Origin of the sequence: Dolomitihabitans soli, assembly GCF_022213955.1 — a bacterium.
GTDB lineage: Bacteria > Actinomycetota > Actinomycetes > Streptosporangiales > Streptosporangiaceae > Streptosporangium_A > Streptosporangium_A soli.
Genome location: NZ_JAKNTW010000044.1, coordinates 1 through 57671, shown reverse-complemented (window position 1 = coordinate 57671; position 57671 = coordinate 1). Strand labels below are relative to the sequence as shown.

The 57671-nt window shown below is 65.5% G+C and carries 47 protein-coding genes and 2 pseudogenes; 19 read left to right on the top strand and 30 right to left on the bottom strand.

The features are described 5' to 3' along the window. Positions 1 to 34: 34 nt before the first annotated feature. From MBA17_RS46015 to MBA17_RS46005, 3 genes and pseudogenes are all read right to left on the bottom strand, one after another. Positions 35 to 391: a hypothetical protein gene (locus MBA17_RS46015; protein ID WP_238505071.1), complete on the bottom strand. Its 357-nt coding sequence runs from the start codon at positions 389 to 391 to the stop codon at positions 35 to 37. A gap of 620 nt (positions 392 to 1011) precedes the next feature. Beyond that, a pseudogene (locus MBA17_RS46010) lies at positions 1012 to 1638 on the bottom strand (IS3 family transposase); the annotation flags it as partial. Positions 1639 to 1656: 18 nt separating this feature from the next. After that, positions 1657 to 1884, bottom strand: coding sequence for an IS3 family transposase (locus tag MBA17_RS46005; RefSeq protein WP_238505069.1), 228 nt, complete (start codon positions 1882 to 1884; stop codon positions 1657 to 1659). Between the two features lie 97 nt (positions 1885 to 1981). Between MBA17_RS46005 and MBA17_RS46000 the strand changes: the two genes are divergently transcribed. Beyond that, positions 1982 to 2485 carry a hypothetical protein gene (locus tag MBA17_RS46000; RefSeq protein WP_238505068.1) on the top strand — a complete coding sequence of 168 codons (504 nt, stop codon included), beginning with the start codon at positions 1982 to 1984 and terminating at the stop codon, positions 2483 to 2485. A gap of 26 nt (positions 2486 to 2511) precedes the next feature. Here MBA17_RS46000 and MBA17_RS45995 read toward each other — a convergent pair whose 3' ends face one another. The 3 genes from MBA17_RS45995 to MBA17_RS45985 all read right to left on the bottom strand — a co-directional run bounded on the left by MBA17_RS45995 (position 2512) and on the right by MBA17_RS45985 (position 5983). Then, positions 2512 to 3024 carry an NUDIX hydrolase gene (locus MBA17_RS45995; RefSeq protein ID WP_238505067.1) on the bottom strand — a complete coding sequence of 171 codons (513 nt, stop codon included), beginning with the start codon at positions 3022 to 3024 and terminating at the stop codon, positions 2512 to 2514. Between the two features lie 554 nt (positions 3025 to 3578). Further along, a complete protein-coding gene (locus MBA17_RS45990; protein WP_238505066.1) occupies positions 3579 to 3932 on the bottom strand; it encodes a peptidase inhibitor family I36 protein in 354 nt (117 codons plus the stop codon). Between the two features lie 350 nt (positions 3933 to 4282). Next, positions 4283 to 5983, bottom strand: coding sequence for an nSTAND1 domain-containing NTPase (locus MBA17_RS45985; protein ID WP_238505065.1), 1701 nt, complete (start codon positions 5981 to 5983; stop codon positions 4283 to 4285). A 1168-nt stretch (positions 5984 to 7151) separates the two neighbouring features. On the opposite strand from MBA17_RS45985, the gene MBA17_RS45980 reads away from it, so the two are divergent. The 3 genes from MBA17_RS45980 (at position 7152) to MBA17_RS45970 (ending at position 10531) form a co-directional block, all read left to right on the top strand. After that, a complete protein-coding gene (locus MBA17_RS45980; protein WP_238505064.1) occupies positions 7152 to 8117 on the top strand; it encodes a hypothetical protein in 966 nt (321 codons plus the stop codon). A gap of 5 nt (positions 8118 to 8122) precedes the next feature. Then, positions 8123 to 9454, top strand: coding sequence for a tetratricopeptide repeat protein (locus MBA17_RS45975; RefSeq protein WP_238505062.1), 1332 nt, complete (start codon positions 8123 to 8125; stop codon positions 9452 to 9454). 105 nt (positions 9455 to 9559) lie between these two features. Continuing rightward, a complete protein-coding gene (locus tag MBA17_RS45970; protein ID WP_238505060.1) occupies positions 9560 to 10531 on the top strand; it encodes a sugar phosphate isomerase/epimerase family protein in 972 nt (323 codons plus the stop codon). A gap of 65 nt (positions 10532 to 10596) precedes the next feature. Here MBA17_RS45970 and MBA17_RS45965 read toward each other — a convergent pair whose 3' ends face one another. After that, the gene (locus tag MBA17_RS45965) at positions 10597 to 11013 is read right to left on the bottom strand and encodes a PIN-like domain-containing protein (protein ID WP_238505058.1); all 417 of its coding nucleotides are present in this window, start codon (positions 11011 to 11013) and stop codon (positions 10597 to 10599) included. Further along, the gene (locus MBA17_RS45960) at positions 10988 to 11725 is read right to left on the bottom strand and encodes a DUF433 domain-containing protein (RefSeq protein ID WP_238505057.1); all 738 of its coding nucleotides are present in this window, start codon (positions 11723 to 11725) and stop codon (positions 10988 to 10990) included. The genes MBA17_RS45965 and MBA17_RS45960 overlap by 26 nt, the downstream gene beginning before the upstream one ends. 51 nt (positions 11726 to 11776) lie before the next feature. Between MBA17_RS45960 and MBA17_RS45955 the strand changes: the two genes are divergently transcribed. Together MBA17_RS45955 and MBA17_RS45950 are read left to right on the top strand one after the other, a co-directional pair. Beyond that, positions 11777 to 12838: a recombinase family protein gene (locus tag MBA17_RS45955; RefSeq protein ID WP_238505055.1), complete on the top strand. Its 1062-nt coding sequence runs from the start codon at positions 11777 to 11779 to the stop codon at positions 12836 to 12838. 1080 nt (positions 12839 to 13918) lie between these two features. Continuing rightward, positions 13919 to 16054, top strand: coding sequence for an AIPR family protein (locus MBA17_RS45950; RefSeq protein ID WP_238505054.1), 2136 nt, complete (start codon positions 13919 to 13921; stop codon positions 16052 to 16054). 242 nt (positions 16055 to 16296) lie between these two features. Here MBA17_RS45950 and MBA17_RS45945 read toward each other — a convergent pair whose 3' ends face one another. From MBA17_RS45945 to MBA17_RS45925, 5 genes are all read right to left on the bottom strand, one after another. Next, positions 16297 to 17835 (bottom strand): protein kinase domain-containing protein, encoded by a 1539-nt coding sequence (locus tag MBA17_RS45945; RefSeq protein ID WP_238505052.1) that lies wholly within the window; start codon positions 17833 to 17835, stop codon positions 16297 to 16299. Between the two features lie 45 nt (positions 17836 to 17880). Beyond that, positions 17881 to 21099: a type I restriction endonuclease subunit R gene (locus tag MBA17_RS45940; protein WP_238505050.1), complete on the bottom strand. Its 3219-nt coding sequence runs from the start codon at positions 21097 to 21099 to the stop codon at positions 17881 to 17883. Between the two features lie 172 nt (positions 21100 to 21271). After that, positions 21272 to 22546 (bottom strand): restriction endonuclease subunit S, encoded by a 1275-nt coding sequence (locus MBA17_RS45935; protein WP_238505044.1) that lies wholly within the window; start codon positions 22544 to 22546, stop codon positions 21272 to 21274. After that, positions 22543 to 24540 carry a type I restriction-modification system subunit M gene (locus MBA17_RS45930; RefSeq protein ID WP_238505042.1) on the bottom strand — a complete coding sequence of 666 codons (1998 nt, stop codon included), beginning with the start codon at positions 24538 to 24540 and terminating at the stop codon, positions 22543 to 22545. The genes MBA17_RS45935 and MBA17_RS45930 overlap by 4 nt, the downstream gene beginning before the upstream one ends. Next, positions 24537 to 26381, bottom strand: coding sequence for an N-6 DNA methylase (locus tag MBA17_RS45925; RefSeq protein ID WP_238505041.1), 1845 nt, complete (start codon positions 26379 to 26381; stop codon positions 24537 to 24539). Before MBA17_RS45925 ends, MBA17_RS45930 begins: the two co-directional genes overlap by 4 nt. A gap of 146 nt (positions 26382 to 26527) precedes the next feature. Here MBA17_RS45925 and MBA17_RS45920 point away from each other — a divergent pair, with 146 nt between their 5' ends. Both MBA17_RS45920 and MBA17_RS45915 read left to right on the top strand, forming a co-directional pair. Beyond that, entirely contained in the window at positions 26528 to 28891 is a 2364-nt protein-coding gene (locus MBA17_RS45920; protein ID WP_238505039.1) for an AAA family ATPase, read from the top strand. A gap of 634 nt (positions 28892 to 29525) precedes the next feature. Beyond that, positions 29526 to 30356: a hypothetical protein gene (locus tag MBA17_RS45915; protein ID WP_238505038.1), complete on the top strand. Its 831-nt coding sequence runs from the start codon at positions 29526 to 29528 to the stop codon at positions 30354 to 30356. Here the strand turns inward: MBA17_RS45915 and MBA17_RS45910 are convergent. The 5 genes from MBA17_RS45910 to fxlM all read right to left on the bottom strand — a co-directional run bounded on the left by MBA17_RS45910 (position 30292) and on the right by fxlM (position 36982). After that, a complete protein-coding gene (locus MBA17_RS45910) occupies positions 30292 to 31395 on the bottom strand; it encodes a thiopeptide-type bacteriocin biosynthesis protein (RefSeq protein WP_238505037.1) in 1104 nt (367 codons plus the stop codon). The genes MBA17_RS45915 and MBA17_RS45910 overlap by 65 nt on opposite strands. A 17-nt stretch (positions 31396 to 31412) precedes the next feature. Beyond that, entirely contained in the window at positions 31413 to 32561 is a 1149-nt protein-coding gene (locus tag MBA17_RS45905; RefSeq protein WP_455432980.1) for a lanthionine synthetase C family protein, read from the bottom strand. After that, a complete protein-coding gene (locus MBA17_RS45900; RefSeq protein ID WP_238505036.1) occupies positions 32558 to 35461 on the bottom strand; it encodes a lantibiotic dehydratase in 2904 nt (967 codons plus the stop codon). The genes MBA17_RS45905 and MBA17_RS45900 overlap by 4 nt, the downstream gene beginning before the upstream one ends. Before the next feature lie 68 nt (positions 35462 to 35529). Then, on the bottom strand, positions 35530 to 35664 hold the full coding sequence (locus MBA17_RS50080; RefSeq protein ID WP_274386965.1) for a hypothetical protein: 135 nt from the start codon (positions 35662 to 35664) through the stop codon (positions 35530 to 35532). Positions 35665 to 35695: 31 nt separating this feature from the next. Beyond that, positions 35696 to 36982, bottom strand: a complete 1287-nt coding sequence (fxlM, locus tag MBA17_RS45895; RefSeq protein WP_238505034.1) for a methyltransferase, FxLD system — start codon at positions 36980 to 36982, stop codon at positions 35696 to 35698. Between the two features lie 334 nt (positions 36983 to 37316). On the opposite strand from fxlM, the gene cutA reads away from it, so the two are divergent. Continuing rightward, complete coding sequence (gene cutA, locus MBA17_RS45890; protein ID WP_238505032.1) at positions 37317 to 37652, top strand: divalent-cation tolerance protein CutA; 336 nt, start codon at positions 37317 to 37319, stop codon at positions 37650 to 37652. Here cutA and MBA17_RS45885 read toward each other — a convergent pair. After that, positions 37615 to 38622 (bottom strand): NsdA family TPR-like regulatory protein, encoded by a 1008-nt coding sequence (locus MBA17_RS45885; protein WP_238505031.1) that lies wholly within the window; start codon positions 38620 to 38622, stop codon positions 37615 to 37617. The two genes, cutA and MBA17_RS45885, sit on opposite strands and share 38 nt — an antisense overlap. A gap of 777 nt (positions 38623 to 39399) precedes the next feature. On the opposite strand from MBA17_RS45885, the gene MBA17_RS45880 reads away from it, so the two are divergent. Further along, positions 39400 to 39885, top strand: coding sequence for an ATP-binding protein (locus tag MBA17_RS45880; RefSeq protein ID WP_238505030.1), 486 nt, complete (start codon positions 39400 to 39402; stop codon positions 39883 to 39885). 72 nt (positions 39886 to 39957) lie between these two features. Further along, on the top strand, positions 39958 to 40236 hold the full coding sequence (locus MBA17_RS45875; protein ID WP_238505028.1) for a hypothetical protein: 279 nt from the start codon (positions 39958 to 39960) through the stop codon (positions 40234 to 40236). A gap of 65 nt (positions 40237 to 40301) precedes the next feature. Here MBA17_RS45875 and MBA17_RS50850 read toward each other — a convergent pair whose 3' ends face one another. From MBA17_RS50850 to MBA17_RS45855, 4 genes are all read right to left on the bottom strand, one after another. Then, positions 40302 to 41924 carry an alpha/beta hydrolase family protein gene (locus tag MBA17_RS50850; RefSeq protein ID WP_238505026.1) on the bottom strand — a complete coding sequence of 541 codons (1623 nt, stop codon included), beginning with the start codon at positions 41922 to 41924 and terminating at the stop codon, positions 40302 to 40304. Positions 41925 to 42108: 184 nt separating this feature from the next. Further along, entirely contained in the window at positions 42109 to 42447 is a 339-nt protein-coding gene (locus MBA17_RS45865) for a pilin (protein WP_238505024.1), read from the bottom strand. Positions 42448 to 42690: 243 nt separating this feature from the next. Further along, positions 42691 to 43485, bottom strand: a complete 795-nt coding sequence (locus MBA17_RS45860; RefSeq protein ID WP_238505022.1) for a hypothetical protein — start codon at positions 43483 to 43485, stop codon at positions 42691 to 42693. A 571-nt stretch (positions 43486 to 44056) separates the two neighbouring features. Further along, complete coding sequence (locus tag MBA17_RS45855; RefSeq protein WP_238505020.1) at positions 44057 to 45700, bottom strand: TnsA endonuclease N-terminal domain-containing protein; 1644 nt, start codon at positions 45698 to 45700, stop codon at positions 44057 to 44059. A 283-nt stretch (positions 45701 to 45983) separates the two neighbouring features. Here MBA17_RS45855 and MBA17_RS50845 point away from each other — a divergent pair. The 6 genes and pseudogenes from MBA17_RS50845 to MBA17_RS45825 all read left to right on the top strand — a co-directional run. Beyond that, positions 45984 to 46229 (top strand): annotated as a pseudogene (locus MBA17_RS50845) (IS701 family transposase); the annotation flags it as partial. 231 nt (positions 46230 to 46460) lie between these two features. Then, the gene (locus MBA17_RS45845; protein WP_238505016.1) at positions 46461 to 47270 is read left to right on the top strand and encodes a DNA methyltransferase; all 810 of its coding nucleotides are present in this window, start codon (positions 46461 to 46463) and stop codon (positions 47268 to 47270) included. Continuing rightward, positions 47267 to 48124 carry a TRM11 family SAM-dependent methyltransferase gene (locus MBA17_RS45840; protein WP_238505014.1) on the top strand — a complete coding sequence of 286 codons (858 nt, stop codon included), beginning with the start codon at positions 47267 to 47269 and terminating at the stop codon, positions 48122 to 48124. The genes MBA17_RS45845 and MBA17_RS45840 overlap by 4 nt, the downstream gene beginning before the upstream one ends. A 199-nt stretch (positions 48125 to 48323) precedes the next feature. Further along, complete coding sequence (locus MBA17_RS45835; protein ID WP_238505012.1) at positions 48324 to 48503, top strand: hypothetical protein; 180 nt, start codon at positions 48324 to 48326, stop codon at positions 48501 to 48503. Then, complete coding sequence (locus tag MBA17_RS45830) at positions 48500 to 50275, top strand: recombinase family protein (RefSeq protein ID WP_238505010.1); 1776 nt, start codon at positions 48500 to 48502, stop codon at positions 50273 to 50275. Before MBA17_RS45835 ends, MBA17_RS45830 begins: the two co-directional genes overlap by 4 nt. Positions 50276 to 50295: 20 nt before the next feature. Next, on the top strand, positions 50296 to 50889 hold the full coding sequence (locus MBA17_RS45825; RefSeq protein ID WP_238505008.1) for a DUF2637 domain-containing protein: 594 nt from the start codon (positions 50296 to 50298) through the stop codon (positions 50887 to 50889). 68 nt (positions 50890 to 50957) lie between these two features. On the opposite strand, the gene MBA17_RS50070 is transcribed toward MBA17_RS45825, so the two are convergent. Genes MBA17_RS50070 through MBA17_RS45810 form a run of 4 tightly spaced genes read right to left on the bottom strand, consistent with a single transcriptional unit; the run spans position 50958 to position 53326 of the window. After that, positions 50958 to 51083 (bottom strand): hypothetical protein, encoded by a 126-nt coding sequence (locus MBA17_RS50070; protein WP_274386964.1) that lies wholly within the window; start codon positions 51081 to 51083, stop codon positions 50958 to 50960. A gap of 40 nt (positions 51084 to 51123) precedes the next feature. After that, the gene (locus MBA17_RS45820) at positions 51124 to 51801 is read right to left on the bottom strand and encodes an ISAs1 family transposase (protein WP_274386966.1); all 678 of its coding nucleotides are present in this window, start codon (positions 51799 to 51801) and stop codon (positions 51124 to 51126) included. Positions 51802 to 51809: 8 nt separating this feature from the next. Further along, positions 51810 to 52859 carry a hypothetical protein gene (locus MBA17_RS45815; RefSeq protein ID WP_238505001.1) on the bottom strand — a complete coding sequence of 350 codons (1050 nt, stop codon included), beginning with the start codon at positions 52857 to 52859 and terminating at the stop codon, positions 51810 to 51812. Beyond that, positions 52859 to 53326, bottom strand: a complete 468-nt coding sequence (locus MBA17_RS45810) for a hypothetical protein (protein WP_238504999.1) — start codon at positions 53324 to 53326, stop codon at positions 52859 to 52861. Before MBA17_RS45810 ends, MBA17_RS45815 begins: the two co-directional genes overlap by 1 nt. Before the next feature lie 72 nt (positions 53327 to 53398). On the opposite strand from MBA17_RS45810, the gene MBA17_RS45805 reads away from it, so the two are divergent. Both MBA17_RS45805 and MBA17_RS45800 read left to right on the top strand, forming a co-directional pair. Beyond that, on the top strand, positions 53399 to 53563 hold the full coding sequence (locus MBA17_RS45805; protein ID WP_238504998.1) for a hypothetical protein: 165 nt from the start codon (positions 53399 to 53401) through the stop codon (positions 53561 to 53563). Positions 53564 to 53866: 303 nt separating this feature from the next. After that, on the top strand, positions 53867 to 54331 hold the full coding sequence (locus MBA17_RS45800) for an NUDIX hydrolase (protein ID WP_238504995.1): 465 nt from the start codon (positions 53867 to 53869) through the stop codon (positions 54329 to 54331). A 274-nt stretch (positions 54332 to 54605) separates the two neighbouring features. On the opposite strand, the gene MBA17_RS45795 is transcribed toward MBA17_RS45800, so the two are convergent. The 3 genes from MBA17_RS45795 to MBA17_RS45785 all read right to left on the bottom strand — a co-directional run bounded on the left by MBA17_RS45795 (position 54606) and on the right by MBA17_RS45785 (position 57371). Beyond that, positions 54606 to 55301 (bottom strand): hypothetical protein, encoded by a 696-nt coding sequence (locus tag MBA17_RS45795; RefSeq protein WP_238504993.1) that lies wholly within the window; start codon positions 55299 to 55301, stop codon positions 54606 to 54608. Between the two features lie 70 nt (positions 55302 to 55371). Beyond that, positions 55372 to 56451, bottom strand: coding sequence for a DUF7224 domain-containing protein (locus MBA17_RS45790; protein WP_238504992.1), 1080 nt, complete (start codon positions 56449 to 56451; stop codon positions 55372 to 55374). 164 nt (positions 56452 to 56615) lie between these two features. Beyond that, entirely contained in the window at positions 56616 to 57371 is a 756-nt protein-coding gene (locus MBA17_RS45785) for an ABC transporter ATP-binding protein (protein ID WP_238504991.1), read from the bottom strand. Between the last annotated feature and the right edge of the window lie 300 nt (positions 57372 to 57671).

The window sequence follows — 57671 nt, the reverse complement described above, 5'->3', positions numbered from 1 at the left end:
TGGCGAGGGCGAGATCAAGAAAGGCGGCCCAGGGTCACGGGCGCCCGGGCCACTTGAGGGAGCAGACATTGACGGTGCGGGTCGAGAACTTCGGGATCTGGATGAGCCTGGATCTCGGTGCGATCCGTCCGTTCGCGAGGCGCTTCACCCGGTAGGCGCCGGGCCGGCCCCGGAAGTAGTACGTGCCGTTTTTGTCGCGCGCGCTGCCCGTGACGCCCGGACCCACGACCGTGACCGACACGCCCCCCACGTGGGCACACCTGAAGACCAGCTTGAGGAGTCCGTACGGCGGTGTCGCCGCGGCCGAGGGAGGTGCGAAGCCGACGGTGGCCACGGCGAGGCTCATCGCGAGCGCGCCTGCAAGGGCAGAACGCCGGACAATGCTGAGCATGATGATCCTTTCCTGGAGAACTCGGCCACTCTAGCCTCGTCTCCTATATGCGCAGCGTGGTTCGGACAAATGGTGAGGCGTTTGCGGGGGTTTCTCGCAGTGTGCGGCGGACGAAGCGCTATAGATCTGGCCGAAATGCCCCGGCACTCGGGCCTGGCTTCCTTCCGTGGCCACGCCGGTTCCCGTGGTGGACGTGGCTCGGCCTCAGGGTTCGCGGGCGCAGAGGTACGCGTCCAGGTCGGCGGCGCCCTTGAGCATGCCGCGGGCCCCGGGCGGACTGGCGGGCCCGCCAGTCGCGCAGGGTCGCCTCCAGCGGAGCGGATCTGAACGATCAGCGGGGCGATCTGCTGCCGCGCGGCAGCAGGGCCGGGGCTTCGTCGGGGATCGCGGGTGCTTTCCTGTTTTCTCGCGGTTCTTAAGCTGGTCTTTCGGTGCTGGAAATGGGTGGGAACGAGAGGGCCGGGGGTTATGGGGTGCCGTTAACCAACGTGTCACCAGCCGCCAAACCTGCTCTGGCCTGGGACGCCTCGGGGAAGAATCGAACCGCCGGGCCGGGGTCACTTGAGAGGAGCTCGCGCGGTGGGCTTGCTCCGCTTTGGCGGACACCTTTGGTGTGGTGGTCAGGCCGTATACGCGGCCTCGTAGGCGGCGGGACTACGGTAGCCGAGGCTGCTGTGGAGCCGGTGCAGGTTGTACCAGCCCTCGATGAATTCGAAAATCGCACTGCGGGCAGCGGTCCGGCTGGGCCAGGGACGATCACTGAGCAGTTCGCCCTTCAACGTGGCGAAGAACGATTCGGCCAAGGCGTTGTCCCAGCACTGCCCCTTTCGGCCGACCGACAGCCGTACCCCGAGACGGTCGGCCAGCTCAGCGAAGGAGCCACTGGTGTATTGACAGCCGCGATCCGAATGAAAGATCACCGGCCGGACGGGGTGACGCTGGTGGTAGGCCGCGTTCAAAGCCTCGGCCACCAGCTCGGTGCGCAGGTGATCGGCGGTGGCCCAGCCCACCACCCGGCGTGAGGCGATGTCGATGACAACCGCCAGGTACAGCCAGCCCTCCTGGGTCGGCAGGTAAGTGATATCCCCGCACCAGCGCGTGTCGACAGCCGCGGGGGCAGGCTGGAAATCACGGCCGATGAGGTCGGGCCGAACAGTCGCGGCCGGGTCGACGATTGTGGTCTGCTGCCGGCGGCGCCGGTGACGGCCCTGCAACCCGGCCGCTCTCATCAACCGCGCTACCCGGCGCCGACCGCAGCCGGCTCCTTACCGTTGCAAGAGGGCATGGATCCGGGGAGCGCCGTAGGTGCCGCGCGAGTGCTGATGGACCTCGGCGATACGCGCGGCCAGGTGCCCATCACGCACCGCCCGAGGACCAAGAGCGCTTCGGCGACGGGCATAGAAGGCGGCCCGGGAGACCTTCGGCAGCTCACACGCCCGTTTGACGTTACGGCCGCCCTGCTTTTCCGCCTCGATGAAGGGGTGCACCCTCACCGGGTCTCCTTCGCGAAGAAAGCCGTCTTAGATTCAGGTGATCAATGCAACGGTGCTGGTAGATAGGTGACTTGTGGCACGAATGGGTCGACCTGGAATGTCGGACGCGATGAAGGTGGATCTTTGGCGGCAGTGGCGCGCCGGTGATTCCATCAGCGTGATCTCCCGGGCGCTGGGCAAGCCACCGGGGTCGGTTTTCACGGTGCTGAAGCACCATGGTGGCATCGCGCCGGCCGAACGGGTGCGACGGGCGGACCATTTGAGCGCCGAGGATCGGGCGGTTCCAATCAACGGCACACGCCCCTATGCCCACCTTCGCGAAGAGTTCGAATCCCGACTCGCGGTCCTCCTCCAGACCGGAGACACCCCCGACCCTCGCGACGCCCAAATCCACCGGCTCAAAGAGCAGATCGCCACCCTCGAGCAACGCCTCGCTCACCGCGATCAGACCATCGAGGAACTCACTGACTTCCGCAACGAAGCGCTCTCACGCCTCGCTGCCCAACACGAAGAGATCCTCCAACTCCGCCGCCAGCACGACCGCGACACCCGAGTACGTCGGGTGCCAGCCCGGGCTGAGGGAATCGGGCCATGCAGCTGAGCCACCACTCGACATGATGCCGCCGATCAGCCAGCCGACGGCTGGCCCTCGTTTCCGAATACCAAATATCGGCGCACCGCCTCTCGCCCACCGGGAACGAAAGGCCATCGATCAACGACCTTCCGCAGTTCGAGCTCTGTGAGCCAGGCATGCCAAGCGATCTCGGACGGATCTGGAACCAATGGCTCAGTGATCACGGCCTCGTGCACCCCGAACCAGACAGGGCTGGCCCCATCCCGGCACAGGAACTTGAACATGAAACGCACCGGGACGCCGGCGCTCAGCTCCTCGGACAGCTCGCGGGCTGCCGCGTCCTCATACGACTCGCCCACGTCCACGGCACCGCCGACCATCACGTCATAGTGGCCGGGAAAGCGAGTGAGCTGCTCAGCTCGGCGCAGCACGAGGATCCGCCGCATCGGATCGCGACAGATCGTTGTCGCGATCCGATGCATCCATCGCCGACGCTCCGCCTCTGCGCGATCCACGACTCCCAGCACGCGGTCCAGTTCATCCACTCGCTCGACCAGCTCGCCCACGCAGGACACGATCGCAGGCACCACCGACAACCTGCTCTACGAGCACCCCAAGCTAGTGATCTGCGTCATATGACCTGCCCGGAAACGCAACACGAGCGACGACCCCCAGCGCGAACACCCCGATGGAAAGCCACCTGCTCGATCGCCACACGAACACAACCGCACACAGCGAGTACGGGCAGAAGCAGGATCTTCATCACCGACGCCATCATCAAAAGCTGTTCTCTGCCGACCATCGGTATCCAGGGTGGGCCGAAGAACCCGCCGCTCTCCTGTCGCCTGAATAACTCAACGTGAGATCAGAGGGCGGCGCAGGCAGTTGACACCACACGCCAGGTCGAGCAGCCCCTGATGAAAGTGCGGCACAATCTGGAATCACGGCTACCAGCCTAAACAGATGGCGTCTTCCCGCACGTTACCGGCCGGTAGCGGCAGGCCTCGGGGAGCTGTCCGCCCGGCCAACGCCGCGCACCTTGACCACCGGCTCGGAGGTACCGCCCCCGGTATCTCTGGCCACACGATCCACGATTCCGGCGGCGGGTCGGCGGCGACCGTCAGCAGGTGCCCCACTTAACGCTGAAGACGTTGGCGTAGCCGCCCGGGCCGGGCAGATTCTTCACCTGGCCGCGCTTGACGCACGTGACGAGGGCGCCGCCGAGATCGTACAGGCGCACATCGTTCTTGCCGGGGTCGCTCACTCCATGGTTGTAGGCCGATCGGGCGTTCAGGCACACAACCTCCCCGCTGACCTTGGACTTGCAGATCTGGCGACCGGTGCCGCCGGTTCCCGCGTACAAGCACACATTGCCGGACGGGCAATCGGAAGGGGCCGCACTGCGCGCCTGGGCCGGGACGGACAGCCCGGCCAGCGTGAAAGCAGCGACGGTGAACAGGATGACGGAACGCATAGGTCTCCTTAGAGGGTGGCGATCTTCCGACAGTGTGGTCGGGGCCGTTATGGATTCGCTTTACGGCGAAATGTCACAGGAGTTTTAGGCCCTCCGCTCGGGTCCGTGCGACCAGACGCGAAGTAGCTGTGAGTGACCGGGAGTCCTCGGGCGGCTTGATCTTGGCAAACGCACCGCAGGGCGTTATCACGGCCACGACCGCCGGACTCATCCCCGATCGTCCCGACCGAAACCCACACCGATCTGCTGTCGCCAGTGTGGCACCCGAGACGGGCCGGGAGAGAGCCCTTGAATCACCATCCCCGCCACCATCGGCCTTCGTGTTCTCCTGGGTTCTGATCGAGTGGAGTTCAAGGGGCGACGGGCGCTGCCTGCCCACGTGTTCGGCGTGCCGTGTCCGGATCCAGGTCCGTCTCGCGCAGACTCTCCGCGACGCCGATGGCGCGGCGGGCCTCGGCCTCGCGCTGGCGGGTCTGGCTGGTGGCGTTCTGCTGCCAGGCGAGCAGGGCCGCCACCAGCGTCAGCACGAGCAGCCCGGAGATCGCCGCCGTCCGTCGCGTACGGGAGCGCCGCTCCCGGTCCCTGGCGGCGACGCTGGCGGCGAGGAACTCGCGTTCCAGCGGAGTAAGCTTCTCCGAGCGCATCTCCGGGTGGCCATTCAGGTGCTCATCTGGAGCAGTGAACTGCTCGCAGGCGGCCGACAGGCGCACCCCGCGATACAGGCCGCCCGGGTCGCGGTCGTGATCTCGCCAGGCGGTGGCCGCCTCGGTCAGGCGGCGCTGCAGCCGTATCTGCTCGCGGTCCTCCTCGATCCAGCTGCGCAACCGGGGCCAGGCCGTGAGCAGCGCCTCGTGGGCCAGATCCACCTGCTCTTCACCGAGGGTGACCAGGCGGGCCTCGGCCAGCCGTTCCAGCAGGAGTTCCGCGTCCTCGGTGGCCAGTTCCGCGCGGTCGGCGGGGCGGCGGGTGTCCTGGGCGTCGTCGCCGGGGTTGACCAGGCGCAGCAGCAAGTGGCGCAGTCGCTCCTGCTGCGCGGGGGTGAGGCCGGCGTAGAGGTCTTCCGAGGTGCGGGCGATCGAGCCGTGGATACCGCCGGCGGCCTCGTACGCGGCCAAGGTCAGGGCCCTGCTCCGGCGGCGCCGCCACGTCTCCAGCAGGGCGTGCGACATGAGCGGCAGGCCGCCGGGCTCCCCCTCGGCCTCGGCGATGATCCGCGCGGTGAGCTCCCGCTCCACGACTAGCCCGGCGCCGGCGGCGGGCCTGATGATCGCCTCCCGCAGCTCGGCGGCGCTCATGGGGCTCATCAGCAGGGTGGCGTCGCGCGCCGCCTCGGCCAGCGCCCCGTGCCCGGCACAGTGCCCGAAGAAGTCGGCCCGTACGGCGAGCACGACCCGCGATCCGCTATCGTCCCGCGCACGCTCCAGCAGGGCGTCGACGAACGCGCCGCGCGCCGCCGGATCGGCGCACAGCGCGAACACCTCCTCGAACTGATCCACGATGATCAGCTCCGCCGCCGGCACCTCGCACGGGGGTCTGGCGCCGGGCGTCAGCACGCGGATCGAGCGCGACTCCCCGCGCAGGTACGGCACCAGCCCTGCGCGCACCAGCGACGACTTGCCGCTCCCGGACGCTCCGACCAGCAGCACCAGCCGATGGACCCGGCTCAGCCCGGCCAGCCGCTCGACAAGCTCCGTACGGCCGAAGAAGCGTTCGCGATCCTCCGCCTCGAACCGCGCCAGCCCGAGATACGGCGCCGGCGCGTCGTCCTGCTCGGCCGCCCTCTCCAGAGCCTCTCGGTCGGCGGCATGCCAGCGGGCCCGCCACTCCTCGGCGTCGCCGCCGCACGCCTGGACGTAGGCCAGGGCCACGGGCAGCGACGGCAGCCGGTCACCGGCGGCTGCCTGCGCCAGCACCGCGGGTGAATAGTTCGCGCGCCTGGCCATCGCCCGGTAGGTCAGGCCGCCCGCCTCCTGCCGGAGCTTGCGCAGCTCGGAGGCGAAGCGGGCGACGGGTCCTGCCAGTGGATCCAGTGGCTGCTCACGACGTCCCAAAAGTTGCCTCCTGATCAGGTGATCATGCCCGCGTGAGATACGGAGCGATCAAACGGTCGCATTCCGGACACCACCTGATGCGAATTGCCTATCAGAGCGCCTGCGACGCCTCATTACTAATCATCTGGTGAGTTCTCGCCAGTCCGTACATCGATGATGACGAGGAGCGGATTGTGCCGCTCGGCGGGACCCAGCTCGGCGAGGGCTCCGGCCAGCCACTCACCGCAGCCCGGTCGACGCCGACCTCCGGAGACCGGGCGCACCAGCCACGCCCTGGCCGTCCGGCGGAGCACACAGCCAGGGCTTCCGCGCACGACCCCAGTGCCCGCAGCCCCTGCCCGGCTCGCCAGGACGCCGAGCGTGACCGTGCCGCCCTCCGGAGCATGCCGCTCGCCGCGCCGAGGCCGCTCCGCCTGCTCGTCAGCTGCGGCCCAGCCTACTTACCTGACGTGCCTAAACGACCTTCAAGCGGCTGATCAGCTAGTTCGCTTGACAACCCCAGATAACGATCGACTGGGCGGGCTACCTGTTCATCGGCGGGGATCGGCCTGTCGGATTCTCGTTCGTGCGCGCGTTGTCCGGCCCGGCGCGCGTGCTGAACAGATTCTTCGTGGTGCGCGGCGCGAACACTGCGTTCAGTCTTGGCGTCAAGGACGACCCGCGCGACCGAACAGGGTGAGCGCACCGATCAAGGTAGCGCTGGCGGAGCCCAAGCCCACGATTAGGGCGGCGGGCCAGGAGGCTTTGTCCGCGAGCATCAAGGCGGTCATCACGACCGCGGCCAGGCCTGCAGATAGCAGAGCAAGCGTGAGGCGCTGTACTGAGTCGGCGGGCGGGCTGTCCTGCGCCGATGCGCTCGCGGGTGGCGGCGAGACCGCTGGCGCGGGCTGGTGCCGGTACAGCGGGCAGCCGGGGTGGTGGTCAGCGTTATGGTCGGCCTGCACGATGATTCCCCTTCCACATGCCTGGGTCCGCTCCATGCGAGCGGGCACGGTCGTGGAGGTCTAAGGGGCCGGGCTCCGCCTTCCCCTCGCTCTCGAAGCGTAAGAAGAATTTTGGGAGAAGCCGAGGGGAGATTCCACGCGGCCGCATAGAGCTTGCAGTAGACCACCACCTGTCCCGGGCCGCGCGTGCCTTCCCCGGCCCCCAACTCCCGAAGGGAGCTGGTATGTCGATGGCGCGATTCGAACGGTCCGGCCCACGTGCGAGTGGGCTCGAGACCGAATCGGTCGAGTCGGCGGGCGTCGAGGCGGAAGCCGACGGCGAGGATGATCCGATAGCCGAGCAAGAAGCTTCGGGCTTGATCGCCGCAGCTGTCGCTGAGGCCGAGCAAGAGCTGGCTCCTGGCCTGGTGGAAGGCGAGGGCGCGCGCCAGGTCCGCCTTGAGCAAGATCATAGAATAGTGCTGCTGCTGCAACAGGACCTGTCCAAGGGCTGTTCTGATCGCTTCAACAAGACGGCAGGACAGCTGCTGGGCTACGGCCTGCCGATCTTGGTCGGGTGGCTGCAGTCAGAGAAGATCTTCGCCCGGGTCAACGAGATCCGTACCCGAATCAACCAGGCCAGGATGAGACGCGGATTGCCCGCTCTTCCTCCCGTCGAGCGGGCCATGTCCGACTGGCGGCGTCACAGTCAAGACGATATCGATCAGTTGGCCTTCGAACTCGCCGAGGAAGGCATCAAGCGGTTTCGCCGCACGGTGGAGGAAGGCCGCTGGAGTCCCGATGGCGGGGCAGCGCTGACGACCTACTACGTCGGTGGGTGCTTGATCGCATTTGAGGCGGTCTACCGGCGCTGGTGCAAGAGCAAGGTATCGGATGGGGGCGTGCAGCGCGTCGGACTGGCCGACGATCTTGATGGTCTGCCGACGCTACGCCCGGCCCGTATGCGCGGCCCTGAGGAACAGGTGGTCGTGTGGGATGAGATTCGCCGCACCATGGGTAAGATCAAAGACCCGCAGATGCGTCAAGTCGTATGGGATCGCGGCCAGGGCTACACCCAGGCAGAGGCGGCCACACGCAACGGATTGACCGAGAAGGCTGCCGAAGGGCGTTCGCGACGCATCCGAAAGAACCTTTGCAAGGAGAACCCTGCTCCACAAGCCCAAGCAGATCCTGACGGTGCGGAGAGGTGACTGCCATGAGTAATGAAATACGCCATGAAGCCGCGGGTTCGCCGGGCATACGACCTGCCGCTCCTCCGCCGCCGATCGCGGCAGAGTTCGACGTCGACTTCGAGCAGATGCTAGAACGGTCTTCGCTGGGCAGCCGGGCTGCCCAGCACATCCGCCAAGGGCTGCCTGACCGGCTGGCCCGCCAGTTCGGAGAGCGTGGCCGAGGCAGCGGCGGCACGTCTAAGGTGCGGCCCCCGCATCTTGCCAAGAGCTGGAAGGCCCGTCGTGCGGCGGACAACGTTGTGGACATCGCGGGATCGCTGGCGGTTCCCGGCGGCGATCTACGGACGATGCGTGAGGCTGACCGTGCGGAAACCCGAGCCGTGATCGCGAACTGGCGGAAGCTGCTGAGCATCTGCCCGGCTGGGGCACTCGGTGCGGAAGGCTCAGCGAGAGTCCTGACGACGGTGGCCACGCTGGCAGAGACCTTGATCGCCGACCGGGACGAGCACCACGCCTTGCACCTGATCCGGACCGCCTTTCCTCATCTGGTGTTCCTGGGCCGCTGCCATCCGGTTGTGTTGCAGGTGCGGCGTGCCTCGGCCGAGGCCCTGTCCGAGCTCGGCCAGTACCACCGCGCCGAGACGAAGCTGCGTCGGCTGAGCGAGGACGAACAGCGGATGTTCGGGTCTTCCAATGCTCGCACCACGCTGCTGCTGCTCTGGGCGCTGGTCGGCCAAGGCCAGTTGCGAGAGGCCGAGGACGGCTTTCGCTCGTTGAAGGACCACCTGCTCCTGTCGCAGGGTCCCGATACCCCGATGCTGCGGCATCTGGAGTGCAGGCGCGCCTGGCTGCTGGGGAAACTGGGGCGGGTGGAGGAGTCGGTGAGCCACTACGACGCCGTCATCATCAACCGGATCCATGAGCTGGAGGAAAGCCACGCTGACACCCTCGACGCCCGGCACTCCAAGGGAAAGATCCTCGTCGTCGCCGGACAAGAGGCACAGGCGCTTGTCCTCCTGCAGCAGCTGGCAGAAGAACGTGTGCGTCTGCAGGGAGACCGTCACCCCGACACGCTGGAAACCTGCAAATACCTCGGCCTGGCCCAGGCCCTGGCTGATCCGCGCGACGGCCGCGTCGTTGGCCGGGTGATCCACGACCTCGAAGAGTTCCTGCACCTTCAGGTTAAGCGGCACGGCCCGGGTCATCCCATGAGTCGTGACACAGAGGCATGGCTCGGTCGGCTCCGCCGCCTCCAACAGGCGATCCGTTTCTGTGGGCCGCTTCCCGATCTGCGGCAGGTCCCGGCCATTGATGCCACAGACAAGGACAGGTCTGGGTGTGTAGGTGTGCGGTAGCGAATGCGGCGCCGCACGCTTACACACCCGGCTCATGAAGAAGTAGTACAGAGAGTGAGGTCAGGAAAATTGAGGCTTGGATTGCTCACGGCTGCGCTTGGCCGGATGTCCCTGGAACAGATTGCCGCCTGGGCGCCACAGGCCGGATATGAGGCGCTGGAGGTGGCGGCCTGGCCGGTCGGCAGCGAGCACGTGCACCAAGCCGCCCACCTCGACGTGGCCGGCTTCACCGCCGATGAAGGCGCCCGTGTGCGCGAGCTGCTGGACACGCACGGCCTGACCATCTCCACGGTGACCTACTGTGGCAACAACTTGCACTGCGATCCTACGGAACGGGAGCATATTCACCGGCATCTACGGGCATGCGTCGATGCGGCAGCGGCCCTGGGCGTCCGGCGTGTCACCACTTTCATCGGTCGCGACGTCACTTCGACGGTGGCCGACAACCTCAAACAGGCCGAACAGTACCTGCCCCCACTGACCAGGTACGCAGATGACCGCGGCGTGAAGCTGCTCGCTGAGAACTGCCCGATGGAAGGCTGGCATCCCGACGGATATCCCGGCAACCTCGCCTACTCGCCGGAGCTATGGGACTGGATGGCCGATCTCGGCTTCGGCCTCACCTACGACCCCTCCCACCTGCCTTGGCTCGGCATCGACCCTCTCGACGCGCTGGAACATGCCTTGCAAGCCGGCTACGTCGGCCACGTTCAGGCCAAAGACATCCAGATCGACGATCGGGCACGTACCCGCTACGGGGTCTTCGGCAAGACGGCCGGACGGACCTCGCCCACCGACGTCGGCTGGTGGCGCTATCGCGTTCCCGGCCGCGGACAACTCAACTGGAACCAGATTATCGACGCGCTTTACGCTGCCGACTATGACGGCGATGTCGCTGTCGAGCACGAAGACTCGGTATGGAGTGGCGCACTCGAGCAGACTCTGCAAGGCATGCAGATCGCCGCGCACACCCTACGACCGCTGATCTTCACTACGACGAGAGCCGACAAGCTGTCCGGAGTTTCCCCGGCCATTCACGGTCCGTTACCACCGCATTCGTGCCAGAGCCGGATCTGAGACAGAGCCGTCAACTGGACAGGCCTCCGGATTGGTGCGACCTGGTAGGCGTTGCTTATCAGACGTCAGGGGCGTGGAGGATACAGGCGCTCCAGACGGTCGGTATGGACGGCATGGATGAAGGGGCCGGGAGTGTCCGCTGCGGCGAAGATTGCCTGTTGGTTGCTGATGAAGCGTTCGGCGTAGGCGGCGGAAGTGAGATCGCCGCGGGTGATGACGAAGCAGCGGGCCTGATGCCCGATGACGGCGTCGATCTCGGCTTGCCGGTAGCGGATGCGTTTGTCCTTCATGAGGACGGCCCAGCCGAGCTTGGCTATGTCTTCGATCCAGCGGGTGTCTTCGACGGTCTCGTCTTGGGGGACGCCGTAGTGTTCGGCCAGGGTGATCAGGTCCCACCCGGCTTCGCGCAGCAGTTTGGGTACGGCGATCCGGCCGAGGCTGCGATCGACGAAGAACCTACGCGGCTGTTCGGGTGGCGACACGCAGGACGTCCTCGATCTCGTCGCGGGTGAGTCCGTACTCCTCTGCTACGACGTCGACGGGCTCTCCGGCCCGGAACAGGTCGATCGCGTCCTCGAGCTTGGCGCCCCCACGGGCGAATCGGGGCCGGCCGAAGGCGTGGCGGGCATCTACCGTGACCTCGGCGACGCGGTATTGCGGAAGCGTGATCACTTCGGCGTATCCGTCGTGGGCGAAGCCCACCCGGCGCAGGTAGTTCTCCACGATCTCGGTGAAGACTCGTTGGTTGTTGCGGACGACGACCAGTTCGCGGGCCGAGTCGTCGCCGACGTGCTCGGCGTAGTCGTAGAGGACTTCGGCACCGTCGGTGAAGAGCTGACGGCTGGCCAGGGCGTGTTCCAGACCGAGTTCTCGTTGCAACGCGTCGATCGCCGGCCGGATGCGCTGCAGTGGCACGCCTGCTTGCCGGAACGCGGCCAGGGCATAGCCCTCGGCCAGGCCGATGAATGGCACGGCCGCTTCGTTCGGCCGCTCCGCCCTGGTGGCGGTGATGACCGGCTTGGCGTGAACTGCACGGCCGCCGCGCTGACGGCGTTGGTAGCCGAAGGCCCAATTGGTGAAGGTGGAGGCGGGGATCGCGAGGTAACCAGCCGCTTCGGCGATGCCGTACAACGGCGTGGTGAACCGATCGATGGCCATGCTCACCTCCTGGATCCGATCGTTGAGCCCCTTCATGATGCCTCATGGTGTGGCGTCATAGGCGGCGCATTCCTGCGTCATCTAGGTATGTCCTCTTTGCTCGACGACTGGGTCCAGCACAAGGTCATCAGTTCGCGGCCTCCTCATGATCTTTCGAAGGACGGGCCGCTGCGGTTCGCCCTCTACGCGCGGACGTCCACGGAGGATTTTCAGGATCCTGTCTCCTCGTGCGGGTGGCAGCGCGAGGCAGCGCGGATTCTGGTCGGGGGCTGGGGCGTGATCGTGGCTGAGTTCGTTGATATCGGATACTCGCGGCGGTTGCCGTGGACCGATCGACCGCAGTCCGCCGCGCTGCTGACGGCTCTGGCCGATCCGGACCGGGGATGGGACGCGATCGTGGTCGGTGAGTATGAAAGAGCGTTCTCAGGCGATCAGCTCACGCAACTCCTGCCGTTTCTCCAGTCCAACGACGTACAGCTCTGGTTACCGGAGGCCGGTGGGCCGGTGGATCCAGATAACCCGGTGCATCAGGCGCTGATGCTGTTACTGGGAGGGCAATCACAACGGGAGGTGCTGCGGGCCCGCTACCGCGTGCTGGCCGCGATGCGGACCCAGGCTGCCGACCAGGGGCGGTTTCTGGGTGGCCGCCCGCCGTACGGCTATCGCTTGGTCGATGCGGGTCCACATCCGAACCGGGCGCACGCCCGCTGGGGGCGCCGTCTGCATCGGCTGGACGCCGATCCGGCCACGGCGCCGCACGTGCGGTGGATGTTCGCGCAGCGACTGGCGGGCGTGAGCGTGGCGGGAATCGCCCGGATGCTTAACGGACGCGGCACACCGTGTCCCTCGAGCGTAGATCGCGAGCGCAACCCGCACCGGTCGGGACAGATGTGGACGCTACGCACGGTCGCGGCGATCCTCGGCAATCCCCGCTACACCGGCCGCCAGGTCTGGAATCGGCAGAGCGCTGGCACCGCCAATCTCGCCGTACGCGGCTGGAACACTCCGCAAGAGTGGGTGATCTCCACGAAGCGGAGCCATCCAGCGCTGGTCAGTGACGACGACTTCGTCACCGCGCAGTCGATCCGGGCTGCTCGTGCCACCCAGAACGGAAGCCGACGCGTCTACCTGCTCGCAGGGCTACTGTGATGCGGATTCTGCGGGCGTCGACTGGATTCCCACTGGGTGAACGGGGGTCCCGGATACCGATGTCGGCACGGCTACACCAGCGCCAGACCTCGAGAAGCGTCCAGCCCGAAGTTCCTGTATTTCCGCGAGGACCGACTGCTGGCCGAGCTCGTCTCGCATGTCGGCGACGGGAAACGGGGCGGGCTTGAACCGGCAGAACTCGTTGCCGCCTTGCGGGTCAATGGCCTCGTCGTTGTCTGCCACGCCGAGACCCGCGTCGTGACCACACTGAACGCAAAAGAGCCCGCCCCGCAGGGCGAGCTCTTCATGGGGTAATCCTGTGTCCGAGACTGAGCGCCACCGGACGCACATGGCCCGTCACCGTCCCCAGCCCCATACACCGCATCCGCGTCGCGTGACGGCGTCCGCGCTGGCACTGGGTGAGCGGCGCACCGATTGACGAAGTCCCCGCCCTCCGCCACCACCAACCCGACGGCTCCCACTCGGATTCCGGCCGCACGGCGCTTGGCTCCGGGTTTCCTTCCGATGTTCCTCAACCTCCGGACGGATTGGATCGCGCTCTTGACCCGGTTGTGCATACTGCCTGCTGTACCCGCCGAAGGAATTGTACCGCTCGGCCGGATGGGCGCCAGGCATTGGAAACCGGAGGGCTGGGGTAAGCCGCCACCCGGCTCTCCACGTCACTACAAGCGCCGACGCAGCAAAGCGGAGGAGTCATCCCCTTCCGCCGCTTGGTGCGAAGTGTCCGAGAATAGAGTCTCGCTGGACGCACATGTCTCAGCGTTATCCCCGTCCCCATCCTCCTACACCACATTCACGTAGCTCGACGAGCTACTACCCACGTCCGGCTGAGCTATCAGCCGGGATCTGCGTGTTCGCCGAGGTCACCCGCATTCAGTCGTACGCCATCCCGAGCATGTCCAGTCGATGGTCCTATACTCCTGCTGTTCCTCCTACATGCATCGCTTCTTCCCAATTGTGAGAGCCTTGATGAGGCCTTTCCGGTGGGGACTCCGTGTCTAGGACTAACGGTGAGGCCGGACCGGGGAAGGGGTGGCTACGAATTGGCTCGAGGTGAGGATGAGCGCCAAGCAAGGTGAGGCGAGAGTTCCGGTACAGGTAGAGCATGTCCGGGCGGCACTGCTGCGGAACTACGCTGGGCTGATCTACGAAGAGGATCTGCGAGGCTACGACACAGCAGGTAGGGAGCAGCGGTTCCTCTCCCGGGCATTGTCGGCTGAGGCCCTGCGCATCGCGACCGGCTGCGACTACGAAGCCGCCGGCCAAGGAGTCATCGACGGGGACAGGGATCAGGGCATCGACGCCGTTGGGGTGGGCGACGGTTCCGCCGAGGTCTGGCTGGTCCAGGCGAAGTGGAGCGATGCTGGCACGGCAAAGCTACCGAAGGGGGAGGCGCTGGCGTTTGCCGACGGTGTGCGCCTAATTGAAAGCAGGAACTTTGAGCCGTTCAACGAACGGATGGACCCGTTCCTGCCCAGGCTCGATGCCGTCATGGGAGACGCCCGGCTCAGGATCAACCTCGTCGTCGCCGTCATGGGGCCCGCGGTTCTCCCCGAGCCCACGACGGCTGTCCTGGATCGTCTTCGCGAGGACGCCAACAACAAGGGGCCGATGCTTCGCCAGGATGTTCTGGGCGCCGCCGACTTCCATCGGCGACTGCGTCAGGACGTTGCTCCCAAACCGGTGAACGTCAAGGCCGTCATGCGGAACTGGCTGTTCAAGCACACGCCGTTCGAGGCCTGGCAGGGCACTGTGGCAGTTAAGGACATCGCCGCATGGCATGACGAGCACGGGGATGCCCTGTACGAGCAGAACGTTCGCAAGTCACTCGGCCTGACCCGCATCAACTCCGGCATTAAGGAGACCTTGCTCAAAGAGCCGGAGAACTTTTGGTACTTCAACAACGGCATCACGGTGCTGTGCGACCGCATCGAAGAACGTTATCTCGGCCGCCGTAGGGGAGACGAGCCGGTCGAGCTGACCTTGCAGAGTGTCAGCGTCGTCAACGGCGCGCAGACCGTCGCGGCGATCCACGAGGCGTTCGGACTGGACCCGGACGTGGCCGAAGAAGCCGAGGTCACCGTCCGTGTCTTCTCCTTGGGAACGGAACGTACGAATTACGCGACGCGGATCACCGAGACCACCAATACGCAGAACGACGTGTCGCAGCGGGACTTCATCGCCCTGGATCCGGTGCAGGCCGACATCCGGGAGGACTTCCTTCTCTCGGGACTTGGTAAGAGCTACACCTACAAGCGTGGTGAGCCGGATCCGGCGCCAGAGGCAGGATGCTCAGTGGAGCATGCCGCGGTCGCGCTGGCCTGTGCCCATCACATTCCAGACCTCGCGGTGCGCGCCGGTAGGAGCGTCGATCTTCTCTGGGAACGCGGTGGCCGTGGCGCATACCCGCGCTTGTTCGGTGAGATGCCCAGTGCCCATGGGGTCTGGCGGTCGGTGCAGGTCCGGCGCGCGGTGGGCGCGGCCCTGGAGATTGAACGCAAGCGATTGCACGGACGCGCCGCCGACATGGCGCGACGTGGCGAATTACTCATCACTCACCTGGTCTTTCAGCTCGTCGACCAGGACGGGATCGACGACTCACGGTACGATTGGCAGCCGATACTGAATCAGGTGCCCGAGCTGGTCTCCCGGGTCCTGCCGTGGCTGATCTACCATGTGGACGGCGAGTTCAGCCGAACCTCCTTCCTCAGCAGTACCTTCAACGACGAGACCCGCTGTCGGCGCCTGGCCAAGCTGGTCCTGGACAACGTCGGCCGTAAGGTGGATCCCCCTCAGCTAAGGGCTGACTACCAGCCTCCGGCCCGGCAGACTCGCAGGCAACGCCGCCCCAACGCAGTTCCCACCCTGGTCAACGCCGGTGTACTGGCGGAGGGCACCCCGGTGACCTATCGCGCACAGAGTGATGCGGAGCAGGCCGCGGTCGGCGACTGGCTCACTGCGGATTCACGGCGAGCTCGTGCGACCTGGGTGAACGACCGAGTCAAGTGCCTGTTGTGGTCGTACGACGAGAAGCAGTACTCGGCCAGCGGCCTGGTGCATCGAATCTGGGAATCGGCCGGGTACGAAGACGCGCCGGTTTCAGTGCAGGGACCAGGCCGTTGGAAGCTGGAGAGCGGTCTGTCGCTCTGGGACATGGCGCTCCAGTTGCTCGAAAAGGAGACCGAGGAGAACTAGAACTGACGCCCCGGCGGGTGACCGTTGCTACTGTATGGAGAGTTCAGGCCTGGGACAGCGGCGCGTCGCCAGGTGCGAGTGTCCTCCCAGCCGCGCGCGTGGGCATACCACCGGCCGGATGCAGCACCTCGATGACCACTTGTGCGGATGCGGTTGGGATCTGGCCCGCTGGCGTTTGCCGTCTGCTCGCTGACCCACCTCGCTGCGGAAGTTTCGCTGACCCTGGCCCGGCACCGTGTGCCTCAGCCCTCTTCTGTAGGCGGTTCCTCCTGCTCATATTGATTTAGGCGAGCGATGTACCCGTCGACCTCGGCAACGTTTGGGGACTTGGCGCCGAATTTTGCCGCTCGCTCCTCGCGTATCTCCTGGAACACCAATCGTGCGTCTGTGAAGTCGCGGGTTCGAGCGAGGAGTACGCCGATCTGGAGCCGGATCTCCTCGGTTCGAGGGTCATCTTCTGCTGCGAACGGTGCCCAGACCGGCAGGAAGCTCTGGAACGCTTCCAGGGCTACCGTGTCGTCCCCCAGAAGCGACCGGCAAGTTGCCGCGTAGTAGCGGCATTCCAGGACGTCCGGATCGCTTTCCCCGTACAGCTGGGTGAACGCCGCCCTCGCGGCTTCGAACTCACCGAGTGCACGCCGGTACGAGCCCGCCGTGAACAACACACCGGCCAACCGGATCCGCAGGTCTGCGGCCAGCTCCTGATCCCCTGTACTGCGGGCGATCGCCTCGACGAGAAGATCGGTTGCCTCGGCGAACTGTTCGGCATCTGCGAGCTGAGCAGCCTGTTCCCTGATCTGCTCGGCCTCCGCAGGGGAGAGCGACTCGCGCGCAGCGGCAACCACCGGTGCTGGTCGCCGACGTGGCGTCGCCGACATGGGCCGGCTAAATGGCCGTGTTGGATCGAGGTCCGGTCGTGGCGGCGTACTCTTGCCAGAGATCGCGTACGGCAGGAGAGCATCGTAGACGGCCTCCGCATCGGGACGGTCGTCGGCGTCTTTGGCGAGCATTCGCAAGACCAATGCTTCGATCTCCGACGGGACGTCGGCACGCAAGCCGGTGATCGCAGGCGGTGCGCTGCGGACATGGTGATACCTGACATCGGTGCTCGACCCGAAAACAAGCTTTCCCGTCAGAAGTTCGTGCAGTACACAGCCCAGTCCATAAACGTCGGTAGAGGGGCCGAGACCACTGGACAAGCATTGCTCAGGGGACATATAGGGAGGAGTGCCGATGGTCTGCCCCACCATGGTCAGCCGTGCGCTGTCGCCGCCATCGAGTAGAGCCGCGATGCCGAAATCCAGCACTTTAACGACGCCGCCCGTGGTGACGAACAAGTTGCGCGGCTTGATATCCCGGTGGACCACACCGATCCGGTGCACTTCAGCGAGCGTCGCCGCAACTTGCGCTCCGATCGCCGCTGCCCAAGCGATCGCAGGTGGGTGATCCTGGTAGTCTTGCTCGCCGACCAAGTCGTGAACCTCGGCCCCGCTCAGCAGTTCCATCACTACGTAGAGTTGACCCGAGTCCGGGTCCTCGCCAGCGTCGTGAACGGCCGGGATGCCAAGGCAACTTAAGCTCGCGGAGGCCTTGACCTCGCGGAGGAACCGCTTGCGTGCGACTTCCGGATCCCCAAGGAGCGGATGCGGTTCCTTCATCAACTTGATCGCGACCCGTCGGTCCAGCACAGGGTCGTAACCCTTCCAGACCTCGCCCATGCCACCTTGGCCGATCGGCTCGTGCAACCGGTAACGGCGGGCGATATGGCGAGCATCGGTCATGCTTACCAGCCTGACAGTAGCGATCAATTTCCAGCAAGTAGGAGATTACCTCTCGGATCTACCATCTGCTGACATTTCGCCTGTACGGCGCAGCCTCCGTTCTGCTTCTCTGCGCACTGGTCGGCGGATCAGGTCATAGGCCTGCTTGCGGGCCACCTGAGTAAAGACCTCTTTGAATCCCGGATCTTCGCCGAAGAACCGCTTAACGAGCGTGTCGTTGGCCTCGGCCCGTTCGCCGACCACCCGGCGTAGGTGCTTGTCGAAAACCTGGCCGAACTTATCGAGGTCGTCGAGAACCAGTCCTGCCTGCTGGATCGCCTCATTTTCCGCGAGCGCAATGACCTGCTGACCGAACCAGATCTGATCGCCGGTATCCAGATTCCAGCCGAACTTCTCATTCATTTCAGCGATGACCTGGGAGAGCGGAACCTCTTCCTCCTCTCGTCCACCGCCGCCGCCATCGGCCGAGAAGCTGGGCAGGAGTTGCGGCCCCTGAGGTTCGAGACCTACGTCCTGCTGGCCGGCTAGGGCGATCCGCAAGTGGGTCAGGTCAACTGGCCCGAGGTCAATCCCAGCTCCGGCGTCGGGTCTGATCCGGGCCGCGAGATAGCGGGCGAATCGGTAGAGACTTTCCAGCTCCGGGTCTGGGAAGCCCGCCACCTGGGCGAGGTAGCTGTAGGCACGGACGAACTGGTCAAGAGCCTTGCGGAACTCCTCGGCCCGCTCCGAGTCCGTGCTCTCCACGTTGCGATAGCGGTCCCTGGCCGGCTCAGTGAGCCGGTTGAGCAGTTCGTGTGCCTTCTCGATCTGCGCCCGGGTCGCTCCCGGTGCCTCGGACTCCACCTGAGCTCGGGCGAACGCCTCGATCTCCACGTCGTCGAGCAGTTGGTAGCCGCGCAGTTCCTGTTCGATCCGATAGAGCACGTTGACGTCCGCGGGCTGGGCGTTGGCCTCCTCGTAGTAACGCTGAAACGACTTCTGGATTCGCTCGGCGTCGTTGGCGAAGTCGAGGACGAAAACGTCTTCCTTCAGTTTGAGCAGGTGGGTTCGGTTCAGCCTGGACAGGGTCTGAACGGCGGCCACCCCTTCCAGCTTCTTGTCGATGTACATCGCGGTCAGCAGGGGCTGGTCGAATCCGGTCTGGTACTTGTCCGCGACCACCAGGATGCGGTACTCAGCCTGATCCCGGGTGGCCGCGTGCGTGTCATCAGCCTTGACGTAGCCGAACCGGGTGGGCGTATCCCGATCGGAGAACCCGTTCAGCTTGCCTTCGGTGTAGTCGGTCCCGTCGAGGGTGAGCGTGCCGGAGAAGGCCACAAGAGCACCGCAGTCGGTGAATTCGCGCCGGTCAACGTAAGCGCGGATGGCCTGGTACAGCCGGACGGCGTGCTTGCGATTGCCGGTCACGACCATTGCTTTGGCACGTCCGCGGAGCCGAAACCTGACATGGTCGCGAAAGTGATCGACGATGATCTGCGCCTGCTGATCAAGCGCGGCCGGGTTGAGCTTGACCGCGCGCACCAGCGCAGCTCTAGCCTCCCGCGCGTCGACTGTCAGGTCCGCCTCCAGTTCGGCCTCGAGGGCGGCGTTACGCAGCCGGAAGTAGGTATCGTAGGTGCTGTAATTGCCGAGCACGTCCAGGATGAAGCCCTCGTCGATGGCCTGCCGCATCGAGTAGGTGTGGAACGGTTCCAGCGTCCCTTCCGGCGACCTGGTGCCGAAGAGATTGAGCGTCTTGTCCTTCGGGGTGGCGGTGAAAGCGAAGTACGACAGGTTGGGGTGGCGCCCGCGCTGAGCGGCCGCAGCCGTGAGCGGATCGCCTTCTTCGTCACCGTTGCCGCTGCCGAGCAGCCCTTTCACCCCGTCGGCCGATTCGCCCGACTGCGATGAGTGCGCCTCATCTACGATGATCGCGTAGCGCCGGTCGTTGAGCCCCGACACTTTCTCCTTGACGAACTTGAACTTCTGCAGGGTAGTGATGACGATCCGTGCCGTCTGACCGGTCAGCGCCTTCGCGAGCTGGTCGGAGTCCTCATCAATGCGATCGACCACGCCGAGCACGTGGTCGAACTGGTGAATGGTGTCCTGGAGTTGCTTGTCGAGCACTCGTCGGTCGGTCATCACAATGACCTTGTCGAAGACCGGTTCGTTCGGCCTGATGTCCTTGGCCCGGGCCTCCGGCGCGATCAGCGCGGGATCCGCTGGAGTGTGCAGCGACGACAACTGGTGCGCCAGCCAGGCGATCGAGTTCGACTTGCCGGATCCGGCGGAGTGCTCGACGAGGTAGTTGTCGCCCGCCCCGTGCCGCGCCGCATGATCGGCCAGTTCTCGTACAGCATGCCATTGGTGGAACCGAGGAAAGATCAGCGGCTTGCGATGGGCGTCTCCCCGTTTGGCCGCCGGCGCCCGGCCCTTCTTCAATCCCTCGTCCTCGACGTGTAGAAACCTCTGGAGCAGGTCAAGCCAGGCGTCGGGCTGCCACACCTGCTCCCACAGGTAGGACGTTCGGTAGCCGGTGGTCCCCTCGGCCAGCGGCGGATTGCCCGCCCCGCCGTACTTCCCTGCCCCTCGGCTGCCGGTGTTGAATGGCAGGAACCGCGTCTTGTTCTCGGCTAAACGCGTGGTGATGAACACCAGGTCCTGGTCAACGGCGAAGTGCACGAGGGTACGGCGGGCGAACAGCAGTTCCTTGCGGTTCCGCCTGCGGTACTGATCCTTGGCGTGTCCGACGTTGCTTGCCGTGCCTCCGTTCTTCAACTCGGCGGTGGCCATCGGGATGCCATTGAGAAACAGCGTCAAGTCCGGGGCCTGCATTACATCGGTGGCCGAAAAGCGCAGCTGCCGCGTGACAGTCAGCCGGTTCTCGGCGTACCCCTTCAGCGCGTCGTCCGCCAGTGTGTGGCTGGGCCGGAAATAGGCGAGTATGATCCGCATGCCCTGGTCCTTCACCCCCCGGCGCAGTACATCCAGAGCTCCCCGGTCATCGATCTCCCGAGCGACCAGCTTGGCGAACTCCCGCATCGCAATGTCGGTCTCCACGGGCTGCGGATTTCGTTTCGGGTTGTACGGCTCACGCGCGCCACGCCTGCGCAGCAGCTCTTCCCACTCGTCAGGCTGTGTCGCCCCGATGAAGGTGAACATCTCCGAGGTGTCGAGCCCGAGTTCACGGTTGTAAAAGGTGGACAGGCCCTTCTTCCAGCCGGACTTCAGCAGAAATGTCTCGATTGCATCCTCGAACGGTCTCTCGGTGTGTGCGCCGCTCATGAGTCACCTCTCAAAAGTCGTTCGACACCACGGCAGAACTTGTCAAAAGAAGATGCACCCTCGCGGGCCTGCGCCAGATCCAAGACCGCCGCCAGTGCCGCCAGGTCCACTGTCTCCTTGTACGAATAGTTGGTCACCCGAACACGCAGGAGAAACGGCACTATGTTGCCCATCACCCCCGCGCCGTCGTAACGTCGACCTGTCCGGTCACTGCTGCTGTGATCAGAGCCTGCTTTCGCTCAGAGATGAGCGTCGCCTTTTTGGTCAGTTGATCGCGAAGGCTTTCATTCCAAGCAAGCGCCTCGTCTATGAGTTTGATCTGTCGATCTTGAGTGGTCAGACTCGGCAATGGGATGATAGCTTCCGCGATCTCAGAAAGGCCAAGCCCAACCTTGGTTCCGCCATAGCTGATCATTTTTAGTGCACGATTCACGGCGGGGGCCTTGATCGCATAGGCTAACCATCTTGGATGACATATTGATTCATCTACGCGAAGCAAGCAGACGTGCTGACTTACATTCCCATTGGTGGTGTGAGTATCAATGATGCCCACTGAGCCGATATCGGCAGTAATGCTAACCAGAACATCACCTGCTCGCGTTCGCGTCCTCTCCCGCTCGGGCCCTGCGGGAGAGTTCGCATAGGCCAGGTCGTCAAGGGAGAGTGCAATCCCTCGCCGTGGGATATTCGTTATCCGAATAAATGGGACGCCAAAGTCGCTGATCAGCTCCCCCCAGCCTCGCGGTCCGCTAGTAAGTCTCCGAACAACGTGCTTGATCCGCGTGACTGATGTATTGCTCAGCGAGGTAAGCTCGTGAAGTACGCTATCTTCCCGAGAATCGAGCAGTTCGATTTGCCTATGCAATGCCTCGGTTAGCCTATTAAGGCGATAGCACTCGGAGTCGAGGAAGTCGGCGATCCGCTTTTGCAGATCGAGGTCTGGTAGCGGAATCGGAAAGCTCATGATCTTGCTACTGTTTGTGGAGGCAAGATTCGTTGTTCTGGACCCAGTGCTCTCAAAATAGCAGCGACCATGAAGCGATTGGGTGACCCAGGCAAGGTAATTGGCGTTCAGCTTGCTTGAGTCCGGACGGATAGCGAAAACATGATTCTGGTGAAGGCATCCTGGAATCTCGTCTTGCCAGACGGTGCCGCGCCCCAGTTTGTCGAGATCACCTCCCTCTGTCATCAGCACATCGCCTGCGCGAAGTGTGCTGCGATTCGCCATCTCGCGAGGGACGGAGATCTCGGTGATGTCATCCAGGGACACCTGACCGGCTTGGACGTTGGCAACTCTCAGATACGGGCGCGTCACCACATCGCCATCGAGGTCGCGTCCCCCGTGGACAGTAAACCCGGTCTGAAGTTTGCTAATGAATCCTAGGCGAACCAGCGGGCGATCCGATGGCAACGGCGGTAGCCACGGCCACGCTTGTGAGCTGGTCATTTGACCACCTCACCGAGGAGTGACTGGATCTGAGCTTCCAGCTCCTTGAGTTCCGCATCGATCTCAGCCAACGACCGTGGCGGTGTGTAGACGTAGAAGTGCTTGGTGAAGGGGATCTCGTAGCCGATCTTGGCTCGGGATACCTCCTTGGTCTTCGGATCCTTGATCTCGGCGATCCAAGCGTCGGGGACGTGGGGACGGACTTCGCGATCGAAATACTCGTCGATGTCTTCCTTCAGTGGCACGTTTTCGTAGTCGCGCAAGTCAGGATCGGGGAGAGGTGCGCCCTTCTTTGCCTGGATCTCGCCCTCGGGATCGGACACGGCGACCGCGTTCCAGATGGCCTTGTCGACCGTTGCGCCCGGCCAGATGACCCCGCCTTCGGCGGCAGCAGCCAGCAGGGCCTTGCGTGCCTCGGCCCGGATCGGCCAGGCTGTACCGATCAATGGCTTGAATGCCTCAAGCAGCAATTGGCCCTCGGTGTAGGCAGCGAAGGCCTTGGTCTCGGCGACGGCCTTCACGGTCTCCTCGGTCAACGCGAACCGCTGCCGGAGCGGCCGGTCGATAGTGATCCGCTGGTAGCCGAAGTCTTCGTTGTCGAAGATCTTGACCTTGCCATGGCCCCAGTGCGATGGGTCCTCAGCCGCGTCGATCGCTTCGCCGTACAGCTTGGTGATCTCGAAGATCTGCTCTTCGGTGATCTCCTTGCGCTTTTCACCTAGAGATTTGCGCATCTTGGCCCAGTAATCGCGGGCGTCGATCAGGACGACCTTCCCCTTCTGCGCGGGATCCTTGCGGTTGGACAGGATCCAAAAGTAAGTAGAGATACCGGTGTTGTAGAACAGCTGATCGGGAAGGGCGACGATCGTCTCCAGAAGGTCGCGTTCAATGATCCAGCGCCGGATCTCCGACTCGCCTGAGCTGGCCCCTCCGGTGAACAGCGGCGAGCCGTTGAAGACGATCGCGAGTCTGGTGCCGCCCTGCGACGGCTGGCGCATCTTGGAGTTCATGTGCTGAAGGAAGAGGAATGACGCGTCGTTGATGCGAGGCAGGCCGGCCCCGAATCGGCCGAAATGCTTGAGAGCCTCAGTCTCGGTTTTGACCGCGTCCTCGACGTTCTTCCACTCGACTCCGAACGGAGGGTTGGCCAGCATGTAGTCGAAGGTCTTGCCCTGGTGCCGGTCATTGCTGAAGGAGTTGCCGAGCTTGATGTTGGCCGGGTCGTGGCCCTTCATCATCATGTCGGACTGGCAGATCGCGTAGGATTCGGCGTTGAGTTCCTGGCCGAACACCTCGACGTTGAGGCCCGGGACGGCCTGGCTGCGGATGTGCTCTTCGGCCGCGCTGAGCATGCCACCGGTGCCGCAGGCAGGATCCAGGATGTTGATGACGTCGCCTGGACTGAATCTTCCCAGGTCGGGGGCGAGGAGCAGGTTAACCATGAGTTCGATGACCTCACGGGGGGTGAAGTGCTCTCCGGCGGTCTCATTCGAGGCGTCGGCGAACTTGCGAATCAACTCCTCGAAGATCACCCCCATGTCATGGTTGTCGACCTGTTTGGGGCTGAGAGGGAAGTCGGCGAAGGCCGTGATGACCTTGTAGAGCACTCCGGCGTTGTCCAGGCGGACGATCTGACGCTCGAACTCGTACTTCTCCACGATCTCGCGGGCGGCCTTGGAGAAGCCCCGGACGTAGTCCTCAAGATTCTTGCGAGCGTTCGCAGGGTCGGCGGCGATCGTTTTGAAGCTCTGCTTCGACCGGTTGAAGAAGCGCACGCCGATCTGGTCGCAGATCAGCTCATCCTTGTCAGGGAAGTTGTAGGCGGCGTCCTTCTCCCAGACCAGCTCGCGCGTCGGCTCCATGACGTAGTCCATCCGCCGCAACACGGTGAACGGCAGGATCACCCGGCCGTATTCGGACTGCTTGTAGTTGCCGCGAAGGAGATCGGCCACCTTCCAGATGAGGTTCGCCAATTGGCTATGGCTCGTCTTCACGTCAAATCGCCTTCCAGAGCATCCGGAGCAAGATCGAACAGTCCGCTCGTCAAACCATCATGGGCAAGCCGTACGACATCTTCACCGAAAGCTGCCGCACGGTGCAGCAAGTCGGCGAACTCGGCCAGCCGCCGGAACTCCGCGCCGTAGCGCCGCTGCTCTGCCAGCGGCATTCGTGGGATGACCGCTCGCCGTACGTCGTAGCGGAACGTCCCGGTTCCGGTGACTGCCTGGCGGAGATTGGCCTCACTGCGCAGAAAGCCCGCGACGAAGTGCGGATCGAGGACGGCGGGCTCGCAGCGGAGTAGGTGGCAGTCGGGTGGGGGATGGTCGAGCGCTTTTCCGAGCACAGTCGGTGCTGCACTCGGGTCGAGGGCAGGCACGAGGATGTCGCCGGGCTGGGGGCGCAGGTCGGAGCGGGGAGCTTCGCGGTTGAGCAGCAGCAGGATGGATCCGGTCTTGACCAGGTCCGCGATCGGCACCATCGACATAGCAACCTCGGTCCGCTCATACCGGCCGGGGAGCGCTCGGGGCAGGCGCCGCAGCAGCGGGCTGAGCTCCTCCAAGGCCGCCACATGATCGTCGGCGAGGCTATGAGCCGGACGGGTCACATACCTGGCCGGGGTGAGGTCCACCTCGTCGTCGAGCAGGTCGACGACTGGGACGGCCACGCCAGCATCTACCGGGAAGCCATCGCGAAGCTGTTTCCGGTCGAAGCCGGAGGCATCGATCATCTTCACAGCTTGGGGGATGCCCGCTTCCTCCGGGCGGGTGAGGACCCACAGGTGCAGCCCGAGTGAGTGACTGCTCGCCAGTCTGGGTGGCAGAGCGATGATTTGGCGGAGGGCGCCGCTGCGTAGGAAGTTGCTGCGGATTCGCCGACCTGACCGCCGGGAGGCGGCGGCGATCGGCATCACGATGATCACGATGCCGCCCGGGGATACGTGTGCGTAGCAGTGCTGCACCCAGGCCAACTCCGATTCCGCTCGCGGCGGCAGGCCGAACTCCCAGCGCGCGTCGTAGCCAAGCTCCTCGTGCCCCCATTCCTTGACGCCGGTGGGCGGATCACAGACGACTAGGTCATACGGGTAGGGGAACTTGCTGTTGCGGAGCGAGTCGCCCGCCAGGATGTCGGCCTGGCGCAGCCGGAACGCGGCGATGCGGGCCAGCGCCGGATCGATCTCCTGTCCGGTGAGGGACTTTGCTCCCTTACCGGACAGAGTCCAGAGCAGGGTGCCGGTACCGCAGGCAGGATCGAGAACCCGGTCGCCAGAGTGGACGAAGGTGGAGATCAGCGCGGCGAGCTCAGGTGGGGTCGCCGGCGTGGATCGCGAGCTTGAATCGATGTAGCGGCTGTGAAGCTCCTCGAAGAGTTCGGCAGGGTTCTCATCGGCGGCGTGTGCAAGTCGACGCCAGAAGGCCACTTGCGAGGGACGCAAGCCATGGGAGAACGGCGGGCCGCCCGGGAGCTTGGAGTTCTGCGCGACCACTACGGGGATGCGTTCCGCGAAGGTCTCATCGGACTGCTTCTTCAGGGTGGCCCCGAGGCCGGGACAAGAGAGGAACGAGGCAACGTCGGCTAGGCCGTCGGCCAGTCGAACGTCTTCGTATTGCACCCGTAATTCCTGCCAGAGTCGATCCGCCGGAGCGATCGAGGCGGGGGTGCCGCGAGCGGCCAGCCAGCGCTCGACTTCAGGGAGCGCATAGAGCGGATTGGCAGGGGTGCCCGCAACGGGGTCGGGGAAGTCGGGATGCCTTCGTCGCCAGTTGCTGACGGCGGCGCGTTCCACTTTGGCCAGCCGTGCGATCTCGGCTGCGGTCACCATTACCTGATCGCCCACTCGGGTCACCTCCGTGTAGGTCCGTTAGCTACAAGCTAGTCCATTATGACTGTTCGCGTCTATGGAGCACTTGTTGCATTGTTTGCAGAGCTAACAGATGCTTCTATAGATCGAGGAGAGAACAACCACCCTCGAGAGGAGTCTTCGTGCCCTCCACGCTCCACGAAACGATCCAGGCCCAGCTGGCGGGCTCGGCCCTGAGCTCCTCGGCCAAGGAACTCGTCATCAAGGCCATGGGCGCGCCTAATGCAGGCGACCTGCAGCCGCAGCTCCCGCACGCCTACCTGAAGGCGGTGACCGTGCGTGGGTTTCGCGGTATCGGCCGTACGGCACGACTGGAGATCACCGAAGGCCCCGGGCTCACCCTGATTACGGGGCGGAACGGCTCGGGCAAGTCGAGCTTCGCGGAGGCCATCGAAGTCGCGTTGACCGGCGAGAACTCCCGCTGGGCCGGAAAGTCTCAGGTGTGGCAGACCTTCCAGAACGTCCATGAGGAGGGAGCCGCCGAAGTCGAGCTGGAGTTGCTGTTCGACGGCGACCGGGAGCCTTCGATTGTCGGGCACCAGTGGATTGGCTCCAAAGTCGACGAGGCGATCTCGACGCTGACTCGCCCCGGTCATGCGACGGTGTCGTTCAAGAAGTCCGGACTGACGGGTCCGATGGCGCTGTTCCGTCCCTTCCTGCCCTACTCGGAGCTGAGCAAGGTCCTCGATCGACCGACCGGCCTGTACGAGAACATTGCGAAGATCCTCGGCATGGGGCCCGTCGCCCAGGCGATCGACCAGCTCAAGCAGGAGGTCAAGGAGCTGGAGATGGCAGTGAAGCGGCCAGGCGCCATGCTGCCCGGCCTCTTGGCCGAACTGGAGCAGATCCCCGATCCACGCGCAGCCGAGGCAGTCGCGCTCCTTCGAAAGCCTGCCCCTGACCTAGCCCCGCTGGAGGCACTGGTGAGCGGCCGAGGTGCGCAGCCTGCCGATGACACGGAGATGCTGCGCAAACTGGCCGAGTTCACCTTCCCGCAGGCGTCAGCCGTACAGGAGGCAGCACAGCGACTGCTTGCGGCAACCAGAGCCGTCGTGGCGCTCAACGGCTCCGACGCCGAGGACGCCAGACACCGTGTCGACCTCTTCCACCGCGCCCTGGCCCACCACACTCGTCGGCCGCTCGACGACTCGTGCCCGGTCTGTGCCGCACCACAGCGGATCGATGCCGCCTGGGCCGAGCAGGCCGAGCGGGAGATCGTGCGGCTTCGCGACGAGGCCGCGGCGGCCGACCGCGCTCACGCCGAACGACGTGCCGCACGCGAGGCGCTGCTCGGACTGGTCGGTGTGGCACCTGCACGACTGCCCGCGCCGGTGGGGGAGGCTTGGTCCGCTTTGCAGGCATGTCAAGAGCTCGGTGACGACACCGAGCTCGCCCGGCGATTCGAGGAAGGGGCAAGACGACTGCGGGAGGTAGGCACCGACGCCGTGCAGGAGGCGCGGTCGCGCCTGGCTGGGCTGGATGAGGTGTGGCGGCATGGCGCCGTCGCCCTCGCCGCCTGGGTAAGCGCGGCTCGTGTGGGCGTCGCCGCCAAGCCTCGGCACGCCGAGGCCAAGAAGGCCGTGGCGTGGCTGCGTCGCGTCCACGACGAGATCCGGAACGAGCGAATGACGCCGCACGCCCAGCAGAGCGCACTCTACTGGCAGGCTCTGCGGCAGGAGAGCAACGTCAGCCTTGGGCCGATCCAGCTCACCGGCACCGGCAACATGCGCCGTTTGCAGCTCGACGTGACGGTCGATGACGCCCCCGCAGCCGGCTTGGGCGTGATGAGTCAGGGCGAGCTGCACGCATTGGCCCTGTCGTTGTTCCTGCCGAGGACGGCCACGCCAGAGAGCCCGTTCCGCTTCGTGGTCATCGATGATCCAGTGCAGTCCATGGATCCCGGCAAGGTGGACGGCCTGGCCAAGACGCTGTCCATGGTCGCGCAGACTCGTCAGGTGATCGTGTTCACCCATGACACGCGGTTGTCCGACGCCGTCACGAGACTCACGCTGCCTGCCACGATCTTGGAGGTCATGCGGAAGGAACGCTCGATCGTTTCGGTGGTGGAGACGAACGACCCGATCAACCGGGCGCTGCGCGACGCTCGCGACCTGGCCCGCACCCCCGGATTGCCGATTGGCGTGGCCGACACTGTGGTGCCCGGACTGTGCCGAGTCGCTATCGAGGCGGCCTTCCTAGGCCTGACCAGGCGCAGGCTCGTCGCCGCTGGCGTCGGCTATGGCGAGATCGAAAGCGCGGTGGCTTCGGCCAGGAAACTCAACCAGATCGCCGCGCTTGCCTTGTTCGGCGACATTCGCAGAGCTGGCGATGTCATCGGCTGGCTGCGCCAGACCTACGGCGGATGGGCGGCCACCGTCTACGCAGCCTGCCTCCACGGAGCCGGGCGTGAAGGGCTGCGCGGGACCGGCAACGACCCGATCGAGCTGGTCGGGCGGTTGACCCGCAAGCTTAAGGAGGAGCGCTGACATGGACCTGCTGAACCACGCCGCCCTACTACTTCGCGGGCGCTCCACCGACACCTCACCGGGCGTTCCCGGGCTGTGGCCCCGCGCGGCAGCCTTCCTCATCCGGCTCGCGCTAGAGGAAGTCCTGGCTGCCTTCTGGAAACGGGTGGCCCCCGGAGTCGAAATGTGCACTATGCGGGCGCAACTGTTGTGCCTGACGTCCTATACCGACAGGGAGACCGCACGGACTGCGGCGGGAGCCTGGGGAGCTCTCAGCGCGGCCTGCCATTACCACTCGTACGAACTCGCCCCTACCGGAGACGAATTGCGGACGTTGCACCGCGAGGTCACTGCACTCGCGACGCGCTTGTCCTCGTAGTCTCGAAGCACCTCATGATTTATCAACAAGGGCTTGGCGACGTTGCCGGGCAGAAAGGCCCATAGCGGCACTTGTGCCCGGCTCTCGGAACTCGCGGTTGGGCTGATCGTTGCTACCGGGCCAGCAGAGGATCCGTTGTCCTGCTGCGTATAGGTGCACCTCTTGTGAAGGTTCCGATCTGCCCGCCCATTTGATCTTTGAGACGCCCTGGTGAGGCATGATGGTGCAGCGGCCAATGTCTCCCCAGATCATCCCCCTCTTGTCGAGGAGAATCACGTGACTGACCTGCTTCTTCCTGGTTGCGACGCACCTGCGAAGCGCCGCGTTCCTGACGAATCGATCGCTTCGTCCCTGGTCAGGATGGCTGACGAGAGCCTTCCGAATGCGGTCCGCCTGATCGCGATTCAAGTCTGCTGGATGCGTGGCGGTGCCGCGGCCTCTGCCGCCGAGTGGCTGATTACCAAGCCCAGCTCCTTCAGCAAGGAACTGGCGCGCGTCACGTCCGGTACAGGGTGGGTAGGCCAAGCCACTCGATCCGAGTACCTCGTCGGAATCTGCTACGTGATGGCTACCAAGGGCTTGCCCGTCGAACTGCGTCATCGAGCTGCAGCGGAACTCGTCCAGCAATGCTTCGAAGCCGGCTACGCCGAGGCGCGTCGGCTTCTTCCGAAGAACGGCTGGTCCTGGCTGATCGATGTACAGAAGGAGGATTGGGCAGGCCTTATCAGCATGGAGTTCATTGGAGATCCGACCGCTCCGTTGAAGACTAGGGCTGCAGTCGCGGCGGCGTTCATTCAACATGCGCCTGGAACCGTCACCCCTTCAGGGATCGGCGAGTTGATCCGCTCGGCCAAGGTCGCGAGTGCCGATCGTCTCCGGCTAGCGGTTGCTGTCGCGGAACGAGTTCCAGAGCAGGGGAAGAGCTTTCTCGCGGAGCTCGTCGACGACCGCGCCGCCCAACCGCTCCATAGAGTCCAAGCCGCGGAGGAACTACTCTCTGTCGACACGGTTGCCGGCAATAGCGCTCTACAGGCCCTGGCGATTAATCGGCAGTTGCCTCCGGCCGCGAGAGAGCTCGCCCGCCGTTCTCTCGGTCTGCGTGCTTGAGGTCGCTCCACACCCGCGGCGGCCTTCTCGGCGTACCTGCGGGAGATGGCGTATCGGAGCCCTGCCATAGGCCGCCTACGGGCAAAGCTCGCCACGCGCGATCAGGGGGAAGCGCGGTTCCAATGGTGTGAGTGCTGCATTGGATGGTCTTCGCGGGTGTGGGTCGGGTACCGGGGTGCGGGTCGTGGAGGGGTATGGCCGCCTCCTCCACTACAGCCAGGTGCTCGGGTGGAATCGGATCGTGTGCGACGCCCTCGTGGAAGACGACCTGCGTCGCGAGAGCGGCCATGGTGGCCTGGTCCGCTCCGTTGAGGCCCGCACGGTTGAAATGGAAGATGAGGTGGTGGGCGAGAACGGCTCGTAGACCGCGTTCCAACTCGCCGTGGTGGTTCAGGTACGCGAGGGCTTGGCCGGCTTCGGTGAAGGCGGTGATCCATGCTTGACAGCCCGACAGAGGCCCTTCTTCCACGGGGTCGCACAAGGCCTGGGTGTTGGTGGTCATGAGCGTGCGCATTGCGTCGCGGAGCTGTCGGGCGTGATTGGGGTCGGCGGGGATGGCGGTCTCATGTGGGCGCAGGTCGGCGACTCGGGCCCATACGTCGCCCTGCTCGAACCAGTCCAGACCGGCGCCGCGCAGCAGCGTGCTGCACAGCAGGATCGAGGTCTCCCGTCGGCCAAGTAGCTGGTCGGCTTCCAGCCTGCGCAGCAGATGACGACTGTCGGCATGGAAGAGCGTGCACGCGACGTCCATGCCAGCCTCTCCGCCGAAGGCGACGGGCTCGAACTCGCAGACGGTAGAGGTCCATGTCATCGACTCGCCGGCCTGGGCCAAGGTGTGCAGGACCGTTTCGTGGGCCGCGGGGCTGGTGGGCAGCCATCGGAACCGCCACTGCGCTTTGCGGATAAAGAACCAAGCGGAGAGTAGCCCGTGGTCCTCGGCGTTTTGTAAGACCGGGCCGATGCTTGAGGCGGCGAGGTGTTCGGCGGCAGAGCGGTCGGCGAAAGTGACGTTGGCTTGCCGCCAGAGATCAGGCTGCACGGATTACTCCATTCCAGTCAGCGGAGCAGGAGGCAGGTGTCCCAGGTGGTGGTGGGTGGCGCGCCGTCGGCAAGGGCTTGGAGGGCCAGCCCATAGCCGGCGTTTCCGGCCAGAAACCCAGGTGGTGCGTTGGTCGCGGCAGGGCCGTCCAGCAGCAGGTCGGTGACGAGGGACATCGGCAGGGCGTACGGGGCAATCGCGTCGGCCGCGAAGGCGGCCACGGTCATGAACACTCCCGCCGAGCCGTGGCACAGGCCATGGTCGACGATCCGCCGTAGCTGGCGCGGGTCGTTGAGGCAACCGGTCAGGGCGGACTCGGCCGTGACCCGGCGGGTGGTGTCGTCGGTTGCGAGGGCCGCCAGTTGCTGGGCGCGGGCCAGGCCGGGGGTGCCGTAGCACCAGGATGGGCGCAATGGCCCGGGTTGGGTGGTCCGGCCCCGCTGGAGCTCGGCGAGGGTGATCGTTTCGGGCCACCAAGGGGCGCCGAGGTGATCGTGCTGCCAGTTGTCCAGCCAGGTGCAGATCCGGCCGATGGCCTCTATCTGGCCTGGCACGATCAGGCCGGCTCTGGCGGTGAGCGACAGCAGCGCCAATGGCCCGGCGATGCCGTGGGCCATCCCGTTGTTGCCGTGCCCGCCAGGAGGGGCTTGTGTGGCGCGCCGGGATGAGGACATCGTCCACCAGCCCGGCAGGCCGTCCACCGGTTCGGTGAGGCGGACGAGGTAGGCCAACACGTCCTTGACCAGGTCGCCGCCGGGGTCACGTCTCCACAGGTGTGCGCTGAGACCGGTGAGACCGCTGATCAGGTCGAACTCGGCCAGAGCGGGCCGCTCGCCCCGCGCCAGACGCTGGGACGCTGCGGCGAGCCGGTCGCGGGTGAGGGCTGCGATGCCTTCGTCGAGGGCCGCCTGCGCGGGTCGGTATCCCGGGTGGGGGGTGGGGTGGAATGCGAAGGCGAGCGCGGGCGCCCCGTGGTAGAGGCAGGCGCCCACCCCCATGGTGACTTCATCTCGGGTCGCTGCGCTCAGCCAGTCGTGCGCCTCCTGCCACCCCGCGTTGCCCGTGATGGCACGTTCGATGTGAAGGAGCGCGATCCCGACGGCTCCGCCGCTGAGTGACTGGACCGGCGGCCCGGTCGGATGAGGTGTCTTGAGTTGCCGGGCTATGCCGTCGGCACGGTGACGGGCCCGCTGGTGGATGTCGATTTGCCGCTCCCTTCTCCTCGTGTGATCCGGCTCTGGGCGAGGGACCGGGCCAACCGCAGACAGGTCCGCTCCGACTCGGTATCGATCCCGATCATGCGGGCGTGGTGAAGATGCAGCAGGTCGCCCATAACGGCGTTCACGTCGGTGGCGTCGAGCAGTGCCCGGTAGGCGGCAAGGGCTGTACGGCGTCGCTCGAGCAGTTCGGGCGGAATGTTCGCTGGACGAAGGGCCTGCCCCACAACAGCCCGATCGAGCGCCTTAGGCCCGCCGTGGGCGAGGTGCTCCACGAGCCAGGCCAAGCCGTCGATGCCCAGGAAGCCCGCCGCGAGGTCGACCAAGCTGACCGCAGTCGCGGCCTGGGCGTTCTCCGTGGCGCGCAACTGCGCGACCGCGACTGCGGAGTCGGCGGCGAACACACCCTCGGCGGCGGCCAGGGCGGGGCCGGTGCCGAATCGGCCGGTCTCGGGCCGGTAGGTGTCCAGGCAGAGATCACGAAGCAAACCAGCTCGGGCAATGGTGCTTGCCCACTGGCCGAGCGATCGGGCGGCGGGGCCGTACCGGTCGCCGTCATGCAGTTGAAATCGGACCCGCAGGTGCGGTGCGGGGGTGCCGTAGCGGATGAACCACCAGTCATCGGGCGCGCCATGCTCCCAGTCGGCGAACAGATCCGGCAGAAAGGTGGTGAGCAATTCGGTCTGGCGTCCCGGGTGCGCGAACAGCTTCGCGTACAGCCACGGTGATCCCCCCGGCAGGTGGCCGGGACCGTGGTGGATCCGTTCAGGCCGCAGCGGTCGCGCCAATGGGCGGGGCGGAGCGCCGGATGCGAGAGGGACGACGATCTCGTGGGGGCGCCCGCCGATCCAGCCGTCGTCGGTCCCGTCCTCGGTCAGCCTCGCCCTGCCGGTCCGGTCCAGGTGGCGGCGCAGCAACGCCAGGTGCGCGCCCTGGGTCAGGTCCAGCCGGATCAGCACGTCATCGTCGCCGAACCGCACCACGTCCGGAATATGGCGGGCGTGCCGGTGCTCCTGGAACTGCTTGACCCATTCCCGGGTGGTGGTGTCCCTCGCGGGCAGGGCTGTGGCGGTGAGGTTCCACCAAGCCGGGCTGAGGACCGTGCGGCCGTAGCGGACGCGCGGGAGGAACGCGAACCGGTCGGCGACGCGGCCCCACGCGAAGGTGGTGCAGGGTGTCGAGGTCGCGGTGCTGACTTCGCACAGGAACCGGGCCAGTGGGTGGGCGCCGCGACGTAGGTCGATCGCGTTCAGCAGCAACGGCTCCACGGCACATCCGCGCGTCAGCGACACCAGGACCAGGCGGCGGGCGTCAGCGGTGACCGCCAGGTCATCGAGATCGATCGACGAGTCCTGCGGGTGACGATGCTCCCCCAGCGACAGCACCGGCAGGACCTTCGGAGTCCGGGCCAGGGCGTCCGTGCGGGCGAACAGTGGAGGGATCGACAACTGCACAGCCATCGCACCGGCCGTGCCGGTCGGAAGGCGACGGTATGCCTCAATGATCCGGTTCCGGTCTGCGGCATGAAGAAGATGTAGGAACCGGCCGACCGACGTCCCGGCGTGCCGCGACGCGCATGCCACGGTGAGGGTGAAGGCCCCGGTGTCCAACGCGGTGGGGGTGGGGGCGTTGAGGCGGACCCGCAACTCCGTGTGCGGGACCGGCGCTGCGCTGCCGCCGGCGGTCTCCAACTCGGTCACCATGTCCTCGGTGAGGACCAGCTCCGCGTACCCATCCAGGGCGGCCTTGTGGGCCATGGCGGCCAACGTGACATCTCTGCGCGTCGGCGCAGGGTCGTTGGTGAAGGGCGAGCCCCGGTACCCGGCGGGGTAGCCGAGCCCTCTATCAGGGTCCAGGAGTTCCCTGATCCCCACGAGAGCTCCTGGACCATAACGGTCGAGGAACGCGGTGTGGTAGGCCCGCCACGTGGGCCGCCCCGGGGCCAGCCGGAGCAGGATAGCGGCGGCTGCCTCAACTTCAGCGATCACGCGGGGAGGGAGGCTGATCGAGCAGTCCAACCGTAGACCGACCGCCAGACGCGGTCCCGGATCCAGGGTGATGGGGATGGCTTCCCGTCCATGCAGTTGGGCGGTGATGTGGGTGAGAGGGTCGGTGACGGTCATCGGCGGTCGCAGGCTGGTGAGCAGGATCCGCAAGCGCACCAACTCGGTGAGCATTTCCTCGATGACCGTGACCGGTGTCTGGGGAGACTCAGCGGCCAGCTTTGCCAGGAGATCACCGAAAACGACCGGTGTGGCGGCCTGTTGAAGGACCATGCGGACCGCTGCGGTGTGGCGCACGGACACGTCCGATACCGGGCCCTCCGCGCAGGGCTGGTGGGACAGCACCCAGTCGGCGCCCCGCACGAATCCCAGGTTGTTCGTCATGACCGGCAGCGTCCGCAGCAGGGCCGGCTGATCTTCCAGAGTTCTGATCGCGTCGGTGAGCCACATGGAGTCCGGTCGGTGGACGGCGGTATGCCGCTCACCGAACACGATCGAGGAGGTGGGGGCCATGGTCACAGGGGCGATTCCGGCGAACAGACCGAACGGTGTGGCGCGGCTCGTCCACCGCAGGAGATAGCGCATCAGCGCCTCGGCCGCGCGACGGATTTGACGCGGCCGGAATGCCTCCGGGTTCTCACATAACGCGGTGAGGACGCGGGCCAGATCGGGACTCGCGATCGTGACGGCTTCGCGTACGTCTGGCAACGGCCAGACCTCTCCGATCCAGTCGGCCCCACTGCTGACGTCGTCGCCGGTGAGGTCGGGCCACGGCGGCAGGGACAGGCCCTCGGGGTAGGCGGCGACGCGGATGACGGCGGCGTCCACAGCTCGCAAGGGATGCATCTGGCCGGTCCTCCGTTCCGGAGGGGGTCCCGGCCATGTTCCGCATGGCCGGGAACACCTGATGGGTGTTAGCAGTTGGCGATGCCGGCACTGCCGGGGGTGTCACCGCAGTTGTCGCTGGTGCAGTCCTCGCTGTCGGCGCCGATGATCATGGGCGCGGCATTCACGAGGCGGACGTTGAGCGTGAATTCGCTCGGCTCCATCACAGGATCCTTTCGATGGGGAAGGGTGGGGCTACCTGGCCGTTGGCCAGGCGATCACGAGACGGGCGTGCTTCTTGTCCAGCACGTGCCCGGCTGGTAGTTCGGCGTTCGGCGTGGCCACCGGGTGGACCGACAGGCGGGGTTCCGGCCGACCGGCCTGATCCCATGTGGCGATCTGTCCGGCCAACCGCTGGGCGGATTGTTCCGCCTGCGGGCCGTGTGCGAACGCACCGAACTCGAAGACTGCGCCGTCAAGAGCGCGGGGCTTGGCGCGGTAGGCCAGGTTCGGACCGTCCACGAACGCTGGTGTGCCGTACCGCCATGGCAGCGCCACGATGCCGTCGTCGAGCGCTTTCTGCGACGCGGTGATCAAGCTGAAGCTGGGCAGGGTCGTGGCGAGCCATAGGTCCTGATCGCTGAACCGGATCCCGGTGTCCACGGTGATGCCGGTCCACACCTCCACGCGGGGCAGGCCCAGGATGCCGGACAGCGCTGCCGGGTCGATGTTCTCCTGTTCGTCGAGCCACAGCCCGACGGCGTAATCGTCGTCTTTGTCCAGCAGCGGGATCGCGGTGCCATGGTGGGCTCCTGCTCCCTGCATCGGCACGAACCCGCACGTTTGATGTCCCCGGCTTACCAGCGTGCCGCCCTGATGTTCAAGGACCCAGGATCTGGTCAGGCCCTTGGTGCGCAGCGGGACGACGAGCCGCCCGCCTTCGGCGAGCTGCGATGGCCAGGCCGGGGGAATGTCCCACGAGCCGACCGTGACGATGATTGCGTCGAACTTTCTGCCCGGTTCGATCTCGAACTCGGCGTCAGCGCAGATCACCTCCACGTCGGTGTATCCCGCATCTGCCAGAGACTGTCCGGCGCGGCCGGTGACCTCAGGGTCGATGTCGATCGTGGTCACCGAACCCGTCGGCCCGACGACCTCTCGGATCAATGCCGCGTTGTAGCCGCCGGACCCCACCTCCAAAACCCGGTCGCCGGGCTTGATTTCGGCCTGGCCCAGCATCATCGCCTGGAGCCAGGGTGCCGACACCGAGCTCATGGAGATGCCCCGCTCGTTGCGCTTGGTGATGATCGCAGTGTCTTCGTAGGCAGCGTGCAGGTCGGCGTCGCCCGTGAACAGATGACGGGGCACCGCCCGTAGTGCCCGCTCGACCTCAGCCGGCAAGGCCAAGCCCAGCGCCTGGTGCCGGGCTGCGATCTTCTCGACCAGCGCACTGCGAAGCTCGTCGGCGCTCATCGTTTCCAACATGCTGCCTTCTCTCTGGTAGAAGCCGCTGTCGCCAGAGGAATCCGTTGGCGGATCCACCTCCGGGATACTGGCCCGCATCGTCAAGGGCCCTGAGGTGCGCGTGGTCCCATCCTTTCCTCTCCAACGCGCCCCATCGTGGAATTCCAGCGCGCGCGGGTCGGCACCAAGCCGGGTAGTCATGTGCCGTGCCGTCCGAGAGGGCGAAGTGGTGCCCACCGAGTCGCCCTCGAGGAGGCGGTTGGACGGCGGCAAGGAACTCCGAGCAGGGTCACGCTGAGGCTCCGTTCCGGCACTGGGATGGCGATTGCTGCCGCCAGTCAAGGCGAAGGAGGCCGATCCGGATAGAGGAGGTCAGAGGAGGTGATCGTTTCAGGGACGTACGCTCGGAGCCATGACCCGCCATGTCGAAGTTCACGTGACCGCCGGAACCCGCGAAGAGGCCGAGCGCATCGTCAATGCGGCGGTCGAGAGCCGCGCGGCGGCCGGTGCCCAGATCAGCGGCCCGATCGTCTCTACCTACTGGTGGAAGGGCGAGATCCAGCGGAACGAGGAGTACTTGATCCTCATGAAGACCGCTGCGGCCCGGCTTGATGACCTCATCGTGGTCGTCAGGGAAGCCCACTCCTATGAGACGCCGGAGATCGTGGCTGTCCCGATCGAGGGCGGCCTTGCCGGCTACCTGAACTGGGTCACAGAAGAGACGGCTGTTTCCGCGAAGGGCGAGTAGCGGCGTATTCGGTGCGGAAGTCCCTGGCGACCTGGGTTCGTGAGGGCGTGAGTTCCGCGGCGACGATGTCGAGACGCTCCCAGCCGAGCGGGAACCCCATCGCGGTCGTGGCGTCGAGGGCGGACCGTGCGGAGTTGATCGCCTCGGTGACATCTCCGAGGCGGCACTGTGCGAGCGCCATCTCGGCCTTGACGACGCACAACTTCTTGAGCTCGGTCGCCGGCCCGAGGTGTAGCGCGATCTCGTCCATGGCGGCGACGGAATCGTCCTGGCGCCGGAGTCGCGAGTAGACGGTAAGGCTCATGGACGCGAAGCGCCCCGGGTCGAGGAAGCACGTCCACGGACGGGCGTTGATGTCTGCGCCAGCATAGATATCCATCGCTTCGCGGATCGAGCACAACGCGCCACGGTAGTCACCGAGGAGCGCCGTCTCCTCGGCGTGGCGGGCCAGCAACCATGCCCGCGTTGCGCGATCACCCTCGCCGATCCGGTCGAGCCCCCACCAAATGAGCCGAGTGCTGCGGGCGCGGTTCCCAGCCGCCATATACGAGCGGTATCCCGCCATGCAGGCGCTGATGGCGGCATCGTTCGTGTGCTTTGCGGCGAGGTTGGCCAGCCGGGTATGCGAGGCGGTCATTTGCTCGTCCCCCTGCTCCCAGGCGAACCATGCAGCCAGGACGGCGCTCTCCCCGGCCACCACCGCCAACCGGTGCCGGTGGTCGTCCGGAAGGCCGCTTTCCAACAGCGCGCTTACCTCGTTCAAGTGGGCGATCAGTGCCGGGTAGAGGGATTTTGCGGGAATGTGTTCTTCGAGGCGGTGGAAGCCCCGTGTTCGGTCTTCGAGGTGAGCGATCGTCGTATCGTCCGGCCGGTGGTCGCCGGCCAGGGCTCGCATGAGGCGTTGTGCTGGGTCGAGTGTTGTGGCCGCTGTGGCGGTCGCGGCCAGTTGCAAGAGGGTCCGGCGGTCCACGCGCTGGTTGAGCCTTCCTACTGTCCAAGCCAGGGCAAGGTGGTCGCTGGGCAGCTCGGATTGTGATTCTGGCGGCGGTTGCGGGTTCCGCGTCCATACACGTCGGTAGAGCTCGGCGTACACAGGGCCGGGCTGGTGGGTTCCTGCTTCATGAAAGCGGACCTCCCGGATGATCGAGCTTCGGCTCGGTAGGGCGGCGCGTGTCCTGGGATCAGCCGCGAGCTCGAGTTGTCGTGCCAATTCGTTCTGAGTCCAGCACCGGCGGAGCCGCTTCGCGCGAATATCCTCCGCCCAGCCGGGCCTGACGCCATTTTCGCTCATCTGGGCTCACCTATACGCCGGTAGCTGAGGGTCCTCCTGCAACCTCCTCCATTCTCTTCCTGACAACCTCCGTTCGCAGGTGTTCACTTTCGGTGACCAGACCCGCATTCGAACGGGCGGCTTGAGGCACCGCACTATGAACCTGATTCGGACACCGCAGCGTCGCGGACCTTGGCGCTCGCTGTCCCAGTCGCGCAGATTGCCCTTCTCAACCTCGTCTGGATGATGGCGGCCGAGGACATCCCAGCGAGCGCACGCCGGCTGGTCGAGTCCGTTCTCCGAGCGAAGAGAGGACATGGGCAGGCTGTGCTGACACGCGACAGGCGCGCCGCCCACCTCAGGCAGGAGGTCCCACATGTACTGGACGGCTTGACCCATGACGCGGAGTCGGGTCCCCATGGGCCCGTCGCATCCGCCCGGCTGCGACGGCCGACGACCATAGAAGGAACGCTGCGGATGATCGGAACGACGAAACCGCCGGAACGACACGAATGGATGCGCACGCCCGAGCGGATGGCGTGGCGGTGCGTGTTCCCTGGAGAAATCGAGCAGGTCAGGCACGCCCGGCGCATGGTCGAGGCGTTGTTCGCCGGAACGGGTCGCGAGAACGACGCTGGGCTCATCGTGTCCGAACTCGCGACTAATGCCTTGCGGCATACCCGGTCCGGCCACCCCGAAGGCTGGTTCGGAGTGGAGGTCCGTCTCCCCGACCACGGCCCGGCCTACCTCGGGGTTTGTGACCTCGGTGGAGCCGGGATCCCGCGGTTCAAGCGTCAACAGGCCGAGCAGGGGCCGAGCGCGGGCGGGCTTGGGCTCCCGATCGTCAAGGTGCTTGCCGTACAGCTCTCCCGGATCGGTAGGCCAGAGACCGGGCACACGGTGTGGGCCTACCTCGAGCTCAAGGCCAGGAACGTCGAGTGTGCGGACGGTGCAGCGGGATGAGGGGAGGTCGGCCTGCTGCTATCAGGCTGCCCTCCGGCGTACGCAGAACGCTCCACCGGAGGAATGGCGAACATGAGCGCAGTTGACTTCGGGACCGTCCTCGAAGGGCTCTATCCGGGGTACGGCGATGACGTGCGGGCGAAGCTGTTCGCGCTGATGTGCGACGTGACCTTCGTCTACGTCGACAGCGACGAGGACTGCAGCTTCGACGTCAGCCTCGACTGCGCCCTCGACGCCCTCGGCGACAACGTGCGCGAGATGCGGGCCCAGCACCGCCCCAGCCCGCTACTCCTCCGGTCCGCCGTCGGAGGGCCGGACGGCGGTGCGTCACGGGCGAACGGTGACGTCTGAACCCTAGGTAGCGTGCGACGGTGCCCATCCGGTCTACGGGTGGGCACCGTTCGCTTTGGGGGTCATCAGCCCACGCGGAGCGGTTCGGAGTGGTCGGCGGTGGTGGCGATCAGGTGGGTGTGGAGGAAGGCGCTGATTGCCTCGTACGCGGTCAGTTCGTTGGCGCGGTTGGTGAAGCCGTGGCCTTCGTCGGGATAGATGTCGTAGCGGACTTCGACGCCGCGTTCGCGCAGGCGGGTGACGATCTGGTCGGATTCGGCCTGGGGGACACGTGGGTCGTGGGCGCCCTGGATGACGAACAGGGGAGCGTTGATGCCGTCGGCGTGAGTGACGGGGCTGCGCTCTAGTAGGTGTTCAGCGCGGGTGTCGGGGTCACCGAGGACGGTTGCGACGAACGCCTTCCAGGTGGGTGGTGACGCCTTCGCCAAGGTAAGGAGGTTGCTCGGGCCGCAGATGGAGACCCCCGCGGCCCATGGGTATCGCAGGCGGGCCAGGCAGGACAGCGCAGCGAAGCCACCGTAGGAAACGCCCATGACGGCAAGGCGGTTCGGGTCGGCCCAGTCGAGGGTGTGCAAGTATTTGATGCCGTGGTCCAGGTCGTCGAGGTCGATGCCTCCCCAGTCGCGGTAGATGAGTTTCTGGTGGGCGGTGCCATAGCCGGTGGATCCGGCGAAGTTGGGGGCCAGGATGGCGATTCCCTGGTGGAGGAGGTGCTGGTACAGGCCAGAGCGGGCGTAGATGGGGCGTTCCTGGGATTCCGGACCGCCGTGGATGGAGAGCAGGACCGGGTGAGGGCCTGGGCCGTCCGGGCGGTAGAGCAGGGCGTGGACGCCGCGTCCATCACGGGCCGGGTAGGTGATCAGCTCGGGGGCGATGGGGTCGATGACGTGCAGCGCGGGGGGTCGGGTGTCGGTGAGATATCGGAACTCCTGGCGGGCCAAGTCCAAGACCGCTAGCTCTGCTGGTCTCGCCGCAGAGTTGATCATTATGACCGCGAGGGAGGCGTCCGGTGACAGGGACAGGGCAGAGATGACGCCGGGCGGGATATCGGGGAGAGGGAGCGGGGAACCGCCACGGTCGGCGTGCAGGCGGGAGCGGCCGGCCTCGTTGACACACCAGAGGCGGACTCCTGCGGCGGCGTCGAGGATTTCGACGTCCCAGCTCGGGCTGGCGATCGAGCGAATGGTTCCAGTCGCGAGGTCGAAGAACACGCCGTGAGTGGCGATCCCCGCCAGGATCGTCCCGTTGATGACCTTGAACACCGATTCCGGGTCGATTCGGCTTGCCCCGTCAGCCAGGAACGCCTGGCTCAGCCCGTTCGCCAAGGTGATCGCGTACCTGATCGCGACCAGACTCAGGTTCGCGGCCAGGAACGCCCACACCAGCCGTGGCAGCAGTTCCCGCGCCGAACTCTCCCCGGGTAGCGCCTGCCCGGCCATGAGCATCACGCCCGCGGCCGTCACCAGCAGCACGAAGCAGGTGTTCGCGATCGTCCGCGACACCTCCCACAGCTGCCGGGCTCGTGCCATCCCCGGGGAGTTCAACTCCGGCGTCGCCAGTACGGTCGACCCGAGCATCGTGAACACCGGCTTGGACGCCGACTCCACCAGATGCGTGAACCACCCATTGACCGCTTGGCGTGCTTCACAGGCCGCGTCGATGAACCCGCACTCCTGCTCCGGCGCCACGGCCGAAGGCGACGGCGTCGGGCTGGGAGCATGAGAAGGCGTTGCGGTGGGAGCCGGTGAAGGCGGTGTACTTGGTGCCGAGGATGAGGCGAGCGCGCGTCCGCTGATCAGTACCGAGGCGAGCGCGGCGCCGAGCGCCAAGAAGACGAGCAGCCCGACCGCCCCTCGGTGGGTGCGGGCCATGTCAGGCCCCCACGATCCGCTGCAGAATCTGCACCAGGACCGGCGCGAGCACCGCCACCCCGTACCCGAGCGCCCCGTACCGCAGCGTCTTCTTGGCGGCCTCGACCTCTCCGGGGTCTCCGCCGGCCAGGATGTAGCGGACTCCCCCAATGGTGAAGAACAGCGTGGCCAGTCCGACGAGCAACCCGACCACCACGTTCCGCAGGTTGGTGATGACCTGGTCGAGCGAGGCGTCGGCCAGCGCGGTCATCGCCTCGGCGATCCCCGGCACGGTCAGCGCGGCCACCGTGCATCCGCCCGTCCACATCAGCGACGCGACACCACGCCGAGTCCAGCTCACCCCTGCCGGAACCCGGACAACGAACAACGGACAAGGCCGAGACGGCCGAGACGGCTTCATGACATGGCTCCCAAGAACGAGAGGTCCTGAACGGGCAGCCAGCCGTGATCACAGGCCCGGAGCGGTCCGGGATGGGTGTCCTCCTTCAAAGGACGAGGGACGATTGGCCTGATGGGAACGGGCGATCGCCCCCGGAACTCCACCCCGAGCCGTGATCACGGCTGATATGCATGAACCACCGACTCAGCTCCCGAAATTGGAGCCCAGCCCGTCGCAGCTGACCGAGACTTGACCCTCCTCGATCGCTCGCGCCAATCGCGCTTCGGCCACCCGCCGCCGCTTGTACAGCCGATCCGCCGGGACTCCCGACCGCTCCGCGTACGCCCGCAATGCCTGGCCTTCCAGGCGCGTCGCATTGATCAGCTTCGCCTCATCGCAGGTGACGACCCGACACCGGACAGCCTCGGCGAGCACCAGGAACGGCTCCGCGATCACCTGTTGCGGAACCACAGCCACCTGTTCCGGCGTCTCGCCGCACAACTCGACGGAAGCGATCTCACGCGCTCTCGCCCGAAGCGCCCCTTTCCTCGCCCACATCAACAGCCGGGGCAGGATGTTCGGCCGGTCGAGATCGATCCGGCCGAGCTGCGCGACGAAGCTCGTCACCATCTCCGAGACGACGTCGTCGACCACGTGCACCGGGCAGCCCTGGGTGGTCCGCGAGGCCAAATTCTTCAGCCCCGGCATCGCCACCCCCACACACCCGATCACCCACGCTGGACCGTCGCACCGAGAACGTCGCACGAGGTGCGCCCAGACGGCATCCTTCAGCTCGTCGTCGGCATGCGGTGCGAGTAGCAAAGCCTTCAACTCACCGAGATCGATCGAACGCATCGGCGCTCCGTGACCGATGAGACGGCCGTCTACCGAGAGCGGACTCGGCCCGGTGATCAGGAGCTGGAACGTCCTGTCCGCCGCGCTTAGGGCGTTGTCGTTGAAGCTCTTCGAGGTTGCGTTGTCCTGCAGGCTGAGGGCCATGGAGTCTCCCCGTGGGTCGTGCTGGTGTGGTCGATCCAGGTCTCGACCACCGAATGGGAAGAACTTGGGATGGCAAAGGATGAAATGCAGACACCAGAGATTTGCCGCAGACGCTCCATCGAGCGCCTGACCAGTAGCGAGAGACATCCCCCGAAGGCGCGCTAAAAGATCACGCCAAGCTCGCCAACAGATGGCTGACCTGCGGATAAGCGCACCACCGAGCGGCCCGTCAAAGTTTTCCTAGTACTCCAGACAGGCGCGGGCGCGCAAACGTACCTCCCGTCGCCGGAACCGACCCTTCACCTGGGCGAACGCGTCATCCAATCCGGCCTGCAGACGAGGCGCGTCGAGGTGTTCTGCTCTGGCCAACGCGGCCAACGCATGATCTTCAGTTCCATCACACCTGAATGATCACAGCGGTGGCCGTCTGCGCGTCACTCGAGTAGGCGTATGCCCCGGCATGCGTACCCATGCGGGGCCATGGACAGGAATGAACCGGTAGAGCGGGTAGATCTACCCCACATCCCGATCTACGACTGGAGTACTACCAGTAGTTCAGTTCCATGGTGCATCACAGCACCCGAGAGGGGCCCATCGACAAGTAGTACGGGCCGAGTTGGAAGTCCCAGCCCTGTTGAATGACGGCAGCGGCGATGTCGCTGTTCGTCAGCGGCCCGTTCTTACGCAAGCGCAGGATATCCGGCCAATATAGATCTCGTTCTATCAGGGCGCTGGTCAGTCGCTTCATGGTCGTCGGATCTACTATCCGGCTCTCCAACTGCCGCATATGGCGAACGCCGTCGGTCACGACGTGGCCCCATCCGCGCTCGGCGCAGTATTGGCGCATTGCGTTGAACTTAACGCGGTTGATCGACGTGGCCATCTCAAATCGCGGTTTGACCTCGATCAGGAAGCACCGCTGGTCATTCGTCACGGCGAGGAGGTCCGGATAGTAGGTGCGTTCCTTACCATTGAATCGATAGGGAATAGCCACAGGTTGCTCACAGTACCAGGCGATCTGGTGGGCGAGATCGAAGAGCTTGATCACCCGAAGTTCTAGAATCGACTCGTAGGCCACTTCCCGGCCCAGCTTAGGAGCGTGCCACAGGCCGCTGTGTTCCCGTTCGTTGACTGCACGTTGCGCTCGTACCTGGTAAAAGTCTGGAGGAGCGCCCAATTCGGGCGCCCACGCAACCGCGTCGAGAATCTCGGCGCAGCGGGCAGTAGCCCGCCCTACTACACTTTCCTGCCGGATTTGCTGCACTTCTTCTTCACGTCGGCGGGCGAGGATGCTGGTAACCTCCGCCGCGAGATGTCTGCTTTCTATCTGGCCGTACTTGGTGAGTATGGCCATGAACCGCACGGCCAGGCGTGGATTCGTGTTCGGCAGCGCGGCCTCAGATAGATTGAGCAAGCACTCGGAAGTACCGATTGCGGCGTTGGCGGCCTGCTTCAGCACCTGTTTGATGGCGCCACGGACGTGGTCGATTGCCCACGGCAGCCGGTGTTCGGCATGGAGGCGCAGCATGGCCTTTTCTTGGAGTTGACGTGCTCGCGTTGCGCTCACCCCGAGCGCTGCCCCGACGGTTTCCAACGACTGTGGTTGATAGTCGTACAAGCCGAGCCTGCGCGCGAGGACATCACGACGACGCCAGTCTATGACACCACTGATCGCCGCTGCCGGCAGCTCGCGGACTTGGATAAGGGTGTCCTCATCGGCGCCTTGGAGCGCATCCCAGCTCAGGTCGAGCAGGCCCAGTCCTGGCCAGGAGCATTCCACTGTCCATTGCGTCAACGGCAAGCGGCCGAGGTTTTCCAGCAATGCCTGGCCCGCCCGCTCAAGCTTGTCGTCCGGATAACGTAACAAGTCAGCGATCTCTGGTCGGGCATGAAACCTCGCGTGCCAGTCGGCGTTTAAGCGGGTACCGGTGATGGTCTGCCAGATGCTCAGGATGCGATCGAGATGTGTTCGATGCCAGTTGTAGGCATCGGCGGCGTCCACACCCTCTGTAGGAGGAATCAACGCGGACAGGCGTGACTGGATGCCACCAGTCGTGCGCTCGTGCCGGTGTGCGATTTCCTCAAGAGGTATCCCCGCTCTTAGCTCGATGAGGAGGTCATTGATCTCCTGCCGTTCCCACCGGGCTCCGTGCCGCCGTGTTGGTGTGACCGTGACCGGTCTTGTGGCTGAGCTGTCGTCAGTCAGGTCAGACAATGCGCGCTCCATCCCGTCGTCCCATAGAGCTTTGTTGATCAGCGCCTCATCAGCAAGTGACGAAGACCAATGTGAGTCGCGGCACCCACGAGCTGGTCGTCCGACCAGTACTCCAGTCGTAGATCGGGATGTGGGGTAGATCTACCCGCTCTACCGGTTCATTCCTGTCCATGGCCCCGCATGGGTACGCATGCCGGGGCATACGCCTACTCGAGTGACGCGCAGACGGCCACCGCTGTGATCATTCAGGTGTGATGGAACTGAAGATCATGCGTTGGCCGCGTTGGCCAGAGCAGAACACCTCGACGCGCCTCGTCTGCAGGCCGGATTGGATGACGCGTTCGCCCAGGTGAAGGGCCGGTTCCGGCGACGGGAGGTACGGTTACTCGCCGGCGCCCACGCCTGTCTCCAGGGGCTACCGTCCGGGCTGGAACGCAAGACCGGCCGGTCGCTGGCCGAATACGCCGGGGAGAGGGCACCCGATGGCATGCAACGGCTGTTCACGACCGCGAAAGGGGACGTCGACGGCGAGCACATGGCCCGGGACGGTGGTCCGCAGACGACTCCACACCAAGCGGCGGGTCGCGCAGAAGGAGGGTAGGACCGAGGCTGAAGGAAGGACTACAAGGGGAGATTCCAACCTGCTGTGATCAGCTGGTGTTTCAGTGCATGGGAGCGGGTGGCCGTCTCGGGTCACCGTCGATTGAGCAAGAGCGAAGGGCCGCGGCCGAAGGGCTCGCGGGGTGCTGAGAGGCGGTTGTTGCCGCTCTCGGTGTGGTTGTGTTCCGACATCACGCCCGTAGGGGCCAACGTCAAGGATCGTCCCGCTGCCGAGGTGGTGTGCGGGCGGCATCGCCAGGCCGTGGGGCGGGAGCTTGCGCGGCATCTGATCGGGGCCTGCACGCGTTCGGGTGGGATCGTCGCGGACGTCTTCACGACGAGCGAGGTGGTGCTCGTCGCGGCGGCCGAGATGGGGCGGATGGGGATCGGGTGCGTTACCCGTTTCCCGGTCGCGCAGCACCTCGCCGGCCGTCTGCGACAGGAGCTTCCGGCGGACCAGCGGGCGGCGGTGAGGCTGCGCCCGCATGGGCCGCACGAGCTCCGGGAAGCGCTGTGCGGTTTGGAGGGCCGGGTTGAGTTGCTGATCGCGGCGCTTCCGCCGTATCCGGAAGCCGGGCGAGCGGTCGGCTCGGCCGGGGTGTCTTGTCCTCCGTGCAGGGCGGAGCCGCCGACGCTCGGGGTGCCACAGGTCGGCCGGTTTCTGGATGATGCGCGGCGCGTTCTCGCGCCGGGGGGTCACTTGGCGGTGATCACTACAGCCCGGCATGAGCGGGGCAGGCTGGTGGACCTCGCGCCGGGGATCATCCATCGCGCGGCGCGTGCCGGGCTCGCCTACGTCCAGCACGTCATCGCGCTGCGCGTCCCGATCGAAGGGGACGCACTCGTTGTCCAGTCTGGTCCGGCGGAACTGGCGCAGCTTCGCTGTGCTCAGTCTGGGGAGCTGCCGCCGGTGGTGTCGGTTCACGCGGATGTCTGCCTGTTCGCGCGTACTGCCGGAGGCGCCCGATGAACGAGAAGGTTCTGTCGTCGGTGCTGGCGACGGGTCAGCTGCAGTCGCGGGTGCAGCGGCGTGGCCGGTATGTGGCGGAATCGATGAGGCATCCGGGCAAGATGCTTCCGTCGATCGCCTTCGAGGTCATTTCCGCGTTCACCGAGCCGGGTGAATTGGTGGTGGATCCGATGTGCGGGATCGGGACCACCTTGGTGGAGGCGATGCACCTGGGGCGGGATGCGGTGGGGATGGAGTACGAGGCGGACTTCGCCGGACTCACCGCCGCCAACATCCAGCACGCCCGCTCTCAAGGGGCGACGGGGATTGCCCAGGTGGCCTGTGGGGACGCGCGGAACATCGCGGCCGTGTTTACGAGTTTCCGGGACAAGGCCGCGCTGGTGCTGACCTCTCCGCCTTACGGGGCTCAGACCCATGGGCATATCCGTTCGGGGACTCGGGACGGTGGCGGTGGTCCGGTTCAGAAGTGGAACCATCGTTACTCCACGGACAAGGGCAACCTCGCTCACCAGAGGTTGCCTGAGCTGATGGAAGGCTTCGGGCGGATCCTCGCGGGATGTGGCGATCTGCTGCGGCCGGGCGGAGTCGTCGCGATCACGGTTCGGCCGATCCGGGTCGGCGGGCGGCTTGTGGACCTTCCCGGTCAGGTCATCGAGAGCGCGGAGGCGGCCGGCCTGGTGCTCGCGCACCGCTTGGTGGCGTTGCTGTGCGGGTTGCGTGATGGCGGGTTGGTGAATCGGGCGTCGTTCTTCCAGATGCTGGAGGCCCGGAGGAACCAGGAGAAGGGGCTCGTGGGGTGTGCCGGGGCCCACGAGGACCTTCTCATTCTGCGCAAGCGGGGTGAAGAGGGTTGAGGGTCACGTTCCCCGGTAGCACGACGGCGTACGAGCGATGGTTCTCTTCGTTGTCCACAGGCTGTGGACAACCGCGTGTGGCTGGACGGGCGGGAGGTCGTGTCCAGACCGTGGTTGACATTGATCATCGAGGTGAGCGGTCATGTAGGACCGCCGGGGGTGGGTGGGCCCGTAGGGCCCGGACCGGTCGCTGGTGGGCGTGGGGACTCGTTCCGAGTTGGGGCTGGTCGTGAGCGGGGCAGGTCGTGGGCTGCGTGTGGTTGTGCCGGGGGAGGAGTTGCGGCTCACCCCCGGCGCGGCCGGCGTGTTGCTGCGGATCCTGCTCAAGGCCGCTTCCCGCGTCAGGCAGCCACAGACCGTGAAGGAGCAGGGGAAATGACGATCAGGTTCGGCTTCTATGGCCGGGTGTCGACCGAGGACAACCAGGACCCGGAGGCATCAAGGGCCTGGCAGTTGCATCGGGCGCGGGCGCTGATCGACTCGCGGGGCGGGGAGGTCGTCGCGGAGTTCTTCGACGTCGATAAGTCCCGCTCAATCCCCTGGCAGCTTCGGCCGTACGCGGCGGCGTTGATCGAGGAGTTGAAGGATCCGTTGCGGGGCTTCGACGCGGTGGTGATCGGGGAGCCGCAGCGGGCGTTCTACGGGAACCAGTACAGCCTCACCTTCCCGTTGTTCGAGCACTTTGGGGTGCCGTTGTGGGTGCCCGAGGTTGGCGGGCCGATCGATCCGGTGAATGAGGCCCACGACATGATCATGGGTGTCTTCGGCGGGTTGTCGAAGGGGGAGCGGAACCGGATCAAGATCCGGGTGCGGGCCGCCATGGCGGCGATCACGGCGACGGAGGGCAGGTTCCTGGGTGGGCGTCCGCCGTACGGGTATGTGCTCGCCGATGCCGGGCCGCACCCGCACCCCAGCAAGGCGGCCGACGGGCGGAGGTTGCGGCGGCTTGAGGCTGATCCGGTCACCTCGCGCGTGGTGCGGTGGATCTTCAGGGAGTTCCTCAAGGGGCGGGGCTATCTGGACATCGCGGAGGATCTGACGCGGCAGGGCGTTGCGTCGCCGTCGGCCAGTGATCCTGGGCGGAACAAGCATCGCGATCAGCGGGCGTGGTCGAAGTACGCCGTCCGGGTCATTCTCACCAACCCGCGCTACACGGGTCACCAGGTCTGGAACAAGCAGCGCAAGGACGAGGTCCTGCTGGACGTCGAGAATGTCGCGCTGGGGACGACGACCAAGCAGCGGTGGAACACGAAGGACACGTGGATCTGGTCGGAGCATCCCGTCCATGACGTGATCGTGAGCGTCGAGGAGTTTCAGCGCGTGCAGGAGGTCCTCGCCACGCGTGCCAGGGGCCAGTACAGCCAGCGTCCGCACCCGACCCCGCGTCCGTATGCCTTCCGGGGGGTTCTGTTCTGCGGGTACTGCGAGCGCCGGATGCAGGGCAACTGGAACAACCGGCAGGCGTACTACCGGTGCCGCTTCCCCGAGCAGTACGCCATCGTGAACGACCTCGACCATCCCAAGGTCGTCTACTTGCGGGAGGCGGAGATTCTCGACGAGGTCGACGGCTGGCTGGGGACCGCGTTCGGGCCGGACTCGCTGGAACGCACGATCGCGGCCATGGCCGAGCAAGTCGTCGATCCCAACGAAGCCGCACTCCATGACCTGCGGAAACGCCTGGGCCAGTGCGATCGGAAACTCAACCAGTACCGGTCCGCGCTTGACGCAGGAGGCGACCCGATCGAGATCGCCTCCTGGATCAATGAGACCAAAAGCGAACGCGCCCGCTTGGAAGGAGAAGCCGCGGCCCTGCCAGCCGCGCAACGCATCAGCGTTGAGGAGATCAGGTCGATGATCGAGGAGGTCGGGGATCTGGTGCGGCTGGTCGGCGGGGCGGACTCGGACGACAAGGCCGACCTCTACGCCAAGCTCGGCCTGAAGCTCACGTATTACCCCGAAAAGCAGTATGTGGAGGCCCGGGTTGAACCGGAACCCCCACATGTGCGTGCGGTGTGTGTCCGAGGGGGGACACCCACGATACGTACATGCCGTTCACGGCGACCACCCGACTCGTTCTCCCTGGTCAGGGGCGGTGAGCATGCATGGAGCCTTCTCGTTTGGCTGTATGTCGAATCCAGCGGACCACCGTAGCGTCGGTTGCGATTCTCGCGTTGATCGCCGCAGTCGTCTCGTTTCGGCACATGCATGAGCTGTGCCTCCGTCACGGTGAGGACCAGCTGGCGGCCGTGCTCATCCCGCTCGCTGTGGACGGCACTATCGTCGTCGCTTCGATGTCGATCCTTCTGGCCAACCGGTACGGGTCCCGGGGAGGGCTGCTGGCCTGGAGCCTACTTATCATCGGCAGCCTTGCCAGTCTCGGTGCCAACGTCGCCGTCGCCGAGCCCAGCATCGTAGGCCGCATCATCGCCGCCTGGCCCTCGGCTGCGCTGATCGGCAGCTACGAACTCCTCATGTCCCAGATCCGCCGTGTCGCGGTACCCGTATCCGTCAACGTGGATTTGGCAGGATCGGAACGCCACCACGTCGAGGAGTCGATCCAGAATCTCGCCTCAGTTGATGGTTCCGTCCGTTCTCGTGCCCTCGGAGTCGTCGACCTTCATCGCGCAGCATGGCAGTGGGCGCAGGTTCATCGCCATCCGGATGGCACTCTGCCATCGGGCAAGACGATAGCCGCGCAGTTTGAGCGAAGTGCCCGATGGGGCCGCTGGATCAAGAACGCCGGACTGGCTGGCGAACTTGGTTAACCGACGTGGAAGTCCTTGGACTTGGCCTGGTCCCAGGGCCCCGGCAAAGTCGGTTGAACGCTTGTTGATCACGTGAGACCGAGGATGGGCAGGGTGCGGGTGGCGTCGCGGGAGAGTCGGCGGATGGCCTGAGCAAGGTTGGCTGCGCCGGTCAGACGCAGGGCGCCGATGGCGAGGTTGCGCAGGGCGGCCATGTTGCGGGGTGCGTTTCCGGTGCGGGCTTGGGAGTGGTCTTCACCGTAGGTGGCGTCGCGGACGTGGTGGAGTCTGTTTTCGATGCTCCGGTGGCCACGGATCCAGGTTGCGAGGTCGGCGGGGGCGGCCTGGAGGGTGGGCAGGCTGGTGATGGCGTAGACGGTGACGGTCCGCCATTTGCCGCTCTTGATGTTCCTGACCTGGCGTTTTGATCTGGATGGCTTGGATGGTGTGGGGGAACAGCAGCCCGGTTTTGACGGTGAGGACCTTCCGGGTGCGGCGTTCGTCGCGGCCGTGTCCACGGTCACGCCGGCGATCGCCGATGGGGACGTGTTTGCACAGCAGTCGCTTGAGCTGGGTGTGCAGGGTGGGCTGGTTCTTCTTCACGATCAGCACGTAGTGGGCGTTCTTCTGCTCCACCCGGAAGGTGGCGTGATCGCGCTGGGTGTGCAGGGCGTCGGCGGTGATGACGCATCCGTCCAGGTCGATGCCCTCCAGTAAGGGCTGGAATCGGGTGATCTCGTTGGTTTTGCCGTCCACGTCGGTCTGGGCGAGTACCAGGCCGGAGGTGTGGTCGAGGGCCGCGAGCAGATGTACGGTGGCGCCCGGGGCCAGGCGTGCGCCGCGCAGTGCTTTGCCGTCCACCGCGATCGCCCGTCGGTGTTGCCGCTGGTGTCGGGGGGTGGAGGTGGGTGCGGTGTTGGCCTGCGCCTGCAGGCGGGCGGTCAGCGGGTGCGGGCGGCGACGGTGAGGGTGGCGCTGTAGCCGTACTCGGGTGGGCCGTTGCCGGCCGAGTGGTGCCGGCCTGCGGTGATCTCGGTGGAGGCGATGAGTTCGCCGGTGGAGCGGCGGGCGTGGGGTGGGCGGGCGAAGACCGGGGTGGCGGTGGTGTCGATGCCGACGTCGCCGCGGAAGTGGCGGAGGTGGCCCCGGCCTTTGGCCCAGCGCACTGGGGTGAGCACCAGCGCGGTGACGATGTCCTGCAGCAGTTCCCGCTTATGCGAGTGTGCTGGGTCGTCATCCTCCCAGGCGGTGGCCAGCGCGTCGGCCTGATGCTGGGGCAGGCGGGCGCGCCGATCGTGGCGGGCTGGATCCAGCACGGTGGTCAGCCGGTCGAAGACCCGGTAGAAGCGGCGGGAGGAGGCGAGCACCTGGTGGATATCTTCGGGGTTGATGTCGGGCAGGCCGAGCCGGTGGCGTGCGGCGGCGGTCAGGCAGAACGCGGCGATCCGCCAGGCCTCGACGAGTGTGGCCTTGCCGGTGTGGTTGATGGACAGCAGCAGGCAGGTCAGCACCGCGCGCGGCGATGGGCAGCCCGGGTGGGCCGGGCCTGCCGCGCAGCAGTGCGACCGCGGTGGGCTCGTCCAAGGCGGGGACGAAATTTGGTAGCGGGCCAGCGCGGAGGTGCTCATCCCGGCCGCGGCGGCCACCACGCCCAGGTCGATGCGGGCGCTCAGCAGTTCGACGATCCAGGAGGAGCGCAGCCGGCGCACCGACAGGGCGGGCAGGCCGCCGGTCGGGGTGTGGCGGGCTGTCCAGGAGCTGAACAGGTTCTTGGCGTGCCGGGCGGTGCGCCTGGGCCGGAATACGAACCGGTCGCCGGGCTGGTCGGCGGCGTAGGCCAGGATGTCCTCCCAGGCTGCGCGGCAGACGATCAACCGGTCTGTGCCGGGGACGGTCACCACGACCGCGCCGCAGTCCAGGATGCGCAGATGCCTGGTGCGGACGGCGGCCACTTCCCCAGAGGTCAGACCGCAGCCGCAGGCGAGCGCCATCAACGCCAGCGCGTCGCCTCTGGCCTGGCCGGGCAGGCGTTCGGCCCAGCCGCGAAGGCGGCCGAACTGGGCCGGCGAGTACGGCGGGCTGACCTTCTTGGGGCCTTCATCGGCGGCGGCGCCTGTTCGCCGCGTTCCAGCCAGGCGAGCGTGGCGCGCATGTGCCGCAGCCAGGACCGGTAGGTCTGCGCCGAGCTTGGGGCCAGGTCGGTGCAGCCGGTCAGGACGAACGCGTCGATCGTCTCGTGCCGCAGCCACACTTCCGGGTCATCGGGCAGGCCGGAGCGGTGACACCACACGGCCAGCCGGGTGGTCGCGGTGAGCAGCCGCTGCACTCGGTAGGGGGAGCGGTCGGCGCTGGCGGCGACCAGCATGCGCACGTGCCCGGCGATCTGTTCCCATTCTGGCGGGGCCTGTTGCGGCCGGTAGCCGGTGATCGCGTGCGAGGTTTCCGCGTCGAGAGTCACACCCCATCCATAGCGGCAGGACAACCTGCCGTTACGGAGGGCGACGACATCTACCGAAAGGAGTCGTTTGTCATGGTTGGAGGCCGCGGGCGTTCCCGCTCTCCCCGGGAGTTGGCCGACGACCCGGAGAACTGGCCCCACGCGGATCTGTCCGGCCATCCGGCCGCCGCCGTCGTCCAGGCCATCGCTGCGGCTCTGCAAGGAGTGATGGCCGAGCGGGGGCTGAGTTTTCTGTAGATGGCTTTGCAGCTCGCGTGAAGAGACACATCTGCAACTGACCCCTCACAGCCGAGCACAGCTCCACCTTCGCGACTGCAGACCGCCGGATGGCTCGACAGCGGTGTTGCACCGGCAGACCCCAGTAAGATCGCGAACTGCTTGTTGAGGATGAGCCGCTGCCAGCGACGCAAGGTGGAGGTGCCGGCGGCCCGTGGACCGGGAGAGAAGAGACCGTCCATCGTCAGGGAGTAATCGCTGAGCTGTCACTCTCCCGCTGCTCGGAACATCCAAGGACATTGCCTCTTAGATCGGACACGCCATATGCGCCAGCCCTACACCGTGCTCGTTTTTCCTTTTCGGATAACTGCAGGTATGCCGGAATACGCTCTTTTCCAGAGAGCGGATGATTCTCATTGGCAGAGCGTGGCCGGCGGCGTCGAGGAAGGCGAGGATCTGGAGAGCGCGGCCCGTCGCGAGTTCGCCGAGGAGACCGGTCTGCCCGCGGGAGGACCGCTGTTCAAGCTCGACATGGTAAGCGGAGTAGAGAAGAGTTGCTTTGCGGCGAGCAAGCTCTGGCCCGACAACCTCTATATCGTGCCCAAGCACTTCTTCGCCTGTGACGTAACCCGAGAAAAGGCCCAGATAGTGCTCTCCTCGGAGCATCGAGACACACAGTGGCTGCCGTATCAGGCCGCATACGAGTCGCTGCGTTACGACGACGACAAGACGGCGCTTTGGGAGCTCGACCAGCGTATTCGCCGCGGGGACCTGCCAGGCGCGCCATAGCAGGCGACGTACTGCATAAAACGTGGCCGGTTCGCCTCAGGTCGAACTCGCGAAGTTGAGACGCGATGCGCCACCGCCTCTGCCGCGCCAGGCCAGCCCCTCCATGAACACCTATCCACTCGTCTTTCCCCCGTCGACGAGGATCGGGCGGTGGCAGGGCGGCGCGGCAAGTACGGGAAACGATCATCGCCCCATCGGGAAGCGATCTTCTCGACCCCTATTGTCCTCCTGGTCAGCCCTACTCGTGAACACCCCACCCGGGGGAACGCCACAGTCAACCAGTCGGTCGCCTGCGTAGCCGAGCAAATTGCCTGCGCGGCCAGCCTTCGCAGTAGAGCACAAGCACTGTCCCAGCGATCACTGCCAAACCCGTCGCGGTCCACGACCACAGCGAGTCCACAGGCAACCTGGGCACCCCCCACGACACCGCTGACTCATCTCCGCCTCTCGCCGACTCGTAGAGCGGTACCAGCAGCGTCACGGGCAGCACCCAACCCAGTGATCTACCGAACAGCCAGACAGATACACAGGCGATCCCAGTCCACCACAGGGTGTTCCGCAGCACGAGTGGCAGCAGGACAGTGGCATCGGCGAGGGTGACGCCGAGCGACAACAGAGATATCGCCGCGATCAGCGTCCATGAAAGGAACGCGAAATCGATCAGGCGCATCGAACGCGCCGCGACGAGATCGAAGTCCGCCATGGCGCTCCTGAGCGCTAACGACACGACACAGGCGTACGGCAGGGGAATGAGCACGGCCAGCGGGAGCGTTTCGGCCATTCCTGAAGCCATCGTCGGCAGTTCGACTTCCGAACGGCCCCAGATCGACGTCGCAACACACAAGCACACAAGAGCGATCACCGTGACCCCCGAGCTGCGGGCACGGAGGACACCGAGCACATCGGCCCATCTCGGTGTCTCATCGGCGAGTGCGACCGAATCCTCCTCAACGCGCTGACGGGTGTTCATACCGCTAGGCCCCGGCAAGTGCAGCTCCGCCTTCTGGACAGCCAACGGAGGGTCTTTTGGAGGTACGAGATCAGCGTCGGCACCCATCAATCACGGACCACCTTTCCCGGGCCCAGGCCACCTGTTCGGAACGGGGCCTGCCAAGTATGGCGGACACCTGTCGTCGGTCGTCGGTGGTCATGGTGCTGGCATCGTATCGAGGATCACCAAGCCCTTGCCAGGCTGCGGCTCTTATCCAGGTGACCAGTTGGTTCCGCGCTGCGTCCACGGGCTGGAACTCTTGCCGACTTCGCGCCACGCAATCTCGGCTGCGGTCGAAGACGGTGAAGGCCATCATCTGGATGAACGATTCCTCTGTCAGGCCACCGTCCACCTCGATAACGATGATGCGCTTGCCGTGGGGTATGGCAAGCCCAGCATCGAGGACGAGATCGGGCTGAGGAATGATTCCCGTCGTTACTTGCGCCACGCGCGCCACAGCGGTCTGCACCGCGCCGAGGTAGGCCGCGTTCTCCGGCCAGACGCACACCCGCGGGCCAGCGGGCACTGGCGCGCATACCGGATCTGGAGGGGACGGGCGGAGTTGCTGCATCGGCCCGGTGGCGATCACGACGATCAAACCCGCGACCAGCGGCAGCCCCCATGTCAATCCACGGTGATGGAGTAGGCGCCTGCCGCGAACTGTGGAGTCATGGCCTGATAGAAGAGCGGCGGCCACGCAGGCGACGCCTAGCAACATCCGGCTCAGCACGGCGGAGGGACTTGGCTCAACGAGTGCCGGCCCGAAGCTAGGAACCATGGCTCGCAGCAGGAACAACAGAACGAAGGCGATCGTGGCCGCCAGAGGAGCGGCGAGCCTGCTGCGCATCAGGTTTCCCACGGTATGGCCGAGCGCCGTACAGACGACCAGAGCGCTCAAGGCAAGCAGGAGATAGCCCGGCCACAGGAAGCCCGCTGGGGCGCCGGGGGAGGTGATGGCGGCGACGACCAGCGAGACGACGACCAGGGGGAGAGTCACGTAGACGAGCGTGCCCGCCAGATGCACCGCCTGTGCCTGCCATCGCGGGCGGGCCGCTCCGGCGAGCAGCTCGTGCATTCGGCCTTGATGGTCGCGCTGGGCGGACCAGGCTGCCGCGGCGGCGGCGGCCATCCCGAAGACCGTGGTGACTACGGACGCTGCTCGCACGCTCGCTTGCGGCCAGATGAACTGCCAGAATGTTTTGTCCTGGATCAGGACTATGAGGGCACCCGCTAGTAGTGGAGTAGCCAGCCAGGCCATCGGAGATCTGCGTAGCTCAATGCCCAAGACCCTGATCACCTGTTTGCTGCCCCGTCCCTCAACACCGAGATGTAGCCTCTCTCGATCGCAGTATCCCCTTGCGCGTTCGGCGCCGAACTGGCCGCCAATTCTGCTGGTGTCCCGGTGTAGACGATGCGCCCATCCGACATGATTGCCAGCCGATCACACACCGCGGCGACATCCTCGACCAGGTGCGTGCTCAACACGATGGTGGCCCGATCTGACAGCGTCCGGATCAGCTGCCGAAAGGCAAGGCGTTGCTCGGGGTCGAGGCCCACCGTGGGCTCGTCCAGGAGTACTAGACCGACGTCACCCACGACCGCCTGGGCGATCCCCGCCCGACGCAGCATTCCGCCGGACAGCGCTTTCATACGCACCCTGGCCTTGTCGGCTAGATCAACGGACTCCAACGCGGTCATGGTCGCCTCCCGCACTCGCCTCCGCGGAATTCTGCGCAGCCAAGCACAATAACGCACAAATTCATAAACGGTGAAAGAAGGATAGTATCCGAAATCTTGCGGGAGATAGCCCAGCCTTCTTCTGGCCGTCAGAATATCTTTCTTGCGTTCAAGTTTCCGACCAAGTACGGTGACGGTACCCCCCCTGGGGGGAAGAACAGTCGCCACGGTACGCAGCAGTGTTGTCTTCCCTGCGCCATTCGGCCCTAGCAGGCCAACGATTCCTTGGCTTATGTCGAAGGTGAGTCCATTGATGAACGGGGTGACTCCATATCCCTGCGCCAGGTCTTCGACTGCGAATCCGTTGGACAATTGACTATTCCCTTACGGTGTAGCGTTCGGCTCTACCCGCAGGCAGAGCCGAACGGCAACAACTTCTACTCTTGAATGGTGGTTACGTGATTTAGGTAAGTGTCACACGTATTACTTTTCGACCAGCTGGAATGCTGCCAGTCCATCCAGATGTCCGTTTGCCAGTCGCAGTCCCAGACTCCGCGGGACCTGTTGTCGCCCGCACCCATAGTGCATGATGCATTAGCTTTTCGGTCGGTAGGAGTTACCCGGTACCAGCCGCACGACCACAGGAGTTGCGGGTCATCGGTAGCGGTGATG

Coding starts and splice junctions, on each gene's coding strand:
- MBA17_RS45880 (WP_238505030.1), top strand. CDS start 39,400: ATGATCGGAACGACGAAACCGCCGGAACGACACGAATGGATGCGCACG.
- MBA17_RS50070 (WP_274386964.1), bottom strand. CDS start 51,083: ATGGCCGCCCTGCGCAACCTCGCCATCGGCGCCCTGCGTCTGACCGGC.
- MBA17_RS45980 (WP_238505064.1), top strand. CDS start 7,152: ATGTCGATGGCGCGATTCGAACGGTCCGGCCCACGTGCGAGTGGGCTC.
- MBA17_RS45900 (WP_238505036.1), bottom strand. CDS start 35,461: ATGCATCCCTTGCGAGCTGTGGACGCCGCCGTCATCCGCGTCGCCGCC.
- MBA17_RS45990 (WP_238505066.1), bottom strand. CDS start 3,932: ATGCGTTCCGTCATCCTGTTCACCGTCGCTGCTTTCACGCTGGCCGGG.
- MBA17_RS45960 (WP_238505057.1), bottom strand. CDS start 11,725: ATGAAGGGGCTCAACGATCGGATCCAGGAGGTGAGCATGGCCATCGAT.
- MBA17_RS45955 (WP_238505055.1), top strand. CDS start 11,777: ATGTCCTCTTTGCTCGACGACTGGGTCCAGCACAAGGTCATCAGTTCG.
- MBA17_RS45935 (WP_238505044.1), bottom strand. CDS start 22,546: ATGACCAGCTCACAAGCGTGGCCGTGGCTACCGCCGTTGCCATCGGAT.
- MBA17_RS46000 (WP_238505068.1), top strand. CDS start 1,982: ATGTCGGACGCGATGAAGGTGGATCTTTGGCGGCAGTGGCGCGCCGGT.
- MBA17_RS45805 (WP_238504998.1), top strand. CDS start 53,399: ATGGTTGGAGGCCGCGGGCGTTCCCGCTCTCCCCGGGAGTTGGCCGAC.
- MBA17_RS45875 (WP_238505028.1), top strand. CDS start 39,958: ATGAGCGCAGTTGACTTCGGGACCGTCCTCGAAGGGCTCTATCCGGGG.
- MBA17_RS50080 (WP_274386965.1), bottom strand. CDS start 35,664: ATGGAGCCGAGCGAATTCACGCTCAACGTCCGCCTCGTGAATGCCGCG.
- MBA17_RS45830 (WP_238505010.1), top strand. CDS start 48,500: ATGACGATCAGGTTCGGCTTCTATGGCCGGGTGTCGACCGAGGACAAC.
- cutA (WP_238505032.1), top strand. CDS start 37,317: ATGACCCGCCATGTCGAAGTTCACGTGACCGCCGGAACCCGCGAAGAG.
- MBA17_RS46015 (WP_238505071.1), bottom strand. CDS start 391: ATGCTCAGCATTGTCCGGCGTTCTGCCCTTGCAGGCGCGCTCGCGATG.
- MBA17_RS45840 (WP_238505014.1), top strand. CDS start 47,267: ATGAACGAGAAGGTTCTGTCGTCGGTGCTGGCGACGGGTCAGCTGCAG.
- MBA17_RS45800 (WP_238504995.1), top strand. CDS start 53,867: ATGCGCCAGCCCTACACCGTGCTCGTTTTTCCTTTTCGGATAACTGCA.
- MBA17_RS45950 (WP_238505054.1), top strand. CDS start 13,919: ATGAGCGCCAAGCAAGGTGAGGCGAGAGTTCCGGTACAGGTAGAGCAT.
- MBA17_RS45940 (WP_238505050.1), bottom strand. CDS start 21,099: ATGAGCGGCGCACACACCGAGAGACCGTTCGAGGATGCAATCGAGACA.
- MBA17_RS45795 (WP_238504993.1), bottom strand. CDS start 55,301: ATGAACACCCGTCAGCGCGTTGAGGAGGATTCGGTCGCACTCGCCGAT.
- MBA17_RS45970 (WP_238505060.1), top strand. CDS start 9,560: ATGTCCCTGGAACAGATTGCCGCCTGGGCGCCACAGGCCGGATATGAG.
- MBA17_RS45975 (WP_238505062.1), top strand. CDS start 8,123: ATGAGTAATGAAATACGCCATGAAGCCGCGGGTTCGCCGGGCATACGA.
- MBA17_RS45945 (WP_238505052.1), bottom strand. CDS start 17,835: ATGACCGATGCTCGCCATATCGCCCGCCGTTACCGGTTGCACGAGCCG.
- MBA17_RS45815 (WP_238505001.1), bottom strand. CDS start 52,859: ATGGCGCTCGCCTGCGGCTGCGGTCTGACCTCTGGGGAAGTGGCCGCC.
- MBA17_RS45790 (WP_238504992.1), bottom strand. CDS start 56,451: ATGGCCGCCGCCGCCGCGGCAGCCTGGTCCGCCCAGCGCGACCATCAA.
- MBA17_RS45860 (WP_238505022.1), bottom strand. CDS start 43,485: ATGGCCCTCAGCCTGCAGGACAACGCAACCTCGAAGAGCTTCAACGAC.